Source organism: Paenirhodobacter populi (assembly GCF_004022215.1).
GTDB lineage: Bacteria > Pseudomonadota > Alphaproteobacteria > Rhodobacterales > Rhodobacteraceae > Rhodobacter > Rhodobacter populi.
Genome location: NZ_SAUZ01000027.1, coordinates 1 through 54,965 on the forward strand (window position 1 = coordinate 1; position 54,965 = coordinate 54,965).

57 protein-coding genes, 6 pseudogenes and 2 riboswitches (1 of these 65 running past the window's edge) are annotated in these 54,965 nt (G+C 62.8%); of the genes and pseudogenes, 45 read left to right on the forward strand and 18 right to left on the reverse strand.

From position 1 onward, the window contains the following. Window positions 1–174: 174 nt before the first annotated feature. The 3 genes and pseudogenes from D2T30_RS18755 to D2T30_RS23410 all read left to right on the forward strand — a co-directional run. Window positions 175–864 (forward strand): annotated as a pseudogene (locus D2T30_RS18755) (IS5 family transposase); the annotation flags it as partial. Between the two features lie 80 nt (window positions 865–944). Beyond that, window positions 945–1,265: a helix-turn-helix domain-containing protein gene (locus tag D2T30_RS23405; RefSeq protein ID WP_206613004.1), complete on the forward strand. Its 321-nt coding sequence runs from the start codon at window positions 945–947 to the stop codon at window positions 1,263–1,265. A gap of 24 nt (window positions 1,266–1,289) precedes the next feature. Next, a complete protein-coding gene (locus D2T30_RS23410) occupies window positions 1,290–1,685 on the forward strand; it encodes a hypothetical protein (protein WP_206613005.1) in 396 nt (131 codons plus the stop codon). Between the two features lie 88 nt (window positions 1,686–1,773). Here the strand turns inward: D2T30_RS23410 and D2T30_RS18765 are convergent, their stop codons facing one another. After that, window positions 1,774–2,415 carry a helix-turn-helix domain-containing protein gene (locus tag D2T30_RS18765; protein WP_164882509.1) on the reverse strand — a complete coding sequence of 214 codons (642 nt, stop codon included), beginning with the start codon at window positions 2,413–2,415 and terminating at the stop codon, window positions 1,774–1,776. On the opposite strand from D2T30_RS18765, the gene D2T30_RS23185 reads away from it, so the two are divergent. From D2T30_RS23185 to fes, 3 genes are all read left to right on the forward strand, one after another. Further along, window positions 2,407–2,703: a hypothetical protein gene (locus tag D2T30_RS23185; protein ID WP_164884362.1), complete on the forward strand. Its 297-nt coding sequence runs from the start codon at window positions 2,407–2,409 to the stop codon at window positions 2,701–2,703. The genes D2T30_RS18765 and D2T30_RS23185 overlap by 9 nt on opposite strands. An 80-nt stretch (window positions 2,704–2,783) precedes the next feature. Further along, window positions 2,784–4,967 (forward strand): TonB-dependent siderophore receptor, encoded by a 2,184-nt coding sequence (locus D2T30_RS18770; protein WP_128186428.1) that lies wholly within the window; start codon window positions 2,784–2,786, stop codon window positions 4,965–4,967. Then, a complete protein-coding gene (gene fes, locus D2T30_RS18775; RefSeq protein ID WP_128210142.1) occupies window positions 4,957–6,534 on the forward strand; it encodes an enterochelin esterase in 1,578 nt (525 codons plus the stop codon). Before D2T30_RS18770 ends, fes begins: the two co-directional genes overlap by 11 nt. Window positions 6,535–7,045: 511 nt before the next feature. Here the strand turns inward: fes and D2T30_RS24165 are convergent. Continuing rightward, window positions 7,046–7,156, reverse strand: a pseudogene (locus D2T30_RS24165) (hypothetical protein); the annotation flags it as partial. 346 nt (window positions 7,157–7,502) lie between these two features. After that, a riboswitch (cobalamin riboswitch) is annotated at window positions 7,503–7,693 on the forward strand. 120 nt (window positions 7,694–7,813) lie between these two features. Here D2T30_RS24165 and D2T30_RS18785 point away from each other — a divergent pair. From D2T30_RS18785 to D2T30_RS18800, 4 genes are read left to right on the forward strand one after another with little or no spacing between them, the layout of a single operon-like run. Further along, on the forward strand, window positions 7,814–8,938 hold the full coding sequence (locus D2T30_RS18785; protein ID WP_128210144.1) for a 5-methyltetrahydropteroyltriglutamate--homocysteine S-methyltransferase: 1,125 nt from the start codon (window positions 7,814–7,816) through the stop codon (window positions 8,936–8,938). A 51-nt stretch (window positions 8,939–8,989) separates the two neighbouring features. Continuing rightward, entirely contained in the window at window positions 8,990–9,961 is a 972-nt protein-coding gene (locus tag D2T30_RS18790) for a TRAP transporter substrate-binding protein (protein ID WP_128186436.1), read from the forward strand. Between the two features lie 3 nt (window positions 9,962–9,964). Next, window positions 9,965–10,450, forward strand: coding sequence for a TRAP transporter small permease (locus tag D2T30_RS18795; RefSeq protein WP_128186438.1), 486 nt, complete (start codon window positions 9,965–9,967; stop codon window positions 10,448–10,450). Continuing rightward, window positions 10,443–11,756, forward strand: coding sequence for a TRAP transporter large permease (locus D2T30_RS18800; protein ID WP_128186440.1), 1,314 nt, complete (start codon window positions 10,443–10,445; stop codon window positions 11,754–11,756). Before D2T30_RS18795 ends, D2T30_RS18800 begins: the two co-directional genes overlap by 8 nt. A 54-nt stretch (window positions 11,757–11,810) precedes the next feature. Here D2T30_RS18800 and D2T30_RS18805 read toward each other — a convergent pair. Beyond that, window positions 11,811–12,104 (reverse strand): annotated as a pseudogene (locus D2T30_RS18805) (transposase); the annotation flags it as partial. Between the two features lie 95 nt (window positions 12,105–12,199). Here D2T30_RS18805 and D2T30_RS24170 point away from each other — a divergent pair. The 20 genes and pseudogenes from D2T30_RS24170 to D2T30_RS18910 form a co-directional block, all read left to right on the forward strand. Beyond that, window positions 12,200–12,468: pseudogene (locus D2T30_RS24170) on the forward strand (IS256 family transposase); the annotation flags it as partial. Window positions 12,469–12,950: 482 nt separating this feature from the next. Then, complete coding sequence (locus tag D2T30_RS18815) at window positions 12,951–13,343, forward strand: PRC-barrel domain-containing protein (RefSeq protein WP_206613006.1); 393 nt, start codon at window positions 12,951–12,953, stop codon at window positions 13,341–13,343. A 402-nt stretch (window positions 13,344–13,745) separates the two neighbouring features. Continuing rightward, window positions 13,746–13,973 (forward strand): AbrB/MazE/SpoVT family DNA-binding domain-containing protein, encoded by a 228-nt coding sequence (locus tag D2T30_RS18820; protein WP_128186442.1) that lies wholly within the window; start codon window positions 13,746–13,748, stop codon window positions 13,971–13,973. Then, window positions 13,963–14,361: a PIN domain-containing protein gene (locus D2T30_RS18825; protein ID WP_128186444.1), complete on the forward strand. Its 399-nt coding sequence runs from the start codon at window positions 13,963–13,965 to the stop codon at window positions 14,359–14,361. Before D2T30_RS18820 ends, D2T30_RS18825 begins: the two co-directional genes overlap by 11 nt. A gap of 622 nt (window positions 14,362–14,983) precedes the next feature. After that, entirely contained in the window at window positions 14,984–15,997 is a 1,014-nt protein-coding gene (locus tag D2T30_RS18835) for a taurine ABC transporter substrate-binding protein (protein ID WP_128186446.1), read from the forward strand. Between the two features lie 72 nt (window positions 15,998–16,069). Then, entirely contained in the window at window positions 16,070–16,858 is a 789-nt protein-coding gene (locus D2T30_RS18840) for a taurine ABC transporter ATP-binding protein (RefSeq protein WP_128186448.1), read from the forward strand. Between the two features lie 25 nt (window positions 16,859–16,883). Next, the gene (locus D2T30_RS18845) at window positions 16,884–17,723 is read left to right on the forward strand and encodes an ABC transporter permease subunit (protein ID WP_128186530.1); all 840 of its coding nucleotides are present in this window, start codon (window positions 16,884–16,886) and stop codon (window positions 17,721–17,723) included. 79 nt (window positions 17,724–17,802) lie between these two features. Further along, window positions 17,803–18,675, forward strand: a complete 873-nt coding sequence (locus D2T30_RS18850; RefSeq protein WP_128186450.1) for a VOC family protein — start codon at window positions 17,803–17,805, stop codon at window positions 18,673–18,675. Window positions 18,676–18,885: 210 nt separating this feature from the next. Next, window positions 18,886–19,929: a putative FMN-dependent luciferase-like monooxygenase gene (locus D2T30_RS18855; protein WP_128186452.1), complete on the forward strand. Its 1,044-nt coding sequence runs from the start codon at window positions 18,886–18,888 to the stop codon at window positions 19,927–19,929. Between the two features lie 11 nt (window positions 19,930–19,940). Then, complete coding sequence (locus tag D2T30_RS18860) at window positions 19,941–20,546, forward strand: CMD domain protein (protein ID WP_241649200.1); 606 nt, start codon at window positions 19,941–19,943, stop codon at window positions 20,544–20,546. A 10-nt stretch (window positions 20,547–20,556) separates the two neighbouring features. Then, window positions 20,557–21,150, forward strand: coding sequence for an alkylhydroperoxidase domain protein (locus tag D2T30_RS18865; RefSeq protein WP_128186456.1), 594 nt, complete (start codon window positions 20,557–20,559; stop codon window positions 21,148–21,150). A 92-nt stretch (window positions 21,151–21,242) separates the two neighbouring features. After that, entirely contained in the window at window positions 21,243–22,829 is a 1,587-nt protein-coding gene (locus D2T30_RS18870) for an ABC transporter substrate-binding protein (RefSeq protein ID WP_128210145.1), read from the forward strand. A 53-nt stretch (window positions 22,830–22,882) separates the two neighbouring features. Beyond that, window positions 22,883–23,848 carry an ABC transporter permease gene (locus tag D2T30_RS18875; RefSeq protein ID WP_128210146.1) on the forward strand — a complete coding sequence of 322 codons (966 nt, stop codon included), beginning with the start codon at window positions 22,883–22,885 and terminating at the stop codon, window positions 23,846–23,848. Beyond that, entirely contained in the window at window positions 23,845–24,792 is a 948-nt protein-coding gene (locus D2T30_RS18880; RefSeq protein WP_128210147.1) for an ABC transporter permease, read from the forward strand. Before D2T30_RS18875 ends, D2T30_RS18880 begins: the two co-directional genes overlap by 4 nt. Next, window positions 24,785–26,314 (forward strand): Sapep family Mn(2+)-dependent dipeptidase, encoded by a 1,530-nt coding sequence (locus D2T30_RS18885; RefSeq protein ID WP_128210148.1) that lies wholly within the window; start codon window positions 24,785–24,787, stop codon window positions 26,312–26,314. The genes D2T30_RS18880 and D2T30_RS18885 overlap by 8 nt, the downstream gene beginning before the upstream one ends. Beyond that, entirely contained in the window at window positions 26,307–27,953 is a 1,647-nt protein-coding gene (locus D2T30_RS18890) for a dipeptide ABC transporter ATP-binding protein (protein WP_128210149.1), read from the forward strand. Before D2T30_RS18885 ends, D2T30_RS18890 begins: the two co-directional genes overlap by 8 nt. A gap of 321 nt (window positions 27,954–28,274) precedes the next feature. Continuing rightward, the gene (locus D2T30_RS18895; protein ID WP_241649201.1) at window positions 28,275–29,867 is read left to right on the forward strand and encodes a TIGR04028 family ABC transporter substrate-binding protein; all 1,593 of its coding nucleotides are present in this window, start codon (window positions 28,275–28,277) and stop codon (window positions 29,865–29,867) included. Between the two features lie 59 nt (window positions 29,868–29,926). Then, window positions 29,927–30,886, forward strand: coding sequence for an ABC transporter permease (locus D2T30_RS18900; protein WP_128186470.1), 960 nt, complete (start codon window positions 29,927–29,929; stop codon window positions 30,884–30,886). Beyond that, complete coding sequence (locus tag D2T30_RS18905) at window positions 30,883–31,740, forward strand: ABC transporter permease (RefSeq protein WP_128186472.1); 858 nt, start codon at window positions 30,883–30,885, stop codon at window positions 31,738–31,740. The genes D2T30_RS18900 and D2T30_RS18905 overlap by 4 nt, the downstream gene beginning before the upstream one ends. Before the next feature lies 1 nt (window position 31,741). Further along, window positions 31,742–33,370 (forward strand): dipeptide ABC transporter ATP-binding protein, encoded by a 1,629-nt coding sequence (locus D2T30_RS18910; protein ID WP_128210150.1) that lies wholly within the window; start codon window positions 31,742–31,744, stop codon window positions 33,368–33,370. Window positions 33,371–33,730: 360 nt separating this feature from the next. Here the strand turns inward: D2T30_RS18910 and D2T30_RS18915 are convergent, their stop codons facing one another. Next, window positions 33,731–33,919, reverse strand: a complete 189-nt coding sequence (locus D2T30_RS18915) for a hypothetical protein (RefSeq protein ID WP_128210151.1) — start codon at window positions 33,917–33,919, stop codon at window positions 33,731–33,733. A gap of 113 nt (window positions 33,920–34,032) precedes the next feature. Here D2T30_RS18915 and D2T30_RS18920 point away from each other — a divergent pair, with 113 nt between their 5' ends. Both D2T30_RS18920 and D2T30_RS18925 read left to right on the forward strand, forming a co-directional pair. Next, on the forward strand, window positions 34,033–34,701 hold the full coding sequence (locus D2T30_RS18920) for a DUF1007 family protein (protein WP_128210152.1): 669 nt from the start codon (window positions 34,033–34,035) through the stop codon (window positions 34,699–34,701). Then, on the forward strand, window positions 34,698–35,585 hold the full coding sequence (locus D2T30_RS18925; protein WP_241651335.1) for a nickel/cobalt transporter: 888 nt from the start codon (window positions 34,698–34,700) through the stop codon (window positions 35,583–35,585). The genes D2T30_RS18920 and D2T30_RS18925 overlap by 4 nt, the downstream gene beginning before the upstream one ends. Before the next feature lie 59 nt (window positions 35,586–35,644). Here D2T30_RS18925 and D2T30_RS18930 read toward each other — a convergent pair whose 3' ends face one another. After that, a complete protein-coding gene (locus tag D2T30_RS18930; RefSeq protein WP_241651336.1) occupies window positions 35,645–36,349 on the reverse strand; it encodes a 2,3-bisphosphoglycerate-dependent phosphoglycerate mutase in 705 nt (234 codons plus the stop codon). Window positions 36,350–36,434: 85 nt separating this feature from the next. Here D2T30_RS18930 and D2T30_RS18935 point away from each other — a divergent pair, with 85 nt between their 5' ends. Genes D2T30_RS18935 through D2T30_RS18955 form a run of 5 tightly spaced genes read left to right on the forward strand, consistent with a single transcriptional unit; the run spans window position 36,435 to window position 39,848 of the window. Further along, complete coding sequence (locus D2T30_RS18935; RefSeq protein ID WP_128186482.1) at window positions 36,435–36,746, forward strand: cation transporter; 312 nt, start codon at window positions 36,435–36,437, stop codon at window positions 36,744–36,746. 34 nt (window positions 36,747–36,780) lie between these two features. Then, window positions 36,781–37,116 (forward strand): hypothetical protein, encoded by a 336-nt coding sequence (locus D2T30_RS18940; protein ID WP_128186484.1) that lies wholly within the window; start codon window positions 36,781–36,783, stop codon window positions 37,114–37,116. Further along, window positions 37,113–37,439 (forward strand): hypothetical protein, encoded by a 327-nt coding sequence (locus tag D2T30_RS18945; protein ID WP_128210154.1) that lies wholly within the window; start codon window positions 37,113–37,115, stop codon window positions 37,437–37,439. Before D2T30_RS18940 ends, D2T30_RS18945 begins: the two co-directional genes overlap by 4 nt. Continuing rightward, entirely contained in the window at window positions 37,417–37,728 is a 312-nt protein-coding gene (locus D2T30_RS18950; protein WP_128186488.1) for a YtxH domain-containing protein, read from the forward strand. The genes D2T30_RS18945 and D2T30_RS18950 overlap by 23 nt, the downstream gene beginning before the upstream one ends. Next, on the forward strand, window positions 37,725–39,848 hold the full coding sequence (locus D2T30_RS18955; protein ID WP_128210155.1) for a heavy metal translocating P-type ATPase: 2,124 nt from the start codon (window positions 37,725–37,727) through the stop codon (window positions 39,846–39,848). Before D2T30_RS18950 ends, D2T30_RS18955 begins: the two co-directional genes overlap by 4 nt. 54 nt (window positions 39,849–39,902) lie before the next feature. On the opposite strand, the gene ahpC is transcribed toward D2T30_RS18955, so the two are convergent. The 6 genes from ahpC to D2T30_RS18985 form a co-directional block, all read right to left on the reverse strand. Continuing rightward, entirely contained in the window at window positions 39,903–40,466 is a 564-nt protein-coding gene (gene ahpC / locus D2T30_RS18960) for an alkyl hydroperoxide reductase subunit C (RefSeq protein WP_128210156.1), read from the reverse strand. A gap of 95 nt (window positions 40,467–40,561) precedes the next feature. Continuing rightward, a complete protein-coding gene (locus tag D2T30_RS18965) occupies window positions 40,562–40,795 on the reverse strand; it encodes a winged helix-turn-helix transcriptional regulator (protein WP_128233618.1) in 234 nt (77 codons plus the stop codon). Between the two features lie 52 nt (window positions 40,796–40,847). Continuing rightward, window positions 40,848–41,261: a pyridoxamine 5'-phosphate oxidase family protein gene (locus D2T30_RS18970; protein WP_128186496.1), complete on the reverse strand. Its 414-nt coding sequence runs from the start codon at window positions 41,259–41,261 to the stop codon at window positions 40,848–40,850. Between the two features lie 62 nt (window positions 41,262–41,323). Then, window positions 41,324–41,878 (reverse strand): OTU domain-containing protein, encoded by a 555-nt coding sequence (locus D2T30_RS18975; protein WP_128186498.1) that lies wholly within the window; start codon window positions 41,876–41,878, stop codon window positions 41,324–41,326. A 164-nt stretch (window positions 41,879–42,042) separates the two neighbouring features. After that, on the reverse strand, window positions 42,043–42,504 hold the full coding sequence (locus D2T30_RS18980; RefSeq protein ID WP_164884363.1) for a Fur family transcriptional regulator: 462 nt from the start codon (window positions 42,502–42,504) through the stop codon (window positions 42,043–42,045). Window positions 42,505–42,532: 28 nt separating this feature from the next. After that, window positions 42,533–42,982: a Fur family transcriptional regulator gene (locus D2T30_RS18985; protein WP_164884364.1), complete on the reverse strand. Its 450-nt coding sequence runs from the start codon at window positions 42,980–42,982 to the stop codon at window positions 42,533–42,535. 170 nt (window positions 42,983–43,152) lie between these two features. Between D2T30_RS18985 and D2T30_RS24175 the strand changes: the two are divergent. The 3 genes and pseudogenes from D2T30_RS24175 to D2T30_RS18995 form a co-directional block, all read left to right on the forward strand. Then, window positions 43,153–43,245: pseudogene (locus tag D2T30_RS24175) on the forward strand (transposase); the annotation flags it as partial. Continuing rightward, window positions 43,225–43,416 (forward strand): hypothetical protein, encoded by a 192-nt coding sequence (locus D2T30_RS24180; protein WP_206613010.1) that lies wholly within the window; start codon window positions 43,225–43,227, stop codon window positions 43,414–43,416. The pseudogene D2T30_RS24175 and the gene D2T30_RS24180, both read left to right, overlap by 21 nt. 470 nt (window positions 43,417–43,886) lie before the next feature. Continuing rightward, entirely contained in the window at window positions 43,887–45,296 is a 1,410-nt protein-coding gene (locus D2T30_RS18995; RefSeq protein ID WP_128210159.1) for a sugar porter family MFS transporter, read from the forward strand. 483 nt (window positions 45,297–45,779) lie between these two features. Here the strand turns inward: D2T30_RS18995 and D2T30_RS19000 are convergent, their stop codons facing one another. The 5 genes from D2T30_RS19000 to D2T30_RS19020 all read right to left on the reverse strand — a co-directional run bounded on the left by D2T30_RS19000 (window position 45,780) and on the right by D2T30_RS19020 (window position 49,889). Next, window positions 45,780–46,205, reverse strand: a complete 426-nt coding sequence (locus D2T30_RS19000) for a pseudoazurin (RefSeq protein ID WP_128186508.1) — start codon at window positions 46,203–46,205, stop codon at window positions 45,780–45,782. Continuing rightward, a complete protein-coding gene (locus D2T30_RS19005) occupies window positions 46,202–46,975 on the reverse strand; it encodes an ABC transporter ATP-binding protein (RefSeq protein ID WP_128186510.1) in 774 nt (257 codons plus the stop codon). The genes D2T30_RS19000 and D2T30_RS19005 overlap by 4 nt, the downstream gene beginning before the upstream one ends. Next, complete coding sequence (locus tag D2T30_RS19010) at window positions 46,972–48,012, reverse strand: FecCD family ABC transporter permease (protein WP_128210160.1); 1,041 nt, start codon at window positions 48,010–48,012, stop codon at window positions 46,972–46,974. The genes D2T30_RS19005 and D2T30_RS19010 overlap by 4 nt, the downstream gene beginning before the upstream one ends. Beyond that, window positions 48,009–48,989, reverse strand: a complete 981-nt coding sequence (locus D2T30_RS19015) for an ABC transporter substrate-binding protein (protein WP_128210164.1) — start codon at window positions 48,987–48,989, stop codon at window positions 48,009–48,011. The genes D2T30_RS19010 and D2T30_RS19015 overlap by 4 nt, the downstream gene beginning before the upstream one ends. 202 nt (window positions 48,990–49,191) lie before the next feature. Next, window positions 49,192–49,396, reverse strand: a riboswitch (cobalamin riboswitch). Between the two features lie 67 nt (window positions 49,397–49,463). Next, window positions 49,464–49,889, reverse strand: coding sequence for a Fur family transcriptional regulator (locus D2T30_RS19020; protein ID WP_128186514.1), 426 nt, complete (start codon window positions 49,887–49,889; stop codon window positions 49,464–49,466). Window positions 49,890–50,041: 152 nt separating this feature from the next. Here D2T30_RS19020 and D2T30_RS19025 point away from each other — a divergent pair, with 152 nt between their 5' ends. The 4 genes from D2T30_RS19025 (at window position 50,042) to D2T30_RS19040 (ending at window position 53,638) form a co-directional block, all read left to right on the forward strand. Next, window positions 50,042–50,944, forward strand: a complete 903-nt coding sequence (locus tag D2T30_RS19025; protein WP_128210161.1) for a metal ABC transporter substrate-binding protein — start codon at window positions 50,042–50,044, stop codon at window positions 50,942–50,944. A 149-nt stretch (window positions 50,945–51,093) separates the two neighbouring features. Continuing rightward, entirely contained in the window at window positions 51,094–51,948 is an 855-nt protein-coding gene (locus D2T30_RS19030) for a manganese/iron ABC transporter ATP-binding protein (RefSeq protein ID WP_206613008.1), read from the forward strand. Beyond that, the gene (locus D2T30_RS19035; protein ID WP_128210163.1) at window positions 51,945–52,808 is read left to right on the forward strand and encodes a metal ABC transporter permease; all 864 of its coding nucleotides are present in this window, start codon (window positions 51,945–51,947) and stop codon (window positions 52,806–52,808) included. The genes D2T30_RS19030 and D2T30_RS19035 overlap by 4 nt, the downstream gene beginning before the upstream one ends. After that, window positions 52,805–53,638: a metal ABC transporter permease gene (locus tag D2T30_RS19040; protein ID WP_128186522.1), complete on the forward strand. Its 834-nt coding sequence runs from the start codon at window positions 52,805–52,807 to the stop codon at window positions 53,636–53,638. Before D2T30_RS19035 ends, D2T30_RS19040 begins: the two co-directional genes overlap by 4 nt. Here the strand turns inward: D2T30_RS19040 and D2T30_RS19045 are convergent. Beyond that, window positions 53,592–53,846: a hypothetical protein gene (locus D2T30_RS19045; protein WP_128186524.1), complete on the reverse strand. Its 255-nt coding sequence runs from the start codon at window positions 53,844–53,846 to the stop codon at window positions 53,592–53,594. The two genes, D2T30_RS19040 and D2T30_RS19045, sit on opposite strands and share 47 nt — an antisense overlap. Before the next feature lie 107 nt (window positions 53,847–53,953). Between D2T30_RS19045 and D2T30_RS19050 the strand changes: the two genes are divergently transcribed. Further along, a protein-coding gene (locus D2T30_RS19050; RefSeq protein ID WP_128186526.1) for an IS5 family transposase occupies window positions 53,954–54,717 on the forward strand; the annotation gives its coding sequence in 2 pieces (ribosomal slippage) (window positions 53,954–54,287 and window positions 54,287–54,717; 765 coding nt in all). Between the two features lie 6 nt (window positions 54,718–54,723). On the opposite strand, the pseudogene D2T30_RS19055 reads toward D2T30_RS19050, so the two are convergent. Beyond that, window positions 54,724–54,965: pseudogene (locus D2T30_RS19055) on the reverse strand (integrase core domain-containing protein); its annotated part runs 509 nt beyond the window's last position; the annotation flags it as partial.

The window sequence follows — 54,965 nt, forward strand, 5'->3', positions numbered from 1 at the left end:
CACTACACGCGTCACGGCACACCGCAATGTTCCGAGCGTTCAGGCAGAAGCTCCAGGACGCAGGAAAGCCGGTGAAAGCCGCCTTGACAGCGACGGCCAGGAAGCTGCTCAGCATGCTCAACAGCATAATCGCCGCCGGAACCTGCTTCACGGAGGTTCAACCAGCCTGAATACAGTTGCCGGCAAAAGACCATATCGGTTCAGATCGAGCAGCGCCGTGCGCCGGGTCCGCTGAACCTGCTGGTCGACAGCACAGGGATCAAGTTCCTGGGTGAATGAGATGGGACCGTGGCTGCAGTGCAGCCGCGTAAGCCCATCGAATGAATGGTTGGCGCGCAGGCACGGCACACATCGCCGTCGCCAGTATCGGCAGCGGTGCATCTGGCTATGGACACGGCTACCGGTGACATCTTTGCGGTAGAATTCACCTCCAGCGACAAGGGTGACAGTCCCATTCTGCCGCACCTTCTGGATCAGATCCCGCCCGATGAGCAGATCGGCACAGTGACCGGAGACGGTACGTTCGACACGCGCCGCTGCCACACTGCTATCCTGGAGCGCGGTGGCACCGCAGCCATTCCCATCCGCAAGAACGGGCGACGATGGCGGGAAGATTGCCCCGCCGCCACCGCACGTAACGAGATCCTCCGTGCGACTAAACGCTTGGGCCGAACCATCTGGAAGCGATGGAGCGGCTATCAAGTCCGAAGTCGGATCGAGGCGAAAACGCGATGCTTGAAGGCCTTCGGCGAGAGGATCGCATCACGTGACCCGGACCGCCAGACCGCTGAAATCCACATCCGTGTGGCACTGATGAATCTGTTCAATGCGCTCGGCACTGCCGAAATCGAACGCGTGGCATGAGACCAACGGGGAAAGGGGGCTGATCGATCCCGCGCTGACTTCTGCAACAACGCCCATCCGAACCGCACCGGAGGGCGCACATGACGGAAAATTACGCCGCGAACCTGCGCCGCGCCTGCAATACGCGGCCCTCGGTTGCCCTTATTTGCCGCGAGATCGGTATCAACCGGCAACAATTTAATCGCTATCTGTCGGGGCAGACGATACCGTCGCGTCACAACGGGGAACGGATCTCGCAGTATTTCGGGGTGCCGGAACCCGTTTTCCACCTGTCGCCGGAACGGTTCGAGCGCGCCCTGACCGAGCAGCGTCGCCCGGTCACGCAGGGTCTGGTCCTGCGCAACGCCTTTCCGGGCGATTTGCGCCGCCTGCGGGATTACATCGGCTATTACGAACTCTAAAACAAAAGTCTGTCTTGGCCCGGCATGATCGTCCGCAGCTGCGCCCGGATCTGGCAGAACGACGACGTGATGCTTGTGAAATCGGTCGAGAAGATGGCGGATGCACGCGAAGGCATCCGGCAGTTCTCGAAATATCAGGGACAGGTGGCCTATTGGCGCAATCGGCTGTTCATCATCGAATGCGGAATGCACCAGGAATCCTTCATCGCGGAAACGATCCTGATGCCCTTCGCCGAACATCAGCGGAACTATCTTTGCGGGATCACCACCGGGGTTTCATGGCGGAGGGAGAACCTTCCCTACGCGACACGTTCGGTATGGCGCGCGCTCGGCATCGCGCCGGATCTGCGGCGTCTGCTGCGCAACTGCACGGTCTTGCCTGAGAATTCCCCGCAGATCCCCCCCTTTGTGAGGCGTTAAATAAACGGCGGAACAGATTCACAGATGATCAGTGCCGATAGAAAGGGTGCTTCAGGACTCGTCGTCGGCTCTCCAGGAATATCCGGAGTCAGATCGAGCGATTGCGCATGTCCTTCGGAGGGACGCCATAGATCCGGCGAAAGGCCGTAGAGAAATTCGCCACCGTGCCGTAGCCCGCCAGATGGGCGGCCTGATGGACACTGGCCCCTTCCTCGGCAAGGGCGCGATGGGCGCGGGCCATACGTTCGGTCCGCACATAGTCGCGCAGGGTGCAGCCGAAGCTTTTGGTGAAATGGCGTTGAATCGAGCGGCGGTTCAGGCCGAGATCCGACTCCATGCGCGGTAGCGACAGGTCATGGCCAAGATGGCGGTTGAGATAGAGCCGGATCGTCTCGGCCACGGGGTCGGCGGTGGGCGGTGCGCCACAGGGCAGATGATCGGTCAAGCAGCGGCGCAGAATCTCGAGCCCCCGCGACATGCGGAACAGATTGGCCTGCGCCGTTGTCTCGGTGGGCGGAGGGGCGACTATCTGCACCGCGAGACGGGCGATTTCGGTATCGGGCCGCCATGTGACATAGCCGAGAGGGGACTCGAGCAGACCTCGCCGGGTGCCGTCCTCTCCCATGAGCTGGTTGATCCAGTCGCAATCGCAGGCCAGCGCGATCTTGCGGAACGGATCGCCCCAGGACCCGGCATAGCGCAGTGTGCAGGAACGGGTCAGGTGCATCATGACTGCATGTGGCCCTGTTTCGGCGTCAAGTTCGATCCGGTGGTGGTCGAGATGGAACACCTGCCGTCCGGCAAGCAGCACAAGGATCTGGAATTTCGGGTCGAGCCGACACGGCAGGGGATCGCCAACACCGTCTGCGAAGCCATCAAGCACACCGATGCGAAAATTCCCAGGGTAACGGGTCACGGTCATATCGATCTCGTTTTCTTGGGCGGTGTCGTCGCGGCAAAACTTAAAGTCGTTCCTGCCGCACCGCGGCCACTGGAGGGGCGGCTGCATCGCGGTTAAAATAACCACCTAAAATAGTCAAGATAATTGCGGCTTCGGACAGACCGTTCCGGGGCCCGCATATGTGAATTCGAGGGAACATGAGACCGACTCACCACCTGGTGCCGCAGCTTGCCATCCTGCTGGCAAGTACGGCGCTGACCGTTGCCGGAACCGATTCACTTCGGGCCGAAACCCCTATCGAGCTTGATCCGTTGGTGATCAGCGCGACGGCCCCCGCCGATGAAAGGGCCGATGGGCCGGTAAAGGGCTATGTCGCAAAACAATCCGAGTCTGCGGCAAAGATCGACCTGCCGCTCGCAAAGACTCCGGCCTCGGTTTCGGTGGTGACGGCGGATCAGATCACGGATCAGGGCGCGCGGACGGTGGCCGATGCGCTGAACTACACCGCCGGTGTATTCGGCAGTTATCGCGGCTCTTCGAACGTGGCCGAGGAGATCCAGATGCGCGGCTTCGGCGGTCGTACCGCCGTCGCAAAGTTCATCGACGGCATGACCTTCGGGAACACCAATTTCGGCCAGATTGATCCTTGGTATTTTGAGCGGATCGAAGTGGTAAAAGGGCCGAGTTCCGTCGCCTATGGCCAGGTCACCCCGGGCGGCGTGATCAACATGGTTTCCAAACGGCCGACCGAGGCGCAGGACAACCGGGTGGAATTCTCCCTGGGTAATGACAATTTCAAACAGGTCGGGGCGGATCTGCAAGGCGATCTGGATGGCGCGGGTGCGCTGCGCTATCGATTGGTGGCGCTGGCGTGGGACAAGAATCTGCAAGGTGATTTCGATCAGAACAGGGTTCTGGTGGCACCCTCGTTGACCTGGACGATGTCCGATAGGACAGAAGTGACGGTGACCGCCCTTTATCAGCGTGAACCGGATGCGGGACAGCGCGGATTCTTCCCGTGGAAGGGCATCGTGACGCCCACTGCGGATGGCGTGCTGATTGATCCGGATTTCATCTCTTACGCACCGGATTACGACTATATCGACCGCACCACGACCGCCGTCGGCTATGATGTGCGACACCGGTTTGGCAATGGCTGGGAGCTGTCGCACCGGCTGCGCTACACCGACATCGACATGGAACAGAGCCAGATCGGCCTTTGGAGCGCGTCCGACGATGGGGCGGGGAACTATTCGCTCTATCGGTTCCACGACCGGAATTCGATGCAGCAGCTGACGGCGGATGTCTCGCTGCGCGGGGAATGGCAGTCGGGCGGTCTGGATCACAAGACGGCGGTGGGCTTTGACTACCTGCACGCCGATACGGGTGCAGATTACGTCCGGACGGGCGGGATCTTCAACTTCAGTTTCGCGCAAAAGAACTATCCGACGCTGGCCGAGATCGAGGCGGCCCAGATGGATGCCTATACCTCGCATACCACGAAGAAGCTGGAACAGACCGGGATTTACCTGCAGGACCAGATGAACTGGGGCAACTGGGGCTTGCTGGTGGGCGCGCGCTACGACTGGGCAAAGACGAAGATCACCGAGGATTACGTTTCCGGCAGTCGCGCCGGATCGGACAGAGCCACTTACCGCGACGAAGCGGCGACCGGGCGGGCTGCCCTGTCCTATGACTTCGGCAACGGGCTGATGCCCTACCTGTCCTATGCGACGTCCTTTGAACCGGTGAACGAGCTGGACGACAGCGGCAAGGCGAGCTTCAAACCCGAGAAGTCTCGGCAATGGGAACTGGGCGCGAAATGGGTTTCGGCGGATGGCGATATTCTGCTAACCGGCGCATTGTTTGACATCCAGAAGAAGAACATCACCGAATCCGTGACCGAAGAAGGCACGACGACGACACGGCAGATCGGATCTGTCCGCTCCAAGGGGATTGAGCTGGAAGCCCATGCGCAGGTGAGCGACCGGGTGGGGCTGGTGGGCTTCTATTCCTTCACGGATGCCTATTATGAAACCGGCGACAACACCGGGAATCAGTTCAACGCGATCCCGATGCGAATGGCCGGGATCTGGATGAAATACCGGGTTGCGGAAGGGGTCGATGCGAGTCTCGGGCTGCGCCATGTCGGCAGTTCCTGGGCGAACGAGGCGAATACGCTGAAGGTGCCGGGCTACAACCTGATCGACGCCGGGCTTTCGGTGGATCTGAGCCCGCTTGACGCGGGGCTGACGGGGTCGAAGCTGGTGTTCACGGCGCAGAACCTGACCGATGAACGCTATGCCTCATCCTGCGTGAACAGCTATTGCTGGCTCGGCGCGGGGCGGACGATTAGCGCGACCTTCACCCATGAATGGTGATCTGTTGTCGCGGCTGGTGCCGGTGCTCATCCTGAGCGCCGGTTTCGCCTCTGCGCAACCCTTCACGCAGGAGGTGGACCTGCCTGCGGCGGGGCGGGCGGCATGGGGGCTTGAGGCCGATCTGAGCGTCGTGCCCGGAGCATATGTGCAGGGCAGCATCGCGGCGGACGGGCCGGTGACCCTGCACCTGACGGACGAAGCGGGGACGCCAGTGCGCCGGCTGCTGGACCGGGCACAGGGTGGCCAGGAATTCCGTTTCGTCGCGGGGGCGCCGATGGCACGGCTGGTGCTGGAAAACACCGACTCTGTTGAAACGCACGCAAAGCTGCGGCTGGACCGTATCGTGCCGACGGCGGAACAGACCGGCATGCCGAAGCGCTACCTCAGCCCGCGGATCGCCGGATTGGCGGCGGGAGGCGACATCGCGGCCTTCTGGGCGCAGATCGCGCGTGAGGGGGCGCCGATGATCGAACCCGGCACACGGCCCGACACGGTGATCGCGACCTTCCTGTGGCGTGGGGCCTTGCACAATGTGCGGTTGTGGGGGGCGCCTGCATCCGATCACGTCTGGCTCGAACGGCTGGGCGGGAGCGATCTGTGGTTCGCCAGTTTCGAGATTCCGCAAGATACCCGGCTGTCCTATGCGCTTGCGCCCGACGTGCCGCAGTTCGATGCTGGTGCAGGCGAAAACCGCCGGGCGCTTCTGGCGACGGTTCAGGCCGACCCCCTGAACCCGTACACCGAGCCTGTCGATGCGCCCGATCAATGGGCGCGCCGCAGCCTGCTGGAGCTGCCCGATGCGCCGGAACAACCGGGCATGACCGGCGCGGATCCGGCGCGACGCGGGCAGGTCGAGGCACTGGCCTACCGCTCGGCGGTCCTCGGCAACAGCCGCGACGTGAATCTGTATGTCCCGGCGGGGTTTGATCCAGAGGATTCGGATACGGTGCTGCTGATCCTGTTCGATGGGCCGCAATACCAGCGCGAGGAGGCGCCTCTGCCGCGCATCTTCGACCGGCTGATCGCTTCGGGGCGGCTGCCGCCGGTGGTGGTGGCGTTCGTCGATCCGATAGATCCGGAACATCGCGCCGCCGAACTGCCGCCCAATGCCAACTTTGCCGCAGCGATGGCTCAGGAGTTGAAACCGTTGGTCGAGGCGCGGCTGGCGCGAGACTTTGTACCAGAACGGACCGCGGTTGCGGGGTCTTCGTATGGCGGCCTGGCTGCGGCTTGGCTGGGGCTGACGCAGCCGGCCGCCTTCGGCAATGTCATTGCGCTGTCGGGATCGTTCTGGTGGGGGCCCGAGGGGTGGAGCGGGGATGAGATGCCCTTCATGTCTGCCGAATGGGCGCAGGGGGGAAACCGGGATGTGCGGTTCTGGATCTCGGCCGGACAGTTCGAGGACGGAGACGAAAGGTCCATCCTCGACACTTCGCGGCACCTGCGCGACGTGCTGCGGTTGTCCGGACAGCGTCAGGTCTTCTGGCGGAATTATTCGGGCGGGCATGATTACGCAGTCTGGCGCGGCGCGCTGGCCGATGCGATGATCGCGTTGTTCGGGCGCTGATCTGCGAAGCAAACGTGATCGAACACAGGCTGGCCAGACCCAGCCACCCGTGGATGACCGATGTGATCGACAAGAGCTTTTTGAGCGGATTCGCGCTATTCTCATATTGCGCGCGGAAGACCGCGGGCGAAGGGCAGGGTCCGAGGTGAGAGCCCTGCCGCGCAGCCTCTATCGTGGCGCCTAATTTGCAGCATCCGTGCGTGTCTTCTTCGGAGCTCGCGGGCTCCAGCCGACCACGGAGCGGGCATAGCCGTCTTCGGCCTGCTCGAACCAGCGGCGCTCTTCCTCCCGGTGCCTCTTGATGTTGTAGGCGCGGGCGGCTCCCTTCTGGCCCGCGCCCAGGCGTAGCTCTCCCCCTTCGTGAACAATGCCAGATGACGACAGCAGGTTTGCGCGCGGTTGCTATAGCTGCGACATGCTGGCCATGACCGGCTCGCACCCACAGGAAGAGGGCCCGCAACGGTCGGGGCACGCGTGCCGCCGCCCAGGCTGCTTCGACGAGCATGTCCGCGACCCAGTTTGGTGATCCGTCCGTGGCAGGCAGGCGCCGGTCGTGATTGCCTGACGCCCGGATCAGTCCGAGATGGCTTACAAGCTTCTGTGGTTCGTCGAAGCGGGTCACGTCGCCGATTGCCGCTTTCATCGCCAGCGCGCCGGTTATGTCGACGCGCCGCGGCACCTGGCGGCATAGCGCCTGCGTCGGTTCGTCGGGTATCCAAACCTCCAGCAAGAATCCGCTGGCATAGTCGGAGGAGGTGAGCGCCTTGCGGGCAGGCTTGCGCAATGCGAGTAGCCTCCGCATGTGGCGGATCAATGCGTCCGTGCAAAAGCAAGCGCTCCAAGTCGTTTGCAGCTGCGAGGTTGGCGTGATAGAGGCCGCGCAATGCAGAATCTTCAATTTGGCTCATAATTTTCATGAGAATTATGAGCCCGCAAGCATATTGACCCTGCGACCGTTCACGCACATCACTGTGCAAGAAGATCGAGGTGCCGGGGGAAGCTCCGGGTAAAAGGGAATCCGGTCGAAATCCGGAGCTGCCCCCGCAACTGTAGGCGATGAGCCTTGCCCGACATGCCACTGGCGCGCGTCTTGTGCCGGGAAGGCCGGGCAAAGCGATGATCCGCAAGTCAGGAAACCTGCCCCGATCGTTCACCTGTTCCGGCCGCGGAGGGCGCGTCGGGAGCGGAAGATCCGCAAAGGTGGCGTTTCCGGCCCCGTCTTCGGATGGGGCCAGAGTTTCGTTCACTGGCCCTTCGGGCCTTCAGGAAGGCAAGACAGATGACGACACAGACCATTCGCCGACGTGCGCCCCACCGGGCCGATCATGTGGGTTCGCTTTTGCGTCCGGCCACTGTGCAGATGGCGCGCCACGACCATATCCCGGCCGAAGCATTGACAAAGGTCGAGGACGAAGCCGTCCCGGGCCTCGTGAAGCTGCAAAAGGAGGCGGGGCTCAAGGTCTTCACCGATGGGGAAGTGCGCCGCCAGTTCTGGCACTACGATTTCATGGGGATGCTCACAGGTCTCGACATGAAGCCTGCGAAGAAATCTCTGGATTTCAAGGGCGAGTTCAAGACGCCGCAGATCGAGCCGCATCTGACGGGCAAGCTGGATTTCCCCGCAGATCACCCGATGCTGCGTCACTTCACCTTCCTCAAGGACCTGGTGAGACCGGAAGACGGGATCGCCAAGATCTCGATTCCCGGTCCCTCGGCCTGCCATTTCCGCGTCTCGCCCGACAACACGGAATATGAGCCTTATCGTGACCACGATCTGCTGTTCCACGATATCGCCGCGGCCTACAAGAAGGCCGTGCAGGCGTTTTACGATGTCGGCTGCCGGTATCTTCAGCTTGATGACATTTTCTTTGCCTATCTCGGCGACGAGCATCAGCGCGCCCTGCGCCGGGCTATGGGGCAGGATCCGGACAAGCTGATCCAGAGCTACGCCTGGATGCTGGAAGAGGCGATCAGGGACCGCCCCGCCGATATGATCATCGGCATGCATATGTGCCGGGGCAATTTCCGTTCGCAATTCGTAGCCGAGGGCGGCTATGACGCGGCGGCGGATGCGATCTTCAATCATACCTCGGTCGACGTCTATTTCATGGAGTACGACACCGAACGGGCGGGTGGGCTCGAACCCCTGAAGCTGCTGCCGAAGGGCGACAAGCGGGTGATGGCGGGCTTCATCACGACCAAGACCGGGACGCTTGAAAGCCTCGACTGGCTGAAGAAGAAGTTCGACGAAGCGTCGAAATTCGTTGATCTCGACCAGCTTGGCATCGCGCCGCAATGTGGCTTCGCCTCGACCGAACATGGCAATGCGATCACTGAGGATGAGGAAAAGGCAAAGCTCGAACTCGTCGTCAGGACTGCCGAAGCAATCTGGGGCGAAAACTGATCCGTCTTCCTCCGGCGTTCCCTGGCCGGAACGCCGCCCGAAAGGTTTCACATGTCTATACTGAAATGGGGCGCCGTTGCGGCTGCCCTTTCCGTCGCTGTGCCTGCTGCGGCAGAAACCCTGAAATTCGCGCATTTCGTTGCGCCGACGCATACGCTTACAGAGGCGATCGTTACGCCGCTGACCGAGGCCGTCGCGCCCTTGGGGTTGGCGATCGAGACATACCCGGCGGGCAAGCTCGGCGCAGGTCCGGCCGAACAATATGTACGGGTGGTGCAGGGTGTTGCCGATATCGTCTGGGGCCTGCCGGGCTATACCTCTTCGCAGTTTCGGCTCACCATGTTGACAGAGCTTCCGGGCGCTTTGCCGGCTGGCATGACCGGTGCCGATTTTCTCTGGAACGGCTGGGATGCGGGGCTTTTGACGAAAGAGTTTCCGGCGACGGTGCCCTTGGCGCTCTGGACGGCGGAGCCTGCGGTTCTGATCCTGCGCGACAAGGTGGTGCGCGAGCCCGCCGACATGAAGGGTCTGAAGATCCGGGTTTCGAGTTCGATCACTGCGAAGGTCGTTGAGATGCTGGACGCGATCCCGGTGCAGATGCCCGCGGGCGATGTCTATAACGCCCTGCAGACGGGTCTTGTCGATGGCGTCATCACCGGGTCGAGCGCGATCAGTGATTTCAAATTCGATGAGGTGCTGAAGCATGTCACCCTTGGTATTCCACTCGGCAATCAGTCGTTCTTTGTCGTGGCCAATGCAAAGCGGGTGGCGAAACTGCCCGAGGGTCCGCGCGAGGCGCTGTTGAAGGCCGGCGGGCGCGTGCTTTCGCGCCACGCCGAGGCGGCTTGGCACGCGAAAAGCGATACGGCGATTGCGGGTCTTCACGCGCGCGGCCCTGATGTGGTGACCGATCTGACACCCGAGGAGATCGCTGCCTTCGATGCGATCCTGCTGCCCTTCACACAAAAAACCGTCGCGGCGATGAAGGCCGAGGCTGCTTTCAAGACGATGCGGGGGGAGTAAGCCATGCCCGGCGCGTTCGCTACCGGGCTTGGCCTTGTCGACAGATTTTGCGCCCGTGTATCGGGTGCGGCGCTCCTCGGCGTGGCGGGGCTGCTGCTTGCCGATGTGGTGGGGCGCAGCCTCGGGCGTCCGGTGTTCGGCGCGCAGGACATGGCCGAAATGGCGATGGTGGTGGTGATCTTCGGTGCAGTCCCGTTGCTCGAGCAGCGGGGCGGCCAGATCCAGGTGGATCTGTTGCGCCCGTTCATGTCCCGCCGGATCGAGGCTGGGATCGGGCGGCTCTCGCATGCACTTGCCGCCACCCTGTGGTTCACCCTCGCATGGACCTTATGGCAATCAGCGAAACTTTCTTCGATGCTGTCGCTCTCGACCAACATCCTTGGTCTGCCGAAGGCGCCGTTTCAATACCTGCTCGCGGCCTTCGTGATGATTGCAGGGCTTGGAGCAGTACTGCGCACCATCCGCGCCCAGAGGGCCGAACATGTCTGATATTGCAACCGGCACCGCGGGCATCGCCATTCTGCTCATCCTCATCCTTTTGCGGGTGCCTGTAGCGCTTGCGATGTTCGTCGTCGGATTCGGCGGGATCTGCGTACTGTCCGATATGGATTCCGCGATGTCGCTCCTGGCTTCGGAGACTTTCACCCTCGCCTCGAAGTTCGAGCTGGTGGTGATCCCCCTGTTCATCCTGATGGGGAACATCGCCACGCGCACCGGGGTGAGCCGCGCGCTTTACGATGCTGCCTATGCCGCGGTCGGACGGTTTCGCGGCGGGCTCGCCATGGCGACGCTGATGGGCTGCGGTGCGTTTTCTGCGCTTTGCGGCTCGTCGATCGCCTCTGCGCTAACCATGGGCAAGGTCTCGCTCTCCGAAATGGAGCGCTACCGCTATGCGCCGAGGCTGGCCACCGCAACGGTTGCGGCTGGCGGAACGCTCGGTATCCTGATCCCGCCTTCGACGGGCTTCGTGATTTACGCGATCCTGACAGAGCAATCCATTGGTCGGTTGTTTCTGTCTGGCTTCCTGCCGGGGCTGCTCCTGCTGCTTCTTTTCATCGTGACGGTGGCGCTGATCTGCCACTTTCGGCGTGATGCGGGGCCTGCGGGCGTGCCTTTGGCGCCTGCCGCCGCTCGACAGGCGTTTCTTGCGGCGTTGCCCGGGGCGGGGGTGATCTTCATCACCATCGGCGGGCTTTACGCGGGCGTATTTTCACCCGTCGAATCCGCCGCTGTCGGCTCGGGTCTGATGGCGCTCATTGGTCTGATGCGGCGCGAAATCGGCTTTGACGACCTCTGGGATGCAGGGCGCGACAGCGCACAGACGACCGCTTCGGTGATGATGATCCTGATCGCGGCGCACCTGATGAACCCGTTTCTGGCGCTGAACCATGTGCCGCAGTGGATCGGCGACACGCTGACGACGAGTGGCTTGCCGCCCATGGGCATTCTTGCGCTGATCGTTCTGTGCTACCTCATCCTTGGAACGTTCATGGACGGCTTTGCCATGCTGGTGCTGACGCTGCCGATCTTCTACCCGGTCGTGATCGCGCAAGGCTTCGATCCGATCTGGTTCGCGGTGATCGTGATGATCGTTCTGGAAATGGGTCTGCTCTCGCCGCCCGTCGGAATGAATGTCTTCATCGTGCATTCCGTGGTGCCGCATGTCGCGCAATCGACGATCTACCGCGGTATCGTGCCATTCTGGCTGGCGATGATCGGGGCTCTTGTTATCCTGACTGCTTTTCCCGCCATCGCGACCGCGTTGCCCGATTGGGTAATGGGTCCGCAGAGATAGGAGGCTCTCGTGCAACGGGTAGAATGCCCATCGACAGCTAGGCTCCAGACCATTAAACACCTCCCGCAGGACCGCCCAGAAGCCTAGGGCACCGTCGCCGATGGCCAGTTTTGGATCATGCTTCAGGCCGCGCCGCCTCAGGTCAAGCAGCACTTCGCGCCAGCTTTGCATGCTTTCGCGAAAGCCATCGGTCATCGCCAGCAGCTCCTTGTGGGCATATTCGTCGGCTCCGACGGTCTCCAGAACACATTGTTTCTCTTCAGCCATTCGCGGCTTGAAGTAGACGCTGTTGGGCCAGATGTAGAGGAAACGCCGGGCGCCAAGATCGCGTTTGTTCCACGCCTCGTAGAGAAACGCTTGAAAGTTGGTAATGCCCGGAGGGGCGGCATATCATGGCGGTGTTAAGACGCCGTCAATTCTCATGCGAGAAAGGAATATGCCACATGGATGACGATACCATCACCCGACTGACCGATCCATCGGGAATAGTCCCGGATTCGCTGACCGAGGTGATCGGGGCGGGGCGTGCAAGCTGATCGAGGCGCTTCTGGCATCCTTTTCGAAGGATAAGCTCGCAGACGGGCGGTCGCGTCTGGTGCGCCACGGGCATTTGCCGGAACGCGAGGTGCTGACCGGGATCGGGGCGGCTGCCGTCAAGGTGCCGCGCCTGCGCGACCGAGGCCCCGGCGAAGACAAGATCAGCTTCACGCCCATACTCGGGAAGACATCGAAGATGGGTCACCACGCCATGTTCCGCCAGCAGACCCCGCATCTGATTCACGAGCTGCGTCCGATCTGAGATCAACCGCTGCCTGATCCGGTGGACAGCTTGGATCTCCAACTGCTCCGGAGATTTCGGCGGTACGACCTGTGTTCCAAACAAGGTGACGGCCACATCGGACCATTGGCATATACGGGGTGTCCCGAGCCCTTTCTGCACCAGCGGGGCCGGTCGAATACCCGCGATGATGGCCTGTAAACCCGCGCTCCGTTCTGAGCACGCACACCGCATTCGACGGTATATGCAGAGGCCTGTCTGACATGCGGCCGCTTCGGTGTGATCGCGGTCGGTGTGGGCATTTCCGGAACGCCGGATCCCATGCGGAAAGATCCTGACACGCCGGAACAAAACGCCGTATCAATGGTTTACCTCTCCGAAGGGTGACAGACGCCGCTAATTAGGAGAGGAACACCATGCGAAACATGATTGCCGTGACAGCGATTTCTGCAGGTCTTGCAATCGGAGGTGCGGGTATGTTGTCGGCTCAGCCGTCTTTCGTGCCGCCCGCGGGTTACAGCCTCTCTGAGAAGGGCACGGTGACGGGCGATCAGCTCAAGGGTGTCGGCCTCTACAGCTCCTCAGACGAAGAGATCGGGAAGGTCGCAGACGTCGAGCTTGGCGTGGATGGTGCGGCGACCAACATCATCGTGGATGTCGGCGGCTTCCTCGGCATCGGTGCAAAACCCGTCGCGCTGGATCTGAGCGAAATCGCCGTCTATAAGCACGAGAATGGCGACCTGAGGGCCTACACGCACCTCACGAAGGAACAGCTTACTTCGCTGCCGGAATACCACGCACCGAAGTAAGGCGTCGCGATAGCTACGACGACAGGGCTGCTCGGCGAGCAGCCCTTTTGCTTTGCGGGGCAGACCGCCGGAAGCCTTGCCGTCTCAGGCAAGCTGCCTGACAATGCATTTTCAGCACCGGACGCTATGCCCATCTCGACGGGGCGCATACCGGCGCGGCGACGGCTTGGCGGCCAGAATCGCGAGCATGATCGTGATACTGACGGCGCTCTCCGGCGGTCGCACGCACTAAAGACACGCTCCGCGCCCGGACGATGTGTTATATCCGCACCGTCCGGGCGGTCTCGGATCTTTGGAGGCCGCTTGCACATGCTGCGCCCCCCGTCATGCCAGAGAGCTTGAGCCGGACAGATAAATGATATACCTTTATAAGGTGTATATCATGCCTCGGAGGGGAAGATCATGCAGGTTGCCAAATGGGGAAACTCGCTCGCCGTCCGACTGCCCGCAAATCTGGTGCGGGAACTCGGCCTGAAAGAGGGCGACAGGATCGAGCTTGAGAAGGCCGGCGACCACCTCACGGTGCGGCGGCGTCCCTCGGCGGAGGACATTCTGGCCGAACTGCATCGCTTCCGTGGTCGGCTCCCGGCATCGCAGCGCCTGAGCCGCGAAGATGCGAATGCCCGCTGACTTCTTCGATACCAACGTCATCCTCTATCTGCTCGATGACGGCCCCAAAGCAGACCGGGCCGCCAGCTTGCTGGCTTCCGGCGGACTGATCAGCGTTCAGGTCCTGAACGAAGCGTTGGTCAACTGTATCCGGAAGGCGGGGCTGTCCTGGCAGGAGGCTGGCGAATTCCTCGGCGGCATCCGCGAATTGTGCGAAGTGGCGAACCTGACCGCCGGCATCCACGACATCGGCCGAGCCCTTGGCGAGAAGCATGGATTCTCGGTCTACGATTCCATGATCGTGGCGGCGGCTTTGGCGAATGGTTGTGACAGGCTCTATTCGGAGGACATGCAGGATGGTATGCTCGTCGAGCGCAGGCTCCGGATTGTGAATCCCTTCATGGCGTAAGACGGAATCGCATCCGACGTTTTGAGATTCTCTTGTTTCACAAGTACTTAAATCCCAGTCTCAATCCTGCTCCATCCTCTCTCAACGCGCGCCTGGAAACCCGGATTTGGGTGTTTGATCCCCCGGTTTGATGGTGCGATCCTTTCTTTGGAATGGAGGGTTTCTCTATGGGACAAATTCGTCACGGCAGCGCCACGACCATGCACGCTGTCCGAGCCGCAATAATGAGGGCCTGCCCGCCATCGATCCGAGGGCTGGCCCGAATGATCGCACGCTTCGCTCGCGGAGCTGAGCCGGGAGCTGGGCATCAATCCCCAGACCGTAGCGAAGTGGCGCAAGCGCGCGAGGGAGAACATCGCTGTTCCCTATGTGGCGGACCGGAGTGGCCATGCTGCACTGACCTCGTTCACCCGGACGTTCACGCGCCTCTTCGGCAAGATACCGGCGAGGCGCCGGAAAACCGTGCCTTCTGCAAAAAAGATGCCTGTCCTGCCGCCGTTGCTTGGAATGAAAGTTTGATCCCTTTCGCCATTTGAATACGGCAATTCCCGTCTCTCGCTTCTGTGCATAATGGTCCGACTTTCAGTGGGTTAACCCCCCAGCGGAGCATCAGGAGAATATCGTGACCGTCAAATCCCTATCGAGCCTTTTCGGCCTTGTCGTGGCGTTCGCGCTTCCAGCCCAGGCCGGGGCGGCCAACAAGGTCGTCATCGCCTATCAGACGGGTGCCGAGCCTTATTTCGCGGGCATCGCCACCGGCGAGATCGCCCGAAGTTTTGGTCCCGACTGGGAGGTGGAATTCCGCCGCTTCAATTCCGGTGCGGACATTTTCGCGGCGATCAGTTCGGGGTCGGTGCAGATCGGTGCCGTCGGCTCCAGCCCCTATGCTGCGGTGGCGAGCCGTGGGCTTGACGTGAAGGGGATCTATGTCACCGCCGCCGCTGGCGAAAGCGAGGCTCTGGTGGTGCGCAAGGATATTGCCTCTTCCGCGGATCTGGTGGGCAAGAAGCTGTCGGCCGCGCCGGTTTCCACCGATCATTACCAGTTGCTGGCCTATCTGAAACAGGAAGGGCTGAGCGAAAAGGACACGCAGGTCATTGCCATTCCGCAGCCCGAAATCGTCGCGGCGTGGAAAAGGGGCGACATCGACGGGGCCTTCGTCTGGGATCCAGCGCTGGCCGAGCTGAAGAAGGACGGCAAGGTTCTTGTCACCTCGGGCGAGGTTTCGGAACGCGGTGCGCCGGTGTTCACGGCTTTTGTGGCGACCGGCGATTTTATCGGGCAGCACCCCGATTTCCTGAAGAAATTCGTGGGACTGATCGACGGCTATTCGGTCGATTTCGTGCAGCATCCCGAAAACTGGGGCGTCGATTCCGAATACGTCACGGCGATCGCGCGTCTTCAGGGCGGCACGCCCGAGGAAATCGTGGCCTGGAACGCTTCTATCGTGACGGTGCCGCTGGCCGAACAGGGCACGGCCGCGTGGCTTGGCGGTGGCGCGGATGGCGCGGTGGCGCGGACGCTGAAGGATACGGCCGCCTTTCTGAAAGAACAGAAGAAGATCACCGCGGTGCTGGACGATTACAGCCCGTTCGTCGATCCGCAATTTGTCGATGCGCTCAAGGTCACGAACTGAACGCAGTCAGAAGATCATCGGGCATCCCGGGCCGCGCTTGCCGCCCGGGAAATCGTTATCGGGAAATCGCATATGCTTTCGATCCGCAACGCCTCCGTAGTGTTCGATGCCGCCGACGGATCGCGTGTCAACGCGCTGGAAAACGTGTCTTTCGACATTCCGCCGAAATCCATCGTGGTCGCGCTTGGCGCCTCGGGTTGTGGGAAATCGACGCTGTTGAATGCGATCGCCGGGTTTTTGCCGCTGACCTCGGGGGAAATCCTGCTCGATGGGCGGCCCGTCGAGGGGCCGGGCGGCGACCGGGGTGTCGTGTTCCAGAAGGATACGCTGCTGCCATGGGCCACCGTTCTGGACAATGTGGCGCTTGGCCTGCGCTATCGGGGGGTACCCCGGGCGGAACGCCGAGACCATGCGCGGGAATTGCTGGCGCTGGTCGGGTTGCAGGATTTTGCGACGAAACCTCCTTATGAGCTGTCGGGCGGGATGCGGCAACGGGTGGGCATTGCACGCGCTCTTGCGACGGACCCGAAGATCCTGCTGATGGATGAGCCTTTCGGCGCGCTCGACAGCCTGACCCGCGAAACGATGCAGCAGCTTTTGGTCGATGTCTGGTCTCGGACGGGAAAGCAGGTCTTTTTCATCACCCACTCGATTGAAGAGGCGCTGACGCTTGGCACGGAAATCCTTGTCATGTCGCCGCGTCCGGGGCGGGTCATCGCCCGCTACAAGGCAGATTTCGTGCGTGATTTTGCCGCCGCGGGCGATATTGGCGGGGTCCTGAACGATCCCGCCTTTGGTCAGCTGCGCGCCGAGATACGCGCCCTGATCCATCACCCTACCCAGACGCGAACCGCTGCCTGAGCCATCCCGAAGGAGCATGACCGAGATGAGCGCCCTGAGCGAACAAGAACCTCTTTCCGCCGCTGCCCTGCGCGTGAGCCGTCGCTGGACGGATGGGAAGACTGGGGGAACCGCGCTTATCAGCGCGGCGACGCTGCTTGCGATCCTGTTGCTGTGGGTGGCGACGACGCATTGGCACTGGACCTCGCCGTTGTTCCTGCCGTCGCCTTCCGAGGTCGCGACGCAGGCCGTTGCCACGGCGCTGGACGGCTATGCGAACGGCACCTTGCTGGACCATCTTCTGGCAAGTCTGGGTCGGATCGGTCTGGCTTTGACCATCGGCATCGTCCTTGGCGTGCCGGTCGGGTTGCTGATGGGGCTGAACCGGGTGGCGCGCGGCGTTCTGAGCGTGCCGATCGACATCTACTGGGGGCTGCCGCCGCTGGCCTACCTGCCGTTGCTGATCATCTGGCTGGGGATCGGCGAATCTTCTAAAATCCTGTTGCTGAGCCTGTCGGCCTTTGCGCCAATCTGCTTTGCCGCTCAGGCGGGGGTGCGGTCCGTCCCGCAGGAAAGGATCAACGCGGCGCTGTCCCTTGGGGCCGATACCCGGCAGATATTCTTTACCATCATCCTGCCTTCGGCGCTGCCGGAAATCCTGACCGGGCTGCGGATCGCCATCGGCGCCACCCTGTCCACGTTGGTCGCGGCGGAACTTATCGCGGCGCAATCCGGCCTTGGCTATATGATCATGTCGGCCGCGAATTTCCTGGCGACGGATGTGGTGTTCCTTGGGCTGATCGTGATCGCGGTGATCGCTTTCGGCTTCACCGTGCTGATGCGGTTTCTGGAACGCCGGCTGGTGCCGTGGAAGGGCAAGCTCTGATCGGACCGCACAAAGAATGGCTCTGGAGGAGCGGCTCCGGCTGGCATGACCCGACAAAATTATATGGAGGGATACAGAAATGACTCATCCGATCAATGGCATAGACCATGCTTATCTGCTTGTGCACGACCTCGATGCCAGCGCCGAGCAGTTTCGCCGGCTGGGGTTCACCCTGTCGCCCAGAGGGTTGCACAGCCCGGAAAAAGGTACCGGGAACCATACCATCGTCTTCAGGGACGATTATCTTGAACTTTTGGGGATTGTGGCGCCGACTCCGCTGAACGACGCGCAACGACAGCTTCTGGCGTCGGAAGGCGAGGGGCTGCGGGCGATTGCCAATCGTCCCGCGGAAGGGGCGGATGCGGCGCGGCAGCCGCTTGCGGAGCGCGGCTTCACCACATCGGATGTCAGCGCCTTTTCCCGTCCGGTTCCCTTGCCGGGCGGCGGTGAGACGCCCGCCAGCTTTCGCACCCTGTCACTGGCACCGGGCAGCGCGCCTTTGGGTCACTTCTTTCTGTGCGAACATCTGACGCCGGAAGCCGTCTGGCGTGATGAACTGCGAATCCATGCCAACGGGGCGCGTGCGTTGTCCGCCGTTGTCGGGGTTGCCGAAGATCCGCAGGCGGCGTCGCAGGCCTATGCGCGGCTCTATGCCGAGGGGAAGGCCACCGCTATCGGGGACGGATACCGGATCGAAACCGGGATCGCGGGCGGCAAGCCTTCGGCTGCGGTAGAGATCCTGTCTCCCGATAGGGCGGCCGCGCTTTACGGCGATCGGATCGGGCAGACGCCCCGGACGGGCTATGCCGCCCTGCGCCTGCTGGTGGATGATCTGGCACAGACCGCAGAGGCCCTGCGTACCGGTGACGTCAGCTTTGACGAGACGCCGCGCGGGCTGCAGGTGTCGCCCGGGCAGGCGGCGGGCGTGATCCTGGAATTCGTTTCGGCATAGGGGCGACAGACCGGCGATCCAGAGAGAAATATCCTCCGAAGTTTGGATGCGGTGATGGAATTCAACTATTTATCGGGAAATATCGCCAATGGCCCTCTATCGATAAATCCCGACGGAACCGATACCAATACTCCAACGGTCGCGGCAGCGTAAACCGTAGGCCTCGGTGGTCACAGGCCGTTGCAAATCGCACAAACCAGAGGATTCCCGATGGCTACCAGGCAGATCGGTTTCTTTACACGCCTTTTGGACGATGTTCCGGCGGCGGAACGTTACAGGCTGGCTCTTGCGCAGATCCGCGCGGCAGAGGCGGCGGGCTTTCACACGGCCTGGGTTGCGCAGCACCATTTCCATGGCGATGAGGGCGGGTTGCCCTCGCCGTTTCCGTTCCTGTCATATGTGGCGGCCCAGACCTCAGCGATCCGGCTGGCGACCGGGGTGGTGACCCTGACGATGGAGGATCCGATCCGCGTGGCGGAGGATGCGGTGGTGACGGATATCCTGTCGGGCGGGCGGCTCGAGGTCGGTTTCGGGTCCGGGGGAACGGCGCAATCCTATACCGCTTTCGGGCAGAGCTACGACGATCGCCACAGGGTCTTTGCGCAAAATCTGAGCGTTATCAAGGCTGTCTGGGCAGGCGCCGAACTGCCCGGGGGGAACCGGCTTTGGCCCACGGCGGGTGGGCTTGCCGACCGTAGCTGGCAGGCGACTTTTTCGCCGGGCGGTGCCGCGCGCGCGGGGCGGGATGGCGACGGCCTTTTGCTGTCGCGCACCCAGCCCCGGCCAAAGGACCGCCCCGACGCCACCCTTGCGGAAATTCAGCTTCCGGTCGTCGAGGCCTATCTTGCGGCCTTGCCGACGGGCCGGGCGCCGCGCATTCTGGCCTCGCGGTCGGTTTTCGTGGCCGATGACCGGGACGAGGCGCGCCGGTTCGCCCGGATCGGCCTGTCGCGGCAGGCGGCGAAATTCCGGGAAAGCGGCCACACCATAGATGAAACCAGCCTCGATACGCTGATCCGGACCTTCGATGTACATGTGGGCACACCCGATGAGGTGATCCGGTCCCTGTCGCAGGACCGGACGCTGGAACATGCGACGGAAATCGCCATTCAGGTTCATTCCGTCGATCCGCCGCACGCGCATATCCTGCGCTCGATCGAGCTTTTCGCCGCCGAGGTCGCGCCGGCGCTTGGCTGGGGCAATCGCGGGGCAGGGGCCGGCAGGCCGCGCGCCGTGCTGGAAACCATCAGATGACAGGAGCTTCCGTGAGCAACCGAACCCTTATCGAAACGCTGGCGCGCATACCGGAAGGCAGCGCGATCGCCGGGGCCTATGCCCAAAGATCAGATGCAAGGGCGCAGGCGGAACTGAGCTATCGGCTGTTGCTGTCGCCGCAGGACGAAGGCCCGGTCGGTCTAACCGAAAGGTATGCCGTCGCGGCCTTCGTCGCGGCACTTTATGGCGAACCCGCGACGCGGGACCATTATGCCGGGCTGCTGCGAGGCGCCGCTCCGGATCTGGCCGACGGGATCGCCGCCGAGGCGCGATCGGCGGCGGCATCCGGCCCGTGGGGACATTTTCCCGCCGGTCCCCTTTCCGTCGAGGACCAGCCGGGCACCGGCTGGGAGGCCACGCCCGAACGTGTGGCGCAATATGGCGCGCGTCTGGCGGCGGCGCTTGCGCACACGCATCTGCTGGTGCTGCATCCGCGCGATTCCAGCCCCGAGGCGCTGGCCGCGCTTTTGACTGCGGGCTGGGACGAAGACGGGATCGTGGTGCTGTCGCAACTGGTGGCCTTCGTCAGCTTTCAGATCCGGGTCGTTGCGGGCTTTTCCGCCCTCGTGGCGGCGCGTGCCAAGACCCCGGCGTGAGGAGAGACCAATGGGACAGATCATCACCTATCCGGACAATCACGAACCCGACCGTTTCACCACGGCGCAGCTTGACTGGCTGCCGTGGATCGCGCCGCTGGACGAAGCGGCGCTGACCGACAGGCACTATGAGGGGCTGGTGGACAGGTCACGGTCGAAATCCGCCTATTTCCGGCTGCTTGCACGCGATCCGGAGGTGCTTGGCGCGCGGACGCGGACCGACAAGGACATCTTCTATTCCAAGGGCGGGCTGCCCCGCGCGGAACGCGAACTGGCCGCCGCCGCGGTGTCGCGGCTGAATGGCTGTATCTACTGCGCCTCGGTTCACGCGCGCTTTTCGATCCAGTTTTCCAAGGACGACGGCGATGTGACGCGGCTTCTGGAACGGGGCACCGATGCGGTGGACAAGGGGCGCAATGGCGCCGTCGTGCGCACGGCGGTCGCGCTGACGCGCAGTCCGGCGCAGTTCGGTGAAGCCGATATTGCGGCGCTGGACGACGCGGGATTCAAGGATGATGAAATCGTCGATCTGATTCAGGCTGCGGCCTTCTTCAACTGGGCGAACCGGCTGATGCTGTCCCTTGGGGAGCCGCAGGAAAGCTGACCGCATCCCGGTTTTACCAAATGCTTTTCAATCCACGATCCGCCGGCCGGGCCTGCTGTTAGGCCGGTCGGCTTACCGTACAGGTTCAGAACATGAAGAAGATCCTCACCAGCCTTTTCCTGTCCGCCGCCGTGGCGTTCGGGACGATCCCGGCCCATGCCGAGGATGGCGACCTGATCCGCTATGCGATCTGGAGCAATCCGAAGGGCACCTTCCATCCGACACTGTATTTCACAGATTACGACCGGGCGGTGATCTTTTCGGTCTTCAGCCGTCTGGTGACGCTGGATGAAAAGCAGAACCCACAGCCGTCGCTGGCCGAGTCATGGGACTATTCGGAAGACGGGCGGACCCTGACCCTGCATCTGCGCAAGGGGGTGAAATGGCACGATGGCCAGCCCTTCACGGCGGAGGACGTCGCCTATACCTACCAGACCGAGGCCGCGCCGGATTTCCCGCGGGACCGCTCGCCGTTTGTCAAATATCTGGAAGGGTTCGAGGATTACAGCGCCGGAAAATCCGACATATTGCCCGGCATCCGTGTCGTCGACGACGTGACCGTGGCCTTCACCTTCAAGGCCCCCTATGCGGCGGCCTTTTCCCATTTCGCCGACAAGCCCGTTCTTGCGAAACACATCTGGGACAAGATCTCGCTGAAAACCTGGAACGAGGCTTCCGAAGCGCTGCGCAATCCGGTCGGGACGGGGCCTTACAAATTCGTCGAATTCAAGCCGGATCAGTATGTCAGGCTTGAACGGAACGACGATTACTTTGGCGGGCAGCCGCGCACCAAGACCATCATCTTCCGTATTTCCAACACCCAGACCGCGCAAAGCGAGCTGATCAACGGCGAACTGGATATCGCGGAAATCTCGTCCTGGAACGAACGCGATCTGCAGACCTACCGCGACGCGGGGTTGCGTATCGTCGAGCAGCCGGGGACAAGCGGCCAGTATCTGCCCTTCGATACCCGCAATCCGAAACTGTCGGACAAGCGTGTGCGGCAGGCGATCATACATGCGATCAATCGTCAGGCCATCGTCGACCGGCTGCTGTTCGGTCACGGGGCGATCTTCAACACGAACGCCCATCCCGACAGCCCCTATTACCCGGCCGATCTGGACCCCTATGCCTACGATCCGCAAAAGGCGCGGGAACTGCTGGCCGAGGCGGGCTGGAAGGACAGCGACGGCGATGGCATCCTTGACCGGGACGGGCAGAAATTCGTCTTCACGCTGAACTATCCGACGGGCAACCGCACGCGGGAACTGTCGGCGCCGATCATCCAGCAGAACCTGAAAGCCGTGGGGATCGAGACGGAGCTCGTCTCCGCCGATTTCAACACCACGCTGGCCATCCTGCAAGATCCGGAGTGCAGCTTTGACGGGGTGCTGATGGGGGGAACCTTCCGGCCGGGCATCTACGACAACAACTTCTGGTGGGAAAGGTTCACCTCCCCCGACCTGACCGGCTATGCCGATGCATTCAACTCCAGCGTCGATCCCGGGGTTCTGCGCGAGAATATCGGCGCCTGGCTGAAGGGGGTGAATGACGAGGCGATACGTGTCTGGCTGTACATCCCGAACCAGGGATATGTGCTCGGTCCGAAGGTGACGGATTATCAGAGCCATCCCTACGAACCCTTCGCCGGGATCCAAAACTGGGCGGTCAGCCGCTGAATCTCCGCGCGCCTTCCGGGCCGGTCTCGGAAGGCGCCACCAACAGGTGTGGAATGCTGCGTCATCTGCTACGACGAGTCCTGATCGCGATCCCGGTGCTGTTCGGGATTTCTCTGGTCGTGTACCTTCTGGTCAACCTTCAGCCGGGCGACCCCTTTGTCGGCATGGTCGGGCCGGAAACGACGCCCGCGGAAAAGGCCGAGCTGTTGCGGCGCTATGGGTATGACGATCCACTGGTCGTGCAGTATCTGCGCTGGCTGACGCGCGCGCTTGCGGGGGATCTGGGCTATTCGCTGCAACAGGGGCGCCCGGTCACGGCGCTGATCGGCGAACGGCTGGGCAATACCGGGCTTCTCGCGGGGGCGGCGCTTGTCCTGACGCTGGTGGTGGCGCTGCCGCTTGGGTTGTTTGTCGGGCTGCGGCGCAACGGCGGGGTGGATCTGGCAGTTTCGGTGCTGTCCTTCGTGCTTGTGTCCGTGCCTGCGTTCTTTCTGTCCATGTTGCTCATCAAGGTCTTCGCGGTCGATCTGCGCCTGTTGCCGACGGCCGGGGTGACGACTATCGGTGCCGATTATCACGGGTTTGCGCATCTGCGCGATGTCGCATTGCATCTGGTGCTGCCCGCGTCGGTTCTGGCCCTTGGCAACATCGCGGTGCTGAACCGCTACTTGCGGGCCTCGGTCAGCGAACTGGTCGATCAGGATTTTATCCGGGCGCTTTTCGGGCGCGGCATTCCGCGGCGCAGGGTGATTGCGCCGCATCTGCTGCGCAATGCCGCGCGGCCGCTGATCACCATCGTCAGTCTGGAAATTCCCGCGCTGCTGTCCTCGGCGCTGCTGACGGAGACGATCTTCAACTGGCCCGGCATCGGCAGGCTGAGCTTCGAGGCCGTGCAGGGCCGCGATTATCCCCTGCTGATGGGCATCGTGTTGTTTCTGGCGGTGGTCACGCTGGCATGCAACCTGCTGGCGGATGTCCTTTACGCGCTGGTGGATCCTCGGGTGAGGCTGGCGCCATGACCGAAACCCTTTCCCATTCGACCGGGCCGCGGGCCGCGGGCGGATCGTTGCGGCGCCTGCTTCAGGACCCGTTCTTCGTGATCGGCGCGGCGGGTCTGTCCGTGCTGCTGCTGCTGACGCTTCTGGCCCCGTGGATCGCGCCTTTCTCGCCGGACGAAGGGGACCTCTTTTCCATCGAGGCGCCCCCCGGGGACGGGCATCTGCTGGGCACCGACGAAATCGGCCGCGACGTGTTTTCGCGCCTGCTGTACGGTGGGCAGGTGTCGGTGCTTATCGGCCTGTCGGCGGTGGCCGTGCAACTGGTCATCGGGATCAGTCTGGGGGCGATCGCCGGCTATTTCGGCGGTCTTGCCGATGCGATCGTGATGCGGCTGACGGAAATCGTCATGTGCTTTCCCTTTTATGCCATTGCCATCACCCTTGCCGCGATCTTCGGCGCGAGCGTCTGGAACGTCATCCTGATTATCGGCATCCTGCACTGGACGGGGCTGGCGCGGCTGGTGCGCGGCGAATTCCTGTCCCTGCGCGAACGCGATTTCGTGCGTGCCGCACGCAGCATCGGCGTTTCCCGGACACGCATCATCTTTCGCCATCTGTTGCGCAACGCGAGCGGGCCGATCCTTGTCTATGCCACGCTGGCGGTGGCGAATGGCATTCTGGCCGAAGCCGCGCTGAGCTTTCTGGGCCTTGGCGTGCGCCAGCCGCAGGCGTCATGGGGCAACATGCTGTCGGCGGCGCAAAGCATGCGGGTGCTGAGCTATCAGTGGTGGCTCTGGATCCCGCCTGGCGCAGCCATCGTTCTGATGGTGCTGTCGATCAATTTTCTGGGCGAGGCTTTTCAGCGCGTCCTGAACCGCCGGCCTGCCGCGCCAGTGGCGGACCTGGTGTCGCGCCGCGGATGGCGCGCACGGCTTCCTGTTACGAAAGGATCGGAAAATGGCTGATAATCTTGCTGCGTCGTATGTTCCGAAAGAACTGACTGCCGCCGAGCAGGACCTGTTCACCCGCGCAGGCGCCTGGTTCGAGGATCACAGGGCCGAGTTCGTCGCGGATCTGCTTGCCTGGGTGGCGGTTCCCAGCGTCAGCGAGGCATCGCAGGCGCAACCCGGCAAACCTTTCGGGCCGGAGGTCGCCCGTATCTTCGATCTGGTTACCGCCCGCGCGCGGGAACTGGGCTTTCGCACCGAAACGCATGACGGCTACGCAATTTCGGTTCTGTGGGGGGATGCGCTGGAGGAAATCGGGCTGGTGTCGCATCTGGATGTGGTGCCTGCCGGAGAAAACTGGACCTTCGAACCCTATGCCCCCTTTGAGCGCGACGGGTTCGTGGTCGGGCGCGGGGCATCCGACAACAAGGGACCGGCGCTTGTCGATCTTTATCTGCTGCGCGCGCTGCGCGACCTTGGCCTCCGGCCCCGGCGTACGATCCGCATCGTCTATGGTGGCGCCGAGGAAACCGGGATGGAGGATATGGAACATTACGCCCGGCATTACCCGATCCCGGAAGTGTCGATCATCTCGGATGGCGGCTTCCCGGTGAACTATGCGCAGAAGGGCGGGTTGAACCTGTCCCTGCATGTGCCCGCGGGGCCGGTGCTGTCGGGGTTCCGCGCCGGTGTGGCGGAGAATGCGGTGCCGGCCACGGCGGCGATCAGGCTGCCGCAGGCCTATGAAACCGTGCGTCAGGCGCTGGCGCAACTGCCAGCCGATCTGGCCGCCGTGCTGAGCGTCGCCGAGGCCGATGGCGCCACGGTGCTGACGGCCAGGGGACAATCCGGCCACGCGGCCTTTCCCGAGAATACCCGCAATGCGATCCCGCTTTTGCTGCGCGCGCTGATCGGAGCGGGGCTGGTCGAAGGCCGGGATCTGCAGGCGGCGCAGGTGGTGGCGGGCATTCTCGCCGATCCCTGGGGCGAGGGGGCTGGCACCGCGCGCGAGGATGAAACCACCGGCCGCCTGACGCAGAATGGCGGGATCGTGGTTCCGGCGGACGACGGCTTTGATCTGTCGATCGATATCCGCTACCCGATCTCGGCCGATGCGGCGGAGCTTGAGGAGGTTCTGGCGCAGGCGATCCGCCCCGTCGGCGGCAGCGTCCGCGTGACGCGCCATGCCGCGCCCATGCACATCGACCGCGACAGCGATCTGGTGCGGCTGTTGCAGGACACTTTCGATACGCTGGCCCAGACGAAGACCGAGCCTTTCGCCATGGGCGGCGGCACTCATGCGCGGGTCTTTCCCAAATCGGTGACCTTTGGCCCCGGGTTCGGGCGCAATCCGGATCTGTTGTTCCGGGGCGAAAGCGTGACGGTGCATCCCGCCTTCGTGCCCGAAAGGCATGGCGCGGCGCATGGCCCCGATGAATTCGTGTCGCTCGAAAATCTGAAACGTGCGCTTGGGGTCTATGCGGTCACCTTGCCGCGTCTGGACGACTGGCTGGACAGGGGATCGCGCAGTCATGCCTGAGTTGACGCCGTTGATGTGCGTGAAGGATCTGGATATCCGGTTCGCCGGGTCCTCTTCTTCGGCGGTCAGGGGGATTTCCTTCACGGTCGGGCGCGGCGAGATCGTGGCGCTGGTGGGGGAATCCGGATCAGGCAAATCCGCCACGGCACTGGCCCTGACCGGGCTTTTGCCCGGGGATGCGCAGGTCGGGGGCGAAGCCCGTTTCGACGGAACTCCGCTCCTGCCCGGCAACGCGGCGCAGCGGAACGCCTTTCGGGGGCGCAGGGTGGGGATGGTGTTTCAGGATCCAGCGGCGGCGCTGGATCCGGTGTTCACGATCGGCTGGCAACTGGATGAAACTCTGCGCCGCCATCACCCGGCGCTGGATCGCAAGGGCCGCCGCGATCGCGCCATCTCCCTGCTGGAGGCCGTCGGCATTCCCGAACCGGCGGACCGGCTGCGGCGCTTTCCAAATCAGATGTCCGGCGGTCAGTTGCAGCGGGTGGTGATCGCTCTCGCCCTTGCCGGAGAGCCCGACCTGCTGATCGCGGATGAACCGACGACCGCGCTGGACGTAACCGTACAGCAGGGGCTGCTGGATCTGCTGTGGCGACTGAACCGCGACCGGGGCATGGCGATCTTGCTGATCACCCACGACATGGGGGTGGTCGCCGATCTGGCGCAGCGGGTGTTGGTGATGCGCCATGGCGTCATCGTCGAAACGGGGGATGTGCGGGAAATCTTTCAGGCACCGCGGGCTGCCTATACGCGGGCGTTGCTGGCCGCGCTGCCCGGTCGGGCCGGGTCCGCGACCGCGCAGGCGGATATCTCCGCGCCGGTGCTGACGGTCGATGGGTTGCGCATCGCCTATTCGAGCGGCTTCGGGCGCCGGAACGAGGTTGTGCATGGGGTGAGCTTTGACATCCATGCCGGTGAATTCGTGGGACTGGTCGGGGAATCCGGGTCCGGGAAATCCACGATTGGTAGCTGCCTTCTGGGTCTGATCGCGTCGACGGCCGGCCGGATCACCTTCGACGGCAAGGATCTGGGCCGCCGCGCGCCCGGGGATGTCGCAGCGTTGAGACCACAGATCGGTGCGGTGTTCCAGAACCCGATGGGGTCGCTGAACCCCCGCCTGACCATCGCCGAGTCGATCGCCGAGCCGCTGCGCACGCATCGCCGGCTGGACGCCCTTGCCCTGCGCCGCAAGGTGGATCGGCTGATCGGGAATGTGCAGCTTCCCAAGGGCTGGCGCGACCGGCTGCCCGCCGAACTCTCGGGGGGACAGCGCCAGCGCGTCGCCATCGCCCGCGCGCTGGCGCTGGATCCGCTGTTGCTGATTTCGGATGAACCGACATCGGCGCTGGATGTGTCGGTTCAGGCGGAAATTCTGGACCTTCTGCGGCAATTGCAGCAGGAAACGCGGTTTGCGTGCCTGTTCATCAGTCATGATCTGGCGGTGGTGCGTCAGCTTTGCCAACGGGTCGTGGTGCTGCGCGCGGGCGTGGTGGTCGAGGCGGACCGGACCAGCCGTGTCCTTGACGCGCCGCAAGAACCCTATACGCGCAATCTGGTCGCAAGCGCGCCGCTGCCCGATCCGCAGAGACAGGCGGAAAAGCGTGCCGTGAGGCTGGGGCTCCGCAGGGAAGTCTTTGCCTGACAGGGGCCTGACCGCGGGCGATCCGCGGGGCCGGTTTCCCGCCACTGCCCTGAATCGTAAAAGATGCCTGTTGCGCCGGCGCTGTCCGACCCGGATGTGATCGCGGGCGAATCGGCGCGGCTGTCGCGATGGGGAAAATATTCTCCGGGCCGTTTGCGCGGCGCAAGACCACCATTGCCGGGTCCGGAAAAACGCCACGCCCGATCCATCGACTTGACCGGCGGCATGACTAACCTGAGCCGGACAGATCAACGGGACGACATTCACATGAAACGCATATCGCTACCACGGCCAAGCCGTCGCGCTTTTGGGCTTTGGTCTTTGGCACTCGGTCTGGGGCTGGCGACGGCGCCCGCATTTGCGCAGCAGGTGCCGAAGGCCGGAGGCACGCTGATCTATCTGGAACAACAGCCCCATACCGTGCTGTATCCTCCGGCTGGCGGGTTCTATCCCAATGGCGGGGTGCTCAATCAGATCACCGACAAGCTGACCTGGCAGAACCCGGAAACGCTTGAAATCCAGCCGTGGATCGCCGCAAGCTGGGAGGTGAACGCCGAGGCCACCGAATACACCTTTCATCTGCGGCCGGGCGTGACCTTTTCCGATGGCACGCCGCTGGATGCGGCGGCGGTGGCGGCGAACTTCGACGCATTCGGCCAGGGCAGGAAAGACAAGAGCTTCGCCGTTTCCGAGGTTGTCAACAACTACGACCGTTCCGAGGTGATCGATCCGCTGACCGTGCGGTTCCACTTCAAGGCGCCCAGCCCGGGCTTTCTGCAAGGCACCTCGGTCATCGGGTCGGGGCTGGTTTCCCTCTCGACGCTTGACCGCAATTTCGCGGAACTGGGGGATGCGCGGCTCATCATCGGGTCCGGCCCTTTCGTGGTCGAGAACGAGGTGCCGGGCACCGAGCTCGATCTGAAGGCACGGGAGGATTACAACTGGGGTCCCGAGGGTCATCCGCATCAGGGGCGCGCCCTTCTGGATGGCATCAAATATATCGTCGTATCCGAGGATTCGGTGCGGATCGGGGCGTTGCTGTCGCGGCAGGCTGATTTCGTGCGCCAGATTCAGGCCTATGACGAAAGCAAGCTGCGCGATCAGGGCTATGTGCTGTATGCGCCGCCAACGCGCGGGGTGAACAACTCGATCTCGATCCGCCCGGACAATCCGCTGGTGGCCGATCTGCGGGTCCGGCAGGCGCTGCAACATGCCACCAACCGCGAGGAAATCGTCAAAACGCTGTTTTCGGACAATTATCCGGTGGCGACATCGGTGATCGCCTCGACGGCGCAGGGATATGTGAACCTTGCCGATAAGCTGAAGTTCGACCCGGTTCTGGCGGATAAACTGCTGACCGAGGCGGGCTGGGTGCTGAACGCCAGGGGACTGCGCGAAAAAGACGGACAGGTTCTGGAATTCACCACCTATGAATCGCTGCCTCAGCCGCAGAACAAGGCGACGCTGCAACTGGTGGCGCAACAATGGGCCAAGGTCGGGGTGAAGCTCAACGTGCAGGGTGGCGATGCGGGCAGCCGGGTAACGGACAGCCTCGATCCGCTGAAGACGGCTGTCCTGCCCTCGATGGTGGGTCGCGCCGATCCCGATGTCATCAAGAGCCAGTATTATCCCACCAACCGCAACGCTCTGCTGCAAACCGGCGGCGTATCGGACAAGGTGGAATCCTTCCGCGACGACAGGCTGAATGGCCTTCTGGAGGCGATTGCCGCCGAGACCGATGCCGCGCGGCGGATCGAACTGGTGGGGGATGTGCAGAACTACCTGCTGGATCAGGCTTATACCGTGCCGATCTTTGAAGAGCCGCAGGTGTTTGGCGGCGCCCCCTATGTGAAGGATGTGGCCTTTGAGGCGGTCGGTCGTCCGAGCTTTTACGGCACCTGGCTCGACCGCTGACGGAAACGTGGGGGGACGGGATGATCCGGCCCCCGATACCGCGTTCCACGGGAAAGAAAATGGCGACTTCTCTGACATTGAAAAACATCGTCACGAAACTGGGACAGGGCCTGTTCGTGCTCTGGGCCGCGTTCACGATTTCATTCGTATTGCTGCAGATCATGCCGGGGGACGCGATCCTTGTCCGGTTCATGGATGGCGACATGGGGCTGACCCCGGATGCCATCGCCAGTATCCGCACATTCTATGGCGCGGATGAGCCGTTCCTTGTGCAGTATTTCCAGACGATCATGGCGTATCTGACCGGGAATTTCGGCAATTCCGTCATTTCCGGCATGCCGGTGGCGCAGGAAATTATGGTCAACCTGCCCAGAACGGCGCTTTTGGCGGGATTGGGGTTTACCGGCGGGGTTACGCTTGCGCTGATCATAGCCGTGCTTGCGACGTTGCCGGGGTTTCGCTGGATCCGAAATCTGTTTCAGGCGGCGCCGGCGCTGCTTGCCTCGGTGCCGGTGTTCTGGCTGGGGATCTTGCTGATCCAGATCTTTTCTTTCCGGCTGGGGCTGATTTCGGTGATCGCACCGGGTCCATGGGAAAGGCTGATCCTGCCGGTGGCCACGCTGGCCGTGCCGATCGCCGCGCCGATCGCCCAGATCCTGTTGCGCAATATCGATGCCTTTTCCGTTCAGCCCTTCGCCTATGTCGCGCGGGCCAAGGGCGCTTCGCAACGCTACGTGCTGTTGCGCCATGTCGCCCGGAACGCGGTTCTGCCGGTGCTGACGATCGCTGGCGTGACGTTCGGGGAACTGCTGGCGGGGGCCGTGGTGACGGAAACCGTCTTCGGCCTGAATGGTTTGGGGCGTCTGGCCGAACGTTCCGTGCGCAATCAGGATGCGGCGGTGTTGCAGGCCGTGGTCCTGATCGCGGCGTTTGGCTATGTCGTGGTGAATTTCATCGTCGACATGCTTTACCCGCTCATCGATCCGCGCCTGCGCAAACCTCAAGGAGGAAACGCATGAGTAGTTTCAGTGAGCCGGTGATCGCCCCGCGGATCGGGACGGGCCGTGGCCTGCGCCGCCTGTTGCACCCTGTCACGCCGGGGCTTTGGTTGTCGGTGGCGATCCTGATCGTGGTGATCCTGTGGGCCGTGGCACCCGGGCTGTGGACCGGATACAATCCGGTCGAGGGTCAGTCCGGCAACCAGTTGCAGTCCCCCTCCGCCGCCCATTGGCTGGGCACGGATGAGTTGGGGCGCGATCAGCTTGCGCGATTGATCCATGGCGCGCGCTATTCCCTCTCGGGCGCGCTGACGGCGGTTGGCGTCGGCCTGCTGGTCGGTACACTGATCGGTCTGGTTGCCGGGGCGACGGGTGGGCGCACCGATACGGTCATCATGCGGCTGGTGGATGTGCTTCTGGCGATCCCCAGCCTGCTTCTGGCGCTTTCGTTCATCATCATTCTGGGCTTTGGCCATATTCAGGCGGCAATCGCGGTCGGGATCACCTCGATCGCCGCCTTCGCGCGGCTGGCGCGGTCCGAGGTCGTCTCGGTCCGCCGCCGGGAATATGTCGAAGCGGCTTTCGGCAGCGGCGGTACATTCCTTGGCGTGGTCTGGCGCCATGTTCTGCCGAATTCGCTGAATTCCGTGCTGGCCTATGCCGCCGTCCAGTTCGGCTGGGCGATCCTTCAGATATCGACGCTTGGCTTCTTGGGATATGGCGCGCCGCCGCCGACCCCGGAATGGGGCCTGATGATCGCCGAAGGCCGCAACTACATGACCACCTCGTGGTGGCTGACCATCTTCCCGGGGCTTTTCGTCATTGTGGTGGTTCTGGCGGCGAACCGGGTTGGCCGCGCATTGAGAAGGAACTGAGATGAACAAGCCGATTGCAGCCGTTTACGCCGGCCTGTCGCAGGATGTGCCAGTGCTGTCCGTGCGCGGGCTGTCGGTCGCATATGACGGCCGGGAAACCGTGCATGACGTGTCCTTTGACATCGGCCGGGGCGAGGTCGTGGCGCTGGTGGGGGAATCCGGTTCGGGGAAATCCACCACGGCGCAGGCGATCATCGGCCTTCTGCCGGAAAACGGGCGGCTCACGGCCGGGCGGATCGTGCTGAACGGCGAAGACATCTCGGTCTGGAAAGGGCGCCGGCTGGATACGATCCGGGGGACGGTGGTCAGTCTGGTGCCGCAAGACCCGGGATCCTCGCTTAACCCGTTGCGCACCATCGGCAGCCAGTTGACGGAAATCTGGCGGCTCCACGGCCATCGTGACACGGCTGCGATCCGTCAGGAGGCGGTCGAACTGCTGGGGCATGTCGGGTTGTCGCATCCGGAACTGCGCTTTGGGCAATATCCGCATGAACTGTCGGGTGGGATGAAGCAGCGGGTGCTGATCGCCATCGCACTGGCGCTGAAACCGGCGCTGATCATCGCTGACGAGCCGACATCGGCGCTAGATGTGACGGTGCAGAAACGGATTCTGGACCTGATCGACAAGTTGCGGGTGGAAAATGGCACCTCGGTCCTGCTGGTCACGCATGATCTGGCGGTGGCGGGGGACCGGGCGGATCGCATCGTCGTGCTGAAAGGCGGCGCGATCCAGGAAGCCGATGTTTCGTCCAGGGTTCTTGGGTATCCGGCATCGGCCTACACGCGACAGCTTTTGGCGGATATTCCCTCGCGCACGCATTTCGCCCCGCGCCCCGCGATACCCCGGGCCGCCGCGCCGATCATCGAGGTGCGCAATCTGGTTCAGGATTTCGATGCGGCGGGGGGGCCGTTCCGGGCGGTGGACGATGTGTCGTTCTCGGTGCTTGAGGGCACGACCCATGCGCTTGTCGGGGAATCCGGCTCTGGCAAGACGACGACGGCGCGCGCCGTCGCCGGGTTGAGCAAGCCCACGCGCGGGCAGGTTTTCGTCAATGGCCGGGACATCACGGCCCTGCGGGGCGAGCCGCTGCGCCAGTTCCGCCGCGAGGTGCAACTGGTCTATCAAAACCCCTTCGCCTCGCTTGATCCGCGCCAGACCGTGGGCGAGATCATCGCGGAACCGCTGCGCAATTTCGGCAGGCCCGACCGGGCCGAGCGGCACGCCCGCGTGCTGGCCGCGCTGGAACAGGTGCAGCTTGCGCCCGAACTGGCCGAGCGGCGTCCCGCGGCCCTGTCCGGGGGGCAGCGTCAGCGCGTGGCGATCGCGCGGGCGCTGATCCTGTCGCCCCGCCTGTTGGTGCTGGACGAGGCCGTTTCCGCGCTGGATGTCACCGTTCAGGCGCAGATCCTGCGCCTGCTGGACGGTTTGCAGCGCGACCTGAAGCTCACCTATCTGTTCGTCTCGCACGATCTGTCCGTGGTGCGCGGTATTGCCGATACCGTCACCGTGATGCAATCGGGCAAGGCGGTCGAAACCGGAGAGGTGCAGGACGTCTTTGAACACGGACGCGCCGAATATACCCGCGCGCTGATCCGTTCCATTCCGGGCGGGCGTTATCTGGAACGTTAAGGATAGGGTGAATTCCGCATCCGAAACGACGCTGACCCTCGATGCGCGAAAACCCTTGACTGGGACGACCCCGTTACCAAAGTCCTGAGCGTAGTGAAATCCCTATCCGGGATTTACTGAAATACGTGTCTGGGATTTACCGGAAACCTTGTCCGGGAATTTGCGAAACCCGCAATCTGCGAGCAATCGAGATCGAGACACAGATGTGGACCCGCTTCGCTGATCACCATCCCGGCCAGTGGCTTTTGAAAATTGCCGCACATACAGGCCTGACATAAGACCGCACTCGATCACCTGTCCCAAGAGAAGAGGCCTTGCACAATGGGCGGCAACCACAGAAGTTGCTAGGGCCGATGCGGTTCAGGTTGCGCGGATCGAGGCGGCGTTGCCCGCCTTGGTAGTCGCCCGCGCATTTGAACGGCCGGTAGGCGTGGGGATGCTTTGGGCGGCGGCCGTGCCCAATTCGATCGGCATGAAACCGCAAAGTGCGATGATCACGAGTGGTGACGCAAGGAACCGCACGATGCCATATAGCGGGGCGAAAGGCATCGGAGCCCCCGCCGCTGCGGTCAGCAGCCGGGGTATCGTGATTCTGCCGGTTCGGGATTTGCCGCTGATCTGCCCGACTGGCGATCCGCCCAGGGGTCAGGTATTGTTGGACCATGCGTCGCATCCGGGTACTTTCCGTTTCTTTCGCTTGTCTGGGCTTTGGCCTGTCGCCCGGACATGCCCATCCGCATGAGTTCATCGACACTGGCATAACCTTTCGGTTCGACGACAGGGGTCAGCTCGGGGCGATCGGCGTCGTCTGGGCTTGGGACGAACTGACCTCAATGCTGATCGTCGAGGACATGGAAATGGATACGGATGGCGATGGGGAGCTGAACGGCGATGAGTTGCAACGACTGCGCGATCACTTCGGCCGCTGGCCTGACGATTTTGGCGGGGATCTCTATGTGAAACAGGGCGGAAAGGCCGTGACGCTCAGCGGTCCCCTGGATGTGCAGGCGGAATACCGAGGAAATCGGGTGATCATCAGCCATTTGCGGGCCTTGCCGCTGCGCCTAAATCCCGAGACAGCCCCCGTCATCGTGCAGGCGTATGATCCGGCCTATTATGCCTTCTACGATCTGGTGGAAACGCCCGGAATTCGGGGGCGCGAAGGCTGCAGCGTTACGATCCGCGAGGCCGACATCGCTGCCGCCCAGAAGCGTTACGATCAGTTGTTGGGGCAATTGACCGAACAGGAGATAATGGAAGAAGGAAAATATCCGGAGGTCGGCGGTGCCTTCGCGGATGAGGTCAGGATCGAATGCGACAAGCGGGAGTGATCGCAGTTCTCCTCGTGGTGCTGGTCTCGGGGCTGTTCTTTGTCCACGGCATACAGGATTGGTTCGTCCATCATGCCATTCCGTTGCAGCGCGAAGCGCAGAATGCGCTTGCCGGTGCGCTGCGGTCACTGCGGGCAGCGCAGCCGGGGGCGGTTACCGGCTTTCTTTTGCTGTGCTTTTCGCATGGTTTTCTGCATGCTCTCGGCCCCGGACATGGCAAGGCGGTCATCGCGGCCTATGGCGCCGCCGCGCCATCGTCATTGCGTTGGCTTATGGCTCTGGCCGCGTTGTCCAGCCTCGCGCAGGCGACGGTAGCGGTTGCGCTGGTCTATGCGGCGGTCTGGCTGCTTGACGGCGCGCGCGATCGCGTCGAGGGGCTGGCCACGATGATCGAGCCATTCTCCTTCGCGATCATCGCCCTTCTCGGTCTGATGCTGGTTCGCCGCGGGGCGGGGCGCTTGATAGGGATATTCGCGCGGAAGCGCCCGACGGGTCATCACCACCATGTCCATGGGCCGGATTGTGGCTGCGGCCATAGCCATGCGCCAGATCCGGCCGCGCTTGCCGCCGCCCGTGACAGGCGGGAAGCCGTGGCCCTGATCCTTGGCGTCGCCCTGCGTCCATGCACCAGCGCGTTGTTCCTGCTGATCCTGACATGGCGGCTGGATCTGGAACTTCTGGGAATTCTTGGCGCCTTCGTCATGGGGCTGGGGACGATGACGGTCACCGTTTCGGCCGGGCTGGCTGCCGCCCTGCTGCGCCGGGGTATGTTCCTTGCGCTGCCTGAGGGAAGGTCTCTGGCCCCGGCGGTCGCCCTGTCCGAACTGCTGCTCGGGGCGTTGATCGCGGTGCTGGCGGGCGGCATGGTCCTTCGCCTGATCTGACCAAACCGACATCTTCATGCCCGGATCAGCCCCCGTCATGCCTGGGCCCCGCGCAAAGATTATGCCGGGCGAAGCTCTTCCACCGACAGCGTGGTTCCATCAGGGGCGATCTTGTAAACGATCGGAACGCCCGTCGGGATCTCGCGGTTGGTGATGGCTTCCCCGTCCAATTCTTCAAGCTTCATGATCAGGGCCCGAAGCGAATTGCCATGCGCAGCGATCAGCACGGTCTGTCCGGTGAGCAAAAGCGGGGCGACATTGCGCTCATACCACGGCAGGACGCGGTTGGCCGTATCTTTCAAACTCTCCCCGCCCGGTGGCGCGATGTCAAAGGAACGGCGCCAGATATGCACCTGATCATCGCCCCAGCGTTGCCGGGCGTCATCCTTGTTCAGGCCCGAGAGGTCGCCGTAATCGCGTTCGTTGAGCTTTGATGAACGGGTAATCACCAGATCGGTAATGCCCATTTCCTGAAGTGCGAAATCCAGCGTGTGATAGGCGCGCTGGAGGGCCGAGGTGAACCACGCATCCGGGATTATGCCGTGTTCCCGCAGGGCCTTTCCGGCGCGACGCGCCTCTTCGATGCCCCGTTCGGTCAGGTCGGGGTTGGGATGTCGGTAAAGAGGTTCCGTGCGTTCCAGGCGCTCTGGCCATGTCGCAGCAGGATAAGGGCGCGGCTCATCGGAGGTTCCTTCTGTATCGCGGTGGCTATTCTGAAATTCATTAATGCAACTGCAACGCAGTCGCAATAGATATGGGTGCAACGGGGTTGCAACGTTCCCGGGGCGACCTGTATCAGTGCAGGATTCTGACTGTGACGGTAAACATGCTGATGGGAGGCGGGTTCGCATGACGGATGAGGAATTGCTGGCGGGGTTGGCGGCATGCCGGATCGCGCATCACATTCCGGGACGGCTGCGGGTGAAACTGGGCGCAACGTCTTCGCAGGCCATGCCCGGGCTTGCCGAGGCGGCGGCGCTTCTGGATCGCCTGCGCGCCATTCAAGGTGTGAAGGCGGTAACGGTCAACAAGCTCGCCCGGTCATCGACGGTGGAATACGATCCCGCCATTCTTGCGCCCGAAGGTTGGGAAGATGTCATGCAGGGTAGGCAAACCGGGGCGGCTGAAGAACTTCTGGCACGGTTTGGCAAGACCAGATAAGCATGATGGCAAAACTGGAAAGGACCAAGGGATCATGAATCCGATCGTGACACTTGCGGCAGGCATCGTTCTTGGCGCGCTTGGAATCCGTTATGGACAGAAGCGTGGATCGCTCCGCGCGATCCGCCAGAGCGGAGAAACCGGAACGGCGCTGATCCGGGGTGGACTGGACCGTGCTGGCGACCAGTTGCGTGGCGCGGCTGTTTCGGGCCTCGCCGTGGTCGAGAAGCAATCGGGTCAACTGCGGCAGCGACTGGAGGGCGGCCCGGCAGAGCCTGTCCCGGAGCCGCCGAAAAAGGTGAGCCGCGCAAAGCGCAGCCCCCGCAAGACGCCCGCCGCGACCGCGGCGAAAGGGAAGGCCGATTCGTGAAGCAGAAGCAGCGCAAGCGGGTCACGCAGGCGCAGGTCGCGCGGATGGCGTTCACGCGGGGGCTGGTCGCCACGGGTGTGCTGGCCTTTGCCGAAAGCGGTGGTGGGGCGCTGTCGCGGAGCGCTTTGCGCCGCGCGCTCAAGTCCGGCATCGCGGTCGCCAGCGGTACACTGGTGGCCGATTCCCTTGAGCGGGACGAACCCTTGAAAGCGGTGCTGGCGATCGCGGGCGGGATCGTTGGCGCTGCGGCAACCGACCGATTGCTGGCGGTGGCGGATCAGGAACAGGAGCGAGTGAGAGATGGCAAAGAAGAAATCGGCTAAGAAGAAAAAGAACAACAAGATCCGTTACGTGGAAGCCGCCCCCCGGAAGGCGACGGTGCTGGATGGGCTCAAATCCGTTCTGCCGGAAACCGCGTCCGGGCAGCTCCTGCTGGGGGTGCTGATCGGAGGTGCGGTCACCTATGTGATGAGCGACGAAAAACTGCGTGAGAAGATCATCCGTCAGGGTGTGCAGGCGTTCGGCAACGCAGCGGGCGCGCTGGCCGAGTTGAAGGAACAGATCGCCGACATCCAGGCGGAAGTCATGGCGGAGCAATCCGAAGAGGCATGACGCAGGATTTCTTGCTGTCGCGGGCGGAGGCGGTGCATTGCCTGCCCGCCCGCGTGCGGTTTCGGTGTGCCTTCCGCGATGCGGGGCAGGCGGATTGGTCGATGCTGACCGCGCTCGCCCTGGGGATCGACGGGGTCGAAAATGCGCGGGCCAGTGCGCATGCGCGCTCGCTCGTGCTCGGCTTCGATCCTGCCGTGACCGATCCCGCGCGGATTCGTGCGGAGCTGCTCTCCCTCGGGGCGCAGGCCGCGGCGGCGCGGGGGGATTCAGCGCCGGCCCATGCCGCCCGCAATGCGCTGCTCACCAGTGCGGTGGTCCTGTTCGGGATCGGCTGGTTGCCGAGGGCCTTGCAGTTCGGGATTTCAGCGGTCGCCGCCTCTTCGCTGTTTCGCGAGGCGGGCGAGGATCTGGCGCACGAAGGGATCACCTCGCGGGTGCTTGAGGGGCTTGCGGTGGCGATCTCGCTGACGCGGGGGGATTACGCCGTGGCGAATACCACGGGGTTCCTGCTGTCTCTTGGGGAATATCTGAGCGAAACGACGGCAAGACGTTCCGACATGCTGCTGCGCGAATTGCTGCGCCCGGCCCATCCTTCGGTCTGGGTGATGCAGGACGGGCAGGAGGTCGAGATCCCCGCCGACGAGGTGGTCATCGGCGATACGGTGATCGTGGCCGCGGGGTCGGTTCTGCCGGTCGACGGGCGCGTGCTGTCCGGTCTGGCCAGTGTCAACGAGGCGGCCCTGACCGGTGAAGCCACTCTGGTCGAAAAGAAGCGCGGGGCCAAGGTGCTTTCCGGCGCTCTGGTTCAGGAAGGCCGGATCGCGGTCTATGCCGAAAGTGTCGGCGCCGGCACGGTGGCGGCGCGGATCGCGGAATATGTCGAGCGGTCGTTGGCCGCGAAGGGGCGGATGCAGCTGGATTCGGCGCAGCTTGCCGATCAGCTGGTGCCGACGATCCTGCGGGTGGCGACGGCCTCTTTCCTGATCTCGGGCGACTGGCGGCGCCCGGCCTCGGTCCTGCAGGCAGATTATTCCTGCGCGCTGAAACTTGCGACACCGATCGCCTTCCGGTCTGCGATGTACGGGGCCGGGCAATCGGGCATCCTCATCAAAGGCGCGGACGCGCTGGAGCGTCTTGCGGAAGCGGATACCTACGTCTTTGACAAGACCGGAACCCTGACCACCGGTGTTCTTGAGGTCACCGACGCGATTGCCTTCGACGCCGATTTCAGTCCTGAGGATCTGATCTGCCTCGCCGCATCGGTCGAGGAACATTACGCCTTCCACCCGCTGGCGATGGCCGTGGTGGAGGCCGCCCGCGCCACCGGGCACAACAAGCATTTCGACCATCAGGAAGTCGAGTTCATCGTGGCGCATGGCGTTGCGAGCAGCATTGACGGAAAGCGGATCGTCGTCGGTTCCCGGCATTTCGTCGAGGACGATGAGGGGATTGATTGCAGCGCCCATCGGGGCATGATCGATCACCTGTTCGATGAAGGGAAAACCGTACTTTTCGTGGGATTCGGTGGCCGCCTTCTGGGGATCATCGGGCTGGAGGATACGCTGCGCCCCTCGGCTGCGGCAAGCATCGCGCGGCTTCGGGAACTGGGCGGCAAGCGGATTCTGATGCTGACCGGGGACCGTGAGGATCGCGCGCAGGAAATCGCCGCTGAGCTCGGGTTGGACGGCTACCATGCCGATCTGCTGCCCGAGGACAAGGCGCGCATCATCGAGGAGCTTGGCAGGTCCGGCGCGCGCATCGCCTTTGTCGGCGACGGGATCAACGATGCGCCGGCGCTGGCGCGGGCCTATGTCGGGATCGCGATGAACCGCGGCGCCGATATCGCCCGGCTGACAGCAGATATCGTGCTTCTGGAAGATGACATCGCAGGGATCACCGATGCGGTCGAGATCGCCCGCGAGGTGATGGATGTCATTCGTGTCAGCTTCCGCCTGACCATCGGGTTGAACACCACCATTCTTGCCGGTGCCGCACTGGGTCTGCTGTCGCCGCTGGCGACCTCGGTCCTGCACAACGGCAGCACCATCGCCATTCTGCTCAATGTCCTGCGCCGGCATATCGGTCCGGCGCAAAGGCCCGTATTGGCCCCTGTGGGCTGACCCGTCGCCGGGGGCGCAGGGCGGGATCCGCCTCTTGCGCCCCCCGGCCCGCCGTCAGATCTTGCCGACCAGATCGAACGAAGGTGCTAGGGTCTTTTCCCCTTCCCGCCATTTGGCCGGGCATACCTCGCCGGGGTGATTGCGAACATATTGCGCGGCCTTGATCTTGCGCAGAAGATCGGCGGCATCGCGGCCGACGCCCTCTGCCGTGATCTCCAGCGCCTGGATCACGCCATCGGGATCGACGATGAAAGTGGCGCGATCCGCGAGGCCCTGCTCTTCGCGCATGGCGTCGAAGTTGCGGGTGACGGTCCCCACCGGATCGCCAATCATCGTATATCTGATCTTGCCGATCGTATCGGAGCTGTCATGCCATGCCTTGTGGGTGAAATGCGTGTCGGTCGAGACCGAGAACACCTCGACGCCAAGGCTCTGAAGTTCCGCATAATTGTCGGTGATATCGCCAAGCTCGGTCGGACAGACGAAGGTGAAGTCCGCCGGATAGAAGAAGAACACCCCCCATTTCCCCAGGACATCGGCCTCGGTCACGGTTATGAATTTGCCGTCCTTGTAGGCCTGGGATTTGAAGGGGCGGATTTTCGTATTGATCAATGCCATATCGACTCTCTGGTTCTGGTGAAGATCGGCGGGCCGGAGCTTTCGGAGAAGAAGGCACCGGCCCGGTGGAGGTATGGGCGTGGATGCGCCCCGCCTCAGGGACTTTCGCGTTCCCAGATCCGTGTCACGCCGATCTTTTCGGCGGGACGGATCAATCCTTCCTGCGCCATGCGGCGCAGAAGATGCAGGGTGCCGGTTCGGCTCATGCCCAGCCGATCCTGCAATTCCGTCTGGGTTCTCGGACGGCAAAGCTGATCGAGGACGAGCTGGCGTCTGGCGCCGGCCCCGGCATTGCGACGGCCAAGAATTTCCGGGGTCTTTCTGTACATTGTCGTCTCCGCCCGACGCCCGCCCGGCGGGGCCGGTTCAGTGTCGCGCGTTTCATGCTGCGCCCAGTTCGTCCATCTTCTTCCCCGCATCCGGGCCGGAACGCAGTGAAAATATCTCGTCGATGTGGACGAGGATCGCGAATTTCGGCGTCTTCATGCCGTTCTTTCCCGCGAATTCAACGGCATTGTCGAAAGGCGCGCCTTTGTCGAAGATCTCCGGTGTGCCGAGAAAGCGATAGCCGTCAAGCTTTTCACCGTCGATGACGGCGACCGCGATCCTTGATCCGTTGCGCAGATTGGCCAGCGTCTGGCCGCCGGTATTTTCGTTGAAGATCAGGGTATGGTCGTCATAGACACGCAGGCTGCGCTTGGGTCCGAGGTTGGGAATCCCGCCCTCGGTGACTGTCGCCTGGATCGGCGTCTGGGTCGCCAGCATGTCTTTCATCGCATCGGTAAGGGTCTTCATGGTCCTTCTTTCTTTCTGGTGGATAGCGCCGCCCTCCGGTTCACGCCGGGCGGCAGGCGGGTTCAGTTGGTAAGGCGGCAATGGCCACAGCGTCGCGGGTCATCCGCCTGTCCGACATGGGCGGCGGCATGGCTGACGGCGGCAACGGCTTCGCGCAGTCTGTCGGTATAATGCTCGATCGACGGTTCCGGCTCGAACTGTTGCGCCAGATGTCCGGCCAGCTCTGAGAGGGTGTATTTCAGATGCTGGACGCAGGCGATCCGCAACTCGATGGGCGTCGAGGGCTGCCGCGCCGCGTTGATCAGCCTGTCGAAAGCAAGGATCAGAAGACGGCGGCATTCCGGCTCGTTTCCGTCCTGCGCCGCGAGTTGTGCGAGATTGTGGCAGGCGATATTCATGATAGCGGGCAAGGGAACGGCGGTATCCTTGGGGTTCCGCGTCTCGAAGAGCCGCTCGGCTTCCTCGACCGCGCGGGTATAGAGTCTCCGGGCCGGTTCCACCGCGCCATCCTTGAAGGCCTGATTGGCTGCCGAGGTCAGTTCCAGCCAGCGATGGTCACGCAGGATCGGGATGGCCGTGACGGGAGAGAGGTCTTCGGGCAGGGCGCGGGTGTTCATAGGGGCTCCGATATCTCTTGTTGTGGGCATGACGAGACCATGGCGTGGGTTGCACGCATCATTGTCAGGCGGGAATGGAGGGGCGTTTCTCAGTCGCCCATGCGGTCTGGTTTAGCCGGGCGGTGGGGCATGTTCCGGTTCAGCGGACACGAAGGGCCGATGGGTCATCCGGTCTCTCCTTGGTGTTGCGGGGGAGCTGGCTCAAGACGGATCACGACGTCGATATTGGCGATCCGGTAGCCTTGCGGTGGAACCGGCAGGCGTGCGAAGCCGATTTCATCGGGCGGGATGTCGATCATCCGATTGTCTGCCTCGATATGGAAATGGTGGTGATCCCCGGTGCCGATGTCGAACTGCGCCGCGCCGCCTACGGTGGCGAGCCGCCGGATAAGGCCATGCGCCGCGAAGTCGCTGAGCGTATTGTAGACGGTCGCAAGCGACAGACGTTGCCCGGTCTCCATCGCGGCGGCGAAAATCTCGTCAGCGGTGAAGTGATGATAGCTCTTGCCGAACAGGATATCGGCGATGGCCTTGCGCGAGCGGGTGACGCGCAGTCCCGCGGCCTCCAGCAGGTGAACGCCCTTTGTCTTGGGGGCGTTGCGCTCGATCGTGGCTTCCTGAAACATGGGGGTTGGCTTGTCGCTGGGGGTGTCGTCATGAGGAATGGAAGGGCGTGTCTTCACGCCGGATGCGGCACAGGACATCGACGCTGGAAAGCCTGTAACCCTCGGGCGGCGTCGGGAGCGCGGGGAGTCTGCTCATGTCCGGCGGAATATCAAGCAGGCGGTCTTCTTTCTCCACGTAGAAGTGGTGATGATCCCCGCCCAGCAACTCGTAACAGGAGGTATTGCCGTAAACCGGTACCCGACGCAGGAGCCGGCTTGCGCGAAAGTTTTTGAGGCTGCCGCGGATGCAGCTCAGCGGTCCCGGCGCGCCGCGCCTGCGCATCTCGTCATAAAGGCCCCCGGCTGATACATGACGAGGCGGTTGGCCATACAGGATGTCGATGATCGCCAGACGATGCCGGGTGACGCGCATTCTGGCTGTGGCCAGAATGCGACGGGCTTCTTCCGCGGGGATTCGGCCGTTTGGATTCAGCGTCATCGCCTGCCTCCTGTATTGCGATCTACTCGCAACAAAATGACAGCGCGACAGCGCGAGGTCAAGCATTATCGCGAATGATAATCAGTAGCATTTGCGTGCCGTACTCAATCCCCCCCCCCAACGCTGTGCACGGGAACTCGCGCCCATGTCGCGCGCTGCCGGATCAGAGCGGCAAGGAGCGGTTGTGGGCGATCTCCAAGATGGGGAACCGGTCTCTCCGGCGGCTGCTTTACTTGGGTGCCATGGATGTGATCGCCTCCCGCATGCACCATGCCGATGTGGTGATGGAAATGGGCGACACTTTCTTTGAGGCTCAATGCACCGCCGCAAAGTTGAGACTTCTCTGCATCCGGACGAAATTCGAAGCCAATGCGCGGGCACTGGGGTTTTCCGGTGTGAATCTCGTCTGCATGTCTGCGGAAACAGATGAGTAATCCATGCTGGCGGAAGCCGCCCGCCAGTTTGGCAGGAATCCAAGAACGGATCGAAACGCTGAGGCTGAGTGAAGAAGTCGCCTACAAAACATGGGGCTGTTCAGGGCTCGGCACGCAGCACCCCATTGGAGTTCAACTCGCACGCAATCATCGGCACCAAGACCTCTGTGTTGCGCGCTCGAGCTCTCCCTGTTATAAACTGACACTCCTCGGTATCCGCGCTTCGGGCGCATCGCGTGCCGAGCATCATACGATTCCCGCGATCTTCGCGCGGATGCATGGTGAATGGATCACGGTATGCGGTTTCAGCCGCGATTGCCTGCGATCCTTAGTCGATGTGGTCTTTCGTATCGCATCTTTCAGCCGGGTGCCTGCTTGCGGGCAGCCCATTCGGCGCAGCTTTGCTCAATAAGCTTCATGGCATTTTCGGCCATGATGCCTCGTGTTCATAATCAAGGAGAACTAACAGCGTGACAGATCAGGTCGCTGAGGAAGAGAACAAAGTCCGGCTCGCAGAACGGATCGGCGCGGACCTTTACCTGTTGTCGATCGTCCTCACCGTGGCAATCGCCGGTTTCCTGTATGGTTACGATACCGGCATCATTTCCGGTGCGCTCTTGCAGATTACCAGTGAATTCGATCTGAACCATCGCCAGCAGGAACTGGTGACGAGCGTCATCCTCGTGGGGGCGGTGATCGGGGCGCTGAGTTGCGGGAAGATTTCCTCGCTGATCGGACGGCGCTACACCATCATGCTTGTGGCCGCGATCTTTGCCGGGGGCGTCATCGCGGCGGGACTGGCACCGAGCGCCTTCTGGCTGGGGGCCGCGCGGCTTGTTCTGGGTTTTGCCGTTGGCGGCGCTTCGCAGATCGTGCCGGTCTATATCGCTGAACTCGCTCCTGCTGAAAAGCGTGGGAGAATGGTGACTTTCTTCAATATTTCCATCGGGGTGGGAATTCTGGCCGCGGGCCTTGTCGGGGCGTTCCTGCAAAACCTGTGGGATTGGCGGATGATGTTCGCCGTGGCGGCCGTGCCTGCCGTCCTTCTCCTGATCTCCATGCTGCTCCTGCCGGAAAGCCCGCGCTGGCTGGTCGGGCAGGATCGGGTTCCCGAGGCCCGCGCCACACTGGATCTGGTCCGCGAGACGGAAAAGGAAGTCCACCGCGAAATTCGTTCGATCGAGAAGATAAACGATGCGGCCGACGCGCGGAAGGACAACGGCTGGCGCACTCTGGCGCAGCCTTGGATGCGGCCCGCTCTTGTCGCGGGCCTCGGCGTTGCGGCTTTCACACAGCTTTCCGGTATCGAGATGCTGATCTATTACACCCCGACATTGCTGACGAATGCGGGCTTCAGCCATAATGTCGCGCTTCACGCCGCCCTGGGTGTCGCGGTCATCTACCTTGTGATGACGATCGTCGGCAAGCTGCTGGTCGATCACCTCGGGCGTCGGCGCCTTGTGCTCATCATGCTGCCCGGTGCGGTGATCAGTCTTCTTGTAATGGGGGCGCTGTTCCTGATCGGCGGCGAGGTTGCGTCCAATGCCTGGCTCATCGTCGGATGCCTATTCGCCTTCATGGTCTTCAACGCCGGTGGCATTCAGGTGATCGGCTGGCTCATCGGTTCGGAGGTCTATCCGCTTTCCGTTCGGGAAAAGGCCACGAGCCTGCATGCTGCGGTGCTCTGGGGGTCCAACCTGGTGCTCACGGCGACGGCGCTGACGATGGTGCAATGGCTCAGCATCGGCGGAGCGATGTGGTTCTATGCTGCGCTCAACGCACTCGGCTTCATCTTCGTGTATTTCCTCGTGCCGGAAACCAAAGGCAAAAGTCTGGAGGCAATTGAGGGAGAGCTCAGAAACGGGACATTTCGTCCATGAGGACGAGCGGAACCCCGTTCGGAGGGAATCTTCGGCCGGGGTTCCTTGCAGCGGCCACCGAGCTGCCGCACCTCACAACTCAAGCCCAATTGTGGCTATGTGAAGCACAACAGGTATCGCCGGATCGGCGAAGACCGCACCGAGCAGTGGGACATGCTGCCCCACGCAGTTGCGGGCCACCGTGACTAGGAGTGCCTTTTCATGGCATTGAGCATCACCCCCGATTTCGAATACGTGCTCATCAATGCCACGATCTCGGAAGTTCATGCCGATGCAAACTCGCAAAGGAGAGCTTGAAGCTCACCCCACTGGCCCGGCCAGCGGCGGGCTGATGACCAAGCTCCATGTCGAGGTCAATGTGTGCGGTTTGCCGGTCCGGCTCATGATTACGACAGCCCGCAGGCACAGGGGTCAGGCCGATCGGTGACAGGATGAACCGCAGATCACGCTCTTGAGTTACATCCCGAATGGCTGTATCGCGCCTCAGTCCGGGGCATGGTGCGCCGCAAGGATCGCCTCGAACCGTTCCCGCGCCTTCTTGGGCAGGTCGTCGGGCAGGGCCACGTCTTCAGCATCGCCGACCTGGATCAACATCACCATACCCATGGCGATATGGGGCGAACATTTGATCCCGTAATTGCCTGGAACGTCGAATGCGATAGTAAAATCCTCGTTGATTTTCGATTTGAACGGCGCGGCCCCCTCGGGGATCATGGTGTCGATCGTGGCGGCATTGTGGCTTGGTTGGCTGGGAATGAAGCGCACGGAATCCCCCGGAGCGATGTGCAGGAAGGAGGGCTCGTAGATCATCGGGCCGTTTTCCGAGCGGTTGAACATTCCCACCTCATGCACCTCGGCAAAGGCGGGCATGGCGACCAGACAGGCAAGAACGGCGAAGGTGTATTTCATGGGTGATCCTCAAGGCAATGAAAGCGGAACTGGCGCGCGCCATCCGTGGGGTCGGTCAGCGTGCGGGCACCGACGCGGAAGATCGCGGCAAGGCGTTCGTGGGTGAGCACTTCGGACGGCGGGCCACAGGCCGCAAGGCGTCCGCCCTCCATCACGGCCAGCCTGTCGCATCCCATGGCCTGATTGAGGTCATGCAGCGCGATCACCACCGTGACAGGCAGCGTCGAAATCAACCGAAGAAGCGACAGCTGATGATGGATGTCGAGATGGTTTGTCGGCTCGTCCAGCAGCATGATTCGTGGCCGTTGCGCAAGCGCACGGGCGATGTGGACACGCTGGCGTTCGCCCCCGGACAGCGTGGTCCAGGCGCGCTCCGTCATATCCTCCATGCCGACCGCGGCCAGCGCCTCGGCGCAGATCGCCGCGTCATGCGGCCCGAAGGGCGCAAGCGGTGACAGCCACGGCGTGCGGCCAAGCTCGACGGTATCGCGAACTGACAGGGCCTCGGCGGTTTCGGCCTGTTGCTCGACGAAGGCAAGACGGCGGGCCACCTCGCGCCGGGGAAGGCGGCGCAGCGGCATATCGTCAAACCAGACCTCGCCCACCGGACGCGGGGCAATCCCGGCCAGAAGCCGCAGCAGCGTGGATTTGCCCGAACCGTTGGGACCGATCAGGCCGAATGTCTCGCCTGCCGCGATGTCGAGGCTGACCTCCCCGACGATCCGGCGCCCGCGTACGGTCCAACCGAGGTTACGTGCCGCGATCTTCATCCGCGAACCTTCCCCCGGATCAGGATCAGCGCAAAGCCCGGTGCGCCGACAAGGGCCGTCACCACGCCGATCGGCACGACCTGACCGGGGATCAGCATGCGCGAAACCACATCGGCGGCGATCAGGAATATCGCTCCGATCAGCGCGGCCGTGGGGATTAGCCGCCCATGACGCGGCCCGACCAGAAAGCGCGCGGCATGCGGAATCACCAGCCCGACGAAACCGATGGAGCCGACAAGGCTGACCATGGTCGCCGTCATCAGCGTGACCGCCCCGATCAGCACGATCTGCACCCGCCGCACCGCAATGCCAAGCGCCGAGGCCGCATCCGCGCCAAACGAAAACGCGTCCAGCGCCCGCATATGCCACAGGCAGGCCAGAAACCCCGCGATTGCCACCGGCGCGGCCAGCGTCACATCCGGCCAGCGCACGCCCGACAGGTTTCCAAGCAGCCAGAAAATGATCCCGCGCGCCTGTTCCGCATTGGCCGATTTCGCGATGAAAAATGACGTCAGCGCATTGAACAACTGCGATCCGGCGATGCCGGCCAGCACCATCTGCGCCGGGCCTCCGCCCGCGGCGCGCGCAAGCAGCGACACCAGCCCGAAGGCCAGCGCCGCCCCCACAAAGGCACCGCCGGAAATGCCGATGGCACCTGCGCCCAATCCCATGATGGTGACGGCCACCGCCCCGGTCGATGCGCCGGCGGAAACCCCCAGCAGATAGGGATCGGCCAGCGCGTTGCGCACCAGCGCCTGTAAAACGACGCCCGCCAGCGCCAGCCCTGCTCCGCAGGCGGCGGCAACCAGCGTGCGCGGCACCCGATAGGACCAGATGATGCCCTGATCGATCGGATCGACCGGATGCCCGGCATTCCACAGATTGTTGGCCAGCGCCGCCCACACGGTGTCCCAAGGGAGCGGTGTTTCCCCCAGAACCACACCGCCAAGGATGGCTGACAGCAGCACGGCCACCCCCGCCAGCGCCCGAAAACCGACGCGCGGCAACAGCCCGGCGGGGAGGGCCGCCCCGATCATTTCAGATCGAACTTCGGCAGCGCTGCGGCCAGTTCCTCAAGCGCGGCGATGTTGCGGATCGAGGGGTCCATGGCATGGGCGTCGATGATGACGATGCGGTCGTTCTTCACTGCATCCATCTCACGCGTTACCGGGTCGGATTTCAGGAAGGCGAGCTTCTTTTCGTAGTCGTCGGCCTCGAACCGGCGGCGGTCCATGCGGGCGATCACGATCACACCCGGATTGGCCCGGGCGATGGTTTCCCAACTGACCACCGGCCATTCCTCGGGGCTGTTGATCACGTTCTTCAGGCCGAGGGAGGCCATCATCCACGCCGGCGCACCGCCGTTCCCCGCGACATAGGGATCGATGTCCATCTCGGCCGAGGAAAACCAGAACACCGCCGAGGCATCTTGCAGATCAAGCGCCTTTGCTGCCTCGATCGCGGCGGCCTCGCGGGCCTTCAGACCATCGACCAGTTCCGCGCCACGATTCGTCACGTCGAAGATCTGCGCAAGTTCCGTGACACCCTGATAGAGGCTGTCCATCGAATACATCTCGGTCCGGGTGCCATCCGACCCGGCTGTATTGTCCTTGCCGACGCAATCCGCGGGCAAGGTGTAGGTCGGTATGCCCAGATCGGCGAACTGTTCGCGCGTCGCGACGATCCCCTGCGCGCCGATGTGCCATTCATATTGAACGGCAACAAGGCCGGGGCGCTTGGCCACCACGCTTTCAAAGCTGGGATCGTTGTCGGCCAGCCGCTCGACGCCCGCGTTCAGATCCTCAAATTCGGGCAGAACCCCGGTGAACCAGACCGATGTGCCGACGACCTTGTCGCCCAGACCGAGGGAGTAGAGAATCTCGGTCGTGGCCTGACCGACGGTCACCACGGTTTCCGGCGCCTTGTCGAAGGTCAGCGTAACGCCGCAGTTCTGCAACGTCAGCGGATAGCTGGTTCCGGCCAGGGTCGGCGCGCCAAGGCACAGCGACAGCATCGCGGTCGCCGCGCAAAGCCGCAGGGTGGAGGGAAGTCTCATCCGGGGTCTCCGATCATGGATGGGGCGGAGACGGAAGGGAAATGCCCGGACACGGGACACCCCGGCGCGAAACGCGCAGAAGCAGACAGCAGGGATCGCCCGGAGGCACCCTTTCGGTCGTATACATATCTGGCCTCCCCTGGACACCCCGCCCGGGTCAAGTTGGTCGCATAAGTCGGCAGGTCTCCTGACTGGCGGGTCACGGGATCATGCGGCCTTCCCATGGATCGCTCCACAGTGGCTTCGTCGCATGAACCTCGCCGCCTACAGTTGCGGGGGCAGTTCCGGTTCGCTGCGTGCCCGCGGGCGTGACAGCGGCGGATTCCCTTTCAATTCCTCTCGGAAACCGACGTGGCATGGATAACTTGTCGGATGGCGCCGGGCAATAGGCAAAGGAACCCGTCCATATCCGGTAATGGCAGGGTGTCCCGCTCAGTTCGCGGCGGGTTTCTTCCTTGCGCGGATGAAGGAATGCAGGCTGACGATTTCATATCCCAGCCGATCTGCCAGATCCTGCCGTATCCGGTTCAGCTCTTCGCTTGGCAGTTCGATCACCTCGCCGCTGTCGACATCGACAAGGTGGTCATGCTGCGAGGCGGGGGTGATTTCAAAGCGCGCGGGTTCGTTCTCGAAGGTCAGCCGCTGCACGAGGCCCGCCTCCTCCAGCGTCGAAAGCGTGCGGTAGACCGTGGCGAGCGAGACGGAATCGTCGAGCGCCCGCACCCGCACGAAGATTTCCTCGGCATTCGGATGGTCGGTCGATTCCATCAGGATCGCCAGCAACGCGACGCGCTGCTGCGTGACTTTCAGTCCCGCTTCCCGCAGGGCCTGGGCGAATTCGTTGCTGCCATTCGACATGTAGGCTCCGTTTTTTATGTGTTCCTACGCGCTGAGCCGGTTTTTCGCAATCGGTTATGCCCAATTGCGATTAGTTCGCATTCACTCTTGACTTATGCAAATGGTTCGCACTTACATGTGCGCAAAGTCAACCGAGCTGAAGAGGATATGGCATGACACCGACACTGACACGGCTGCTGGGCGCAACGGCGATCATGGCGCTGTGCTCGACGGGTGCGTTTGCGGCCGACAAACTGAAGGTCGTGACGACCTTCACGGTGATCGCGGACATGGCGCAGAATGTGGCGGGTGACGCGGCCGAGGTGGTTTCGATCACCAAGCCGGGGGCCGAGATCCATGGCTACGAACCGACGCCGCAGGACATCGTGCGGGCGCAGGATGCCGATCTGATCCTGTGGAACGGCCTGAACCTCGAACTGTGGTTCAAGCAGTTCCTGTCGAACCTGAAGGACGTGCCCGCCGTGACCGTGACCGACGGGATCGAACCCATCGCCATCAACGGCGGCGAATACAACGGCAAACCGAACCCGCATGCATGGATGGGGCTGTCGAGCGCCGAAATCTACGTCGACAACATCGAAAAGGCGCTTGCCGAACATGATCCGGCGAATGCCGAGATCTACAAAAAGAACGCCGAAGCCTACAAGGTCAAGCTGGCTGAAACGCTCACGCCCCTGAAGGCCGAGATCGCGGAGATCCCCGAGGATCGTCGCTGGCTGGTAAGCTGCGAAGGCGCGTTCAGCTATCTTGCCCGCGACTTCGGCATGCATGAACTTTACCTCTGGCCGATCAACGCCGACCAGATGGGCACGCCGCAACAGGTGCGTCACGTCATCGACGGGGTGCGGAAGAACCATATCCCCGCCGTCTTCTGCGAAAGCACGGTGAATACCGCGCCGGCCCAACAGGTGGCGCGGGAAACCGGGGCGCATTACGGCGGCGTCCTCTATGTGGACAGCCTTTCGGAACCCGATGGTCCGGTGCCGACCTATCTCGACCTGTTGCGGGTCACTTCGGAAACCCTTGCCAAGGGTCTGACCGACGGGGCGAAGTAAGAAACAAGGGCGCATCGGTGCCCGCCTGCCTGCCGCGCACCGATGCGCGGCAGGCGCCATGCGTTTTGGGCGACCGACCCTTCCGGCAGAAAGAGGACATGCAAGACCTGGAACGAAAAATTGCCGCAAGCGACCCGGCGGGTGGCATCATGGCAAGCAACGTCACCGTGACCTACCGGAACGGTCACACGGCATTGTATAATGCGAATTTCGAGACCCCCCGCGGCACGATAACCGCGCTGGTCGGCGTGAATGGCGCGGGAAAATCCACGCTGTTCAAGGCGATCATGGGGTTCGTTCCGCTGGCGAAGGGGCAGATCCGCCTGCTCGGCCTGCCGGTGAAAGAAGCGCTGAAAAGGAACCTCGTCGCCTATGTGCCGCAGTCCGAGGAGGTGGACTGGTCCTTTCCGGTGCTGGTCGAGGATGTGGTGATGATGGGGCGCTTCGGCCACATGGGGTTCCTGCGCCGCCCGGCAAAGGCCGACCACGAGGCCGTCGCGGCGGCGCTGGCCCGCGTCGGCATGTCCGGTTTCCGCAAGCGCCAGATCGGCGAGCTTTCGGGCGGCCAGAAGAAGCGCGTCTTCCTTGCCCGCGCGCTGGCGCAGGACGGACAGCTGATCCTGCTGGACGAGCCCTTCACCGGCGTCGATGTGAAGACCGAGGAGCAGATCATCGCGCTTTTGCGCGAATTGCGCGACGAGGGCCGGGTGATGCTGGTCTCGACGCACAACCTTGGCTCGGTGCCGGAATTCTGCGACCGCTGCGTGCTGGTCAACAGGACCGTGCTGAGCTACGGCCCGATCGAGACCACCTTCACCCGCGAAAACCTCGAGGCCGCCTTCGGAGGCGTGCTGCGGCAGTTCACGCTGAGCGGCGATGTGCTGCATGACGATGACGACGCGCGCCATGTCTCGATTCTGTCGGACGACGAACGCCCGTTTGTCCAATACGGCGATCAGACCCACCGTGCGACGGGCGCCGGGGGGACCGGGGGAACGAAATGAGCACTCTCCTCGAACCTTTCACCTACAACTATATGCTGAATGCGATGTGGGTTTCCGCGCTTGTGGGCGGTGTCTGCGCCTTCCTGTCGGCCTATCTGATGCTCAAGGGCTGGTCGCTGATCGGCGACGCGCTTTCGCATTCGGTCGTGCCGGGGGTGGCCGGCGCCTATATGCTGGGCCTGCCCTTCGCGCTTGGCGCCTTCATCGCCGGAGGTCTGGCGGCGGCGGCGATGCTGTTCCTGTCGGATCGGTCGGGATTGAAGATCGACGTGGTGATCGGGCTGATCTTCACCTCGTTCTTCGGGCTCGGGCTGTTCATGGTGTCGATCAACCCGATGGCGATTTCGGTCCAGACGATCACCATGGGCAATATTCTGGCAATCACGCCCGGCGATACGCTGCAACTGGCGATCATCGGTTTCGTGTCGCTGGCGGTGCTGCTGGCGAAATGGAAGGACCTGATGGTGGTGTTCTTCGACGAAAGCCATGCGCGCACCGTGGGGCTGAACCCCGGGCTGCTGAAGGCGGTGTTCTTCGTCCTCCTGTCGGCCTGCGTGGTGGCGGCGATGCAGACGGTGGGGGCGTTTCTGGTCATCGCCATGGTGGTGACGCCGGGGGCCACGGCCTATCTGCTGTGCGACCGCTTCCCGCGGCTGATCGTCACCTCGGTTTTCATCGGCACGGTGACGAGCTTCCTTGGCGCCTATGCCAGCTATTTCCTCGACGGGGCGACGGGGGGCATCATCGTTTGCCTGCAAACGCTGATCTTCCTGACGGCCTTTGTCCTCGCGCCGAAACATGGGCTTCTGGCCGCGCGCCGCAAGGCGGCCGCGGGCCTTCGTACGGGGGTTGCACAATGATCGACATGCTTCTTTCCCCCTTCCAGTTCGGCTTCATGAGGAACGCCTTCTGGATCGCCGCGATGGTGGCGGTGCCCACGGCGCTGCTGTCCTGCTTTCTGGTGCTGAAGGGCTGGGCGCTGATGGGCGATGCGGTCAGTCACGCCGTCCTGCCGGGCATCGTGCTGGCCTATATCACCGGCATTCCCCTGATCGTCGGGGCCTTCGGTGCGGGCATGGTGACGGCGCTGGCGACCGGCTATCTGGCCGACAACAGTCGGGTCAAGCGCGACACGGTGATGGGTGTCGTCTATTCGGGCATGTTCGGCGCGGGCGTGGTGCTTTACACCTCGATCACCTCGGACGCGCATCTGGACCATATCCTGTTCGGAAATATGCTCGGGGTGGAACCCGATGACCTTTGGACGGCGGGGATCATCTCGCTGTTCGTGACCGTGGCATTGGCGCTGAAATGGAAGGATCTGATGCTTCAGGCCTTCGATCCGGCGCAGGCGCAGGCCTCGGGTCTGCCGGTCGGACTGCTGCATTATGGTCTTCTGGCCATCCTGTCGCTGACGATCGTGGCGACGCTTTCCGCGACGGGGCTGATCCTTGCCGTGGGGCTCTTGATCGCGCCCGGCGCGATCGCCTTTCTGATCACGCGCAGCTTCGGCCATATGCTGGTCGTGGCCTCGGTGGTCTGTCTGATCGCGATGCTGACCGGAGTCTATGTCAGCTTCTTCCTCGACAGCGCGCCCGCCCCCACGATCATCCTGATCCTGACCGCCATCTTCGTCGCGGTCTTCATCCGGAAATCGTATCTCTCGCGCCAGATCGAAGCGCAGATCTGAAACCCACGTGGCGCCGCGCAAGCCCGTAAGATACGCTTGGTTCCGGTGCCCCAAGGGCGCCGGTTAAGGCCAGGAAGCCTGCGATATCGTCGATCGCTTCCTCGCCCCGGTGCGCGCCGACATGAAAGCCTTTGTCGATCCCTTCGCCCAGCCGGACGACCCGGATCGGCAGGCCGGTGCCCTCTTTGCGCAGGATCCGGTCGGACATCGCGACCGCATCAGAGGTCGGATACGTGTCAGCACCCGATAACGCGCTAAACTATTTAGGGCGTGTTAACGCCACCTGACCTACGGCATCCATGCTATCCCTTTGGAATGAATGAGATAAGCGAAGCGCAATACGAGTTGATCCGCCTCTATCTGCCGGTGCAGCGGGGCAATGTGCGGATCTCCAATCTGACGATGATCAACGCGGTGCTCCATATCGCCGAAAACGACTGCAAGTGGCGAGCCTTGCCTCCCCGGTTTGGGAATTGGCGCACGATCTACACCCGCCTGCGTCGTTGGGCCGAGGCCGGCGTGCTTGACCGGCTGTTCGCGGCCCTGCAGGAGCATCGGCTGATCCGGATCCGGGTCGAATGCCTCGGCCTCGACAGCACCTCGGTCAAGGTTCACCCGGATGGCACGGGGGGCGCCGAAAAAAGAGGCTACAAGCCATCGGAAAATCTCGCGGAGGATGGAGCGCCAAGGTTCACCTGGTTGCTGCGGATACTCGAACGGCCCTGACATTCAGCCTTTCCGGCGGGCAGGCCCATGATGCACCGGAAGGGCGGGCCTTGCTTCGGGGCTGGAAAAGGCCGCTGTCCGGCGTGCCCATGCTGATGGATCGCGCCTATGAAGGCGAAGAAACCCGACAGCTTGTTCTCGACCTCGGGTTTGAACCGGTCGCTCCACCCAAAATGAACCGCAAGGAACTCCGGGAATACGACCGCGACCTCTACAAGCGCCGCAACGAGGTCGAAAAGCTGTTCCGCAGACTGAAAGGCTACCGCCGCATCTTTTCACGTTTCGAAAAGCTCGATCTCATGTTCCGGGCCTTCCTGAACTTCGTTCTCATCGCTGACATGCTCAAGCGTTAACACGCCCTAGCTGTTCAGTCCCGGCATCTGGTGGATCGGGTTTGGGATGAATCTGTCTGGCTCTGATGTCCAGATCTTGCAGATGTATTCGTATGGCGTGAGACCGCCGAGGGTCTTGAGCCTTCGAGCGAAGTTGTAGGCCGCCATGAAGTCTGCGAGGTGCGTTTGAAGCTGGGCATGGCTGTCGTAATGGAAGCGCTTGACGGTCGCGTCCTTGATCGTGCGGTTCATCCGTTCGACCTGGCCGT

Coding starts and splice junctions, on each gene's coding strand:
- D2T30_RS23405 (WP_206613004.1), top strand. CDS start 945: ATGACGGAAAATTACGCCGCGAACCTGCGCCGCGCCTGCAATACGCGG.
- D2T30_RS23410 (WP_206613005.1), top strand. CDS start 1,290: ATGATCGTCCGCAGCTGCGCCCGGATCTGGCAGAACGACGACGTGATG.
- D2T30_RS18765 (WP_164882509.1), bottom strand. CDS start 2,415: ATGATGCACCTGACCCGTTCCTGCACACTGCGCTATGCCGGGTCCTGG.
- D2T30_RS18770 (WP_128186428.1), top strand. CDS start 2,784: ATGAGACCGACTCACCACCTGGTGCCGCAGCTTGCCATCCTGCTGGCA.
- fes (WP_128210142.1), top strand. CDS start 4,957: ATGAATGGTGATCTGTTGTCGCGGCTGGTGCCGGTGCTCATCCTGAGC.
- D2T30_RS18785 (WP_128210144.1), top strand. CDS start 7,814: ATGACGACACAGACCATTCGCCGACGTGCGCCCCACCGGGCCGATCAT.
- D2T30_RS18790 (WP_128186436.1), top strand. CDS start 8,990: ATGTCTATACTGAAATGGGGCGCCGTTGCGGCTGCCCTTTCCGTCGCT.
- D2T30_RS18795 (WP_128186438.1), top strand. CDS start 9,965: ATGCCCGGCGCGTTCGCTACCGGGCTTGGCCTTGTCGACAGATTTTGC.
- D2T30_RS18800 (WP_128186440.1), top strand. CDS start 10,443: ATGTCTGATATTGCAACCGGCACCGCGGGCATCGCCATTCTGCTCATC.
- D2T30_RS18815 (WP_206613006.1), top strand. CDS start 12,951: ATGCGAAACATGATTGCCGTGACAGCGATTTCTGCAGGTCTTGCAATC.
- D2T30_RS18820 (WP_128186442.1), top strand. CDS start 13,746: ATGCAGGTTGCCAAATGGGGAAACTCGCTCGCCGTCCGACTGCCCGCA.
- D2T30_RS18825 (WP_128186444.1), top strand. CDS start 13,963: ATGCCCGCTGACTTCTTCGATACCAACGTCATCCTCTATCTGCTCGAT.
- D2T30_RS18840 (WP_128186448.1), top strand. CDS start 16,070: ATGCTTTCGATCCGCAACGCCTCCGTAGTGTTCGATGCCGCCGACGGA.
- D2T30_RS18845 (WP_128186530.1), top strand. CDS start 16,884: ATGAGCGCCCTGAGCGAACAAGAACCTCTTTCCGCCGCTGCCCTGCGC.
- D2T30_RS18850 (WP_128186450.1), top strand. CDS start 17,803: ATGACTCATCCGATCAATGGCATAGACCATGCTTATCTGCTTGTGCAC.
- D2T30_RS18855 (WP_128186452.1), top strand. CDS start 18,886: ATGGCTACCAGGCAGATCGGTTTCTTTACACGCCTTTTGGACGATGTT.
- D2T30_RS18865 (WP_128186456.1), top strand. CDS start 20,557: ATGGGACAGATCATCACCTATCCGGACAATCACGAACCCGACCGTTTC.
- D2T30_RS18870 (WP_128210145.1), top strand. CDS start 21,243: ATGAAGAAGATCCTCACCAGCCTTTTCCTGTCCGCCGCCGTGGCGTTC.
- D2T30_RS18875 (WP_128210146.1), top strand. CDS start 22,883: ATGCTGCGTCATCTGCTACGACGAGTCCTGATCGCGATCCCGGTGCTG.
- D2T30_RS18880 (WP_128210147.1), top strand. CDS start 23,845: ATGACCGAAACCCTTTCCCATTCGACCGGGCCGCGGGCCGCGGGCGGA.
- D2T30_RS18885 (WP_128210148.1), top strand. CDS start 24,785: ATGGCTGATAATCTTGCTGCGTCGTATGTTCCGAAAGAACTGACTGCC.
- D2T30_RS18890 (WP_128210149.1), top strand. CDS start 26,307: ATGCCTGAGTTGACGCCGTTGATGTGCGTGAAGGATCTGGATATCCGG.
- D2T30_RS18900 (WP_128186470.1), top strand. CDS start 29,927: ATGGCGACTTCTCTGACATTGAAAAACATCGTCACGAAACTGGGACAG.
- D2T30_RS18905 (WP_128186472.1), top strand. CDS start 30,883: ATGAGTAGTTTCAGTGAGCCGGTGATCGCCCCGCGGATCGGGACGGGC.
- D2T30_RS18910 (WP_128210150.1), top strand. CDS start 31,742: ATGAACAAGCCGATTGCAGCCGTTTACGCCGGCCTGTCGCAGGATGTG.
- D2T30_RS18915 (WP_128210151.1), bottom strand. CDS start 33,919: ATGCCTTTCGCCCCGCTATATGGCATCGTGCGGTTCCTTGCGTCACCA.
- D2T30_RS18920 (WP_128210152.1), top strand. CDS start 34,033: ATGCGTCGCATCCGGGTACTTTCCGTTTCTTTCGCTTGTCTGGGCTTT.
- D2T30_RS18935 (WP_128186482.1), top strand. CDS start 36,435: ATGACGGATGAGGAATTGCTGGCGGGGTTGGCGGCATGCCGGATCGCG.
- D2T30_RS18940 (WP_128186484.1), top strand. CDS start 36,781: ATGAATCCGATCGTGACACTTGCGGCAGGCATCGTTCTTGGCGCGCTT.
- D2T30_RS18950 (WP_128186488.1), top strand. CDS start 37,417: ATGGCAAAGAAGAAATCGGCTAAGAAGAAAAAGAACAACAAGATCCGT.
- D2T30_RS18955 (WP_128210155.1), top strand. CDS start 37,725: ATGACGCAGGATTTCTTGCTGTCGCGGGCGGAGGCGGTGCATTGCCTG.
- ahpC (WP_128210156.1), bottom strand. CDS start 40,466: ATGGCATTGATCAATACGAAAATCCGCCCCTTCAAATCCCAGGCCTAC.
- D2T30_RS18965 (WP_128233618.1), bottom strand. CDS start 40,795: ATGTACAGAAAGACCCCGGAAATTCTTGGCCGTCGCAATGCCGGGGCC.
- D2T30_RS18970 (WP_128186496.1), bottom strand. CDS start 41,261: ATGAAGACCCTTACCGATGCGATGAAAGACATGCTGGCGACCCAGACG.
- D2T30_RS18975 (WP_128186498.1), bottom strand. CDS start 41,878: ATGAACACCCGCGCCCTGCCCGAAGACCTCTCTCCCGTCACGGCCATC.
- D2T30_RS18980 (WP_164884363.1), bottom strand. CDS start 42,504: ATGTTTCAGGAAGCCACGATCGAGCGCAACGCCCCCAAGACAAAGGGC.
- D2T30_RS18985 (WP_164884364.1), bottom strand. CDS start 42,982: ATGACGCTGAATCCAAACGGCCGAATCCCCGCGGAAGAAGCCCGTCGC.
- D2T30_RS24180 (WP_206613010.1), top strand. CDS start 43,225: ATGGATGTGATCGCCTCCCGCATGCACCATGCCGATGTGGTGATGGAA.
- D2T30_RS19000 (WP_128186508.1), bottom strand. CDS start 46,205: ATGAAATACACCTTCGCCGTTCTTGCCTGTCTGGTCGCCATGCCCGCC.
- D2T30_RS19005 (WP_128186510.1), bottom strand. CDS start 46,975: ATGAAGATCGCGGCACGTAACCTCGGTTGGACCGTACGCGGGCGCCGG.
- D2T30_RS19010 (WP_128210160.1), bottom strand. CDS start 48,012: ATGATCGGGGCGGCCCTCCCCGCCGGGCTGTTGCCGCGCGTCGGTTTT.
- D2T30_RS19015 (WP_128210164.1), bottom strand. CDS start 48,989: ATGCTGTCGCTGTGCCTTGGCGCGCCGACCCTGGCCGGAACCAGCTAT.
- D2T30_RS19020 (WP_128186514.1), bottom strand. CDS start 49,889: ATGTCGAATGGCAGCAACGAATTCGCCCAGGCCCTGCGGGAAGCGGGA.
- D2T30_RS19025 (WP_128210161.1), top strand. CDS start 50,042: ATGACACCGACACTGACACGGCTGCTGGGCGCAACGGCGATCATGGCG.
- D2T30_RS19030 (WP_206613008.1), top strand. CDS start 51,094: ATGGCAAGCAACGTCACCGTGACCTACCGGAACGGTCACACGGCATTG.
- D2T30_RS19035 (WP_128210163.1), top strand. CDS start 51,945: ATGAGCACTCTCCTCGAACCTTTCACCTACAACTATATGCTGAATGCG.
- D2T30_RS19040 (WP_128186522.1), top strand. CDS start 52,805: ATGATCGACATGCTTCTTTCCCCCTTCCAGTTCGGCTTCATGAGGAAC.
- D2T30_RS19045 (WP_128186524.1), bottom strand. CDS start 53,846: ATGTCCGACCGGATCCTGCGCAAAGAGGGCACCGGCCTGCCGATCCGG.